Origin of the sequence: Terrisporobacter othiniensis (assembly GCF_000808015.1) — a bacterium.
GTDB classification, from domain to species: domain Bacteria; phylum Bacillota; class Clostridia; order Peptostreptococcales; family Peptostreptococcaceae; genus Terrisporobacter; species Terrisporobacter muris.
This window is the reverse complement of the sequence record NZ_JWHR01000003.1, coordinates 1-47,197: the sequence shown is the minus strand read 5'-3', so window position 1 is coordinate 47,197 and position 47,197 is coordinate 1. Positions and strand designations below refer to the sequence as shown.

Below are 47,197 nucleotides of genomic sequence, written 5' to 3'. Positions count from 1 at the left end.
CCTATTATTCTTTATAATTTTATATAAATTATTATAAAAATACAAATAATAATACCAACTAACTATCTAATATCATAAGGAAGGACTTTCTATGAAAAAAATTGGAATGAGAAATATCAAAACTGGTATTGCTGTTTTCTTTGCTACTTTAGCTGGGTATTTAGGCATAGTTGAAACACCAGTTTATACAGTATCTGTCTGTATATTTTCTATAAGAAATACTATGAAGGACTCCTTTGAGGTTTCTTGGTCAAGAATTTTAGGTACTTTACTTGGTGGTATAATTGGTTATTTATCTACATTTTTTTTAAGGGAAAATATTATTACTGCAACTTTAGGAGTTATTATAATTATTCATCTTTGCAACATATTAAAAATTTCTGATGCCTCAGCTATTGCGTCTGTAACCTTTATATCCATTTGTTTAGGTGTTGGTGATAATCACGCATTAAATTATTCTATTATGAGAACTATTGATACTCTTGTCGGTGTTGTAATTGCATTAATAGTTAATTATTCTGTAAGTCGAACTAAATATACAGAATATTTATTAGTCTCTTTTAACTCCGCTTCTAAAGATTGCTTAAGTATTATTTACTCTATGATTAAGAACAAAGATTTTTCTTCATCTTATACTAAGCTCAATAGTAGATACTCAGATTTACAAGAATACTATAATCAGTTAGTCGATGAAATACCTTATTCCAATGAAACTTATAATTTAAGTGATTTATATCATAGTTTTGATATTTGCGAGCAATTAATTCATCATATACACGGATTATATCTAATAGAAAAAAGAGTTTGTTCTATGGATACGATTTTCAATGAAAACATATATAATTATCATAAAAAAAGTATATTAAATCTTTTGTCTCAATATAAACAAGAAAAAAATAATCCAGAGAAAGATTAATGCTTATTCTGGATTATTTCAATTTTATTTTAAAGCTTCTAATGCTTTTTCGTAATTTGGCTCATCTGTAATTTCATCTAAGTATTCAACATATACAACTTTGTTATTTTCATCTACTACAAAAACCGCTCTAGATAAAAGCCCAAGTTCATTTATGTATACTCCATAATTATCACCAAACTCTCTGTCTTTGTAGTCTGATAAAGTTTTCACTCTATCTATTCCAGCTCCACCACACCATCTACCTTGAGCAAATGGTAAATCCATAGAAATTGTATATATAGTTACATTTTCACCTAATTTTACCGCTTCTTGATTAAATTTTCTAACCTCAGTATCACATACTGGTGTATCTAAAGATGGTACTGTTAAAAATACTCTTTTTCCTTTTGTATTACTAAGTTTAAATGGATTTAAATCATTATCTACTACCGTGAAATCGGGAGCAGTATCTCCTACTTTTACCTGTGTTCCTTTTAATGTTAATGGATTTCCTTGAAATGTTACCTTCATCTATCTTACCTCCTATAAAATCTTACTAAAATTAGTTTTCATTTTTAAGGAGTATTTATACTTGTATTTTTAATTTAATTGTCAGTTATAGCAATCTTAATAATTTATTTTATTAATCATATCAATATACTGAGTGTCTCCAAGTCCATATTTTGAAAATGTATTAAATAATTTATTTAATAAAATATCTGTATCATCATTTTTGTGATTTTTTATATAAGTTATAATCTCATTTTCACTCTTAGAAAATTCCAAATAAAGTCTAATACCTTCTTTTAAAGTATCTATTTTTACATCTATAACTTCTTTCTTATTAATCATAACTCTTATATATATTTCATAATATCCCTCAACATAAATATTGTAAGTATCTAATAATTTAAATTCATTTCCTACTAAATTAAAAAGTACATCTCCCTTAAAACCTGAATAATCAAGATATGCTAATAAAATTAATAAGTTAATTTGGCAAAACATATCATCATCAAACCATAATATAACCTTATCAAAATCTAATTTTATAAGAGGGCTTAAATTATTTAAGGTTATTTCTCTATACTTATCCAAAGATACTTTATGAATATTACATCTTTTATTTATAAAGTCATCCGAAAATATATCTTCACTAACCTCCCCAATGCACATTGCCTCATTAAATGGGATATTAATTCCATCTGTAACAATATTATTTCTTTGAAAATAATCATACATTAATTGACCATTTAAAATATTAATGATTTTTTTGTCCATAATAAATCCCCCTATTTTATTTGTCTAAGCTCATCAAAGCTAAAATTCAAAAGTGCATTTAATTTATTCCTTCTCTCTTTAACATCTTCTGTGTTTTTGATTATATTTTTTCTAGCCTCACCAAGTAGACTAACATACTCTTCATAACTTTCATCATAAACTTCTTCCAAGTCTTTTCTAATTTTACTTGATAAAGATGGACTTTTTCCTCCTGTAGATACACTTAATAGTAAATCCCCTCTCTTTACAAAAGATGGCACTGTAAAGTTAGATAAATTAGCATTATCAACAACATTTACTAATTTCCCGTGTTCTCTACAATAAAGACCTATTTCTCTATTTACATCTTCATTATTAGTAGCTGCCACAACCACAAATGCATCTTTTATATACTTTTCATCGTAATTATCTTTTATAGTATCTATGCAATCTTTTAAACCCTCAAATTCTTCTATGAAATCTTTGCTGATTACTCTTACTTTTTTATTGAAAGCTAAGAAATTAATACACTTTCTATAAGTAATATATAAAAATACCTTAAAAAAGTTTAATTTGCAAAACTTCATTAAGGTATTTTTTATTTATATTTATTTCTACATAATTGAAAATCTATAATTATCTTCCGTTTTAAAATCATCCTGTTTAGTTTCTATCTTATAATTAAATATTGGCCCATCTACTACAAATGTATGGTATTCTCCATTTTCGCCACAAGCATCAGAACCAGTACCTTTAATTTTTTCAATCAACTCTTTTGTTAGTGTTTTTCCTAAGAAATCTCCACTCATACAATCTAAGTTAACTTTTTTAATTATAGCCTTAAACCCATTATCTATCACTTCATGAACTAGTTTTTCTCTATCTTCTTGCCACAAAGGAAATTCATAGTTTAGCCCTGCATTATTTGCTCTGTCTATTCCCCATTGTTGATGTAGTGGAATATCTATATCCCCATATACTACTGAGGTAGCGCCCATTTCCTTTGCCTCTTTAAGTTTTTCTTCAAACTTATCTTCATATTCTGATGCATCACACTCTGCATAAATTATAGGAAGTTCCAAACTTTTACTAACTTGTTCAAGTAGGTCATAGCTTAATCCATGAGTCCAAGTTTCAGAAGCTGACTTTTTCACAGTAGTCAAAAGTGCCACTGGAATACATCCCTCCTGTATTTTTCTATATAAAGCTAGCATGCAATCTTTTCCACCACTATATGATAAAACAAATTTATTATTCATAATTTTTCCCTCCAATATGTTTTATCACTTATATTTACTAGCTCTTTTTTAACATTTTAGCTATGTCTTTAGCAAAATAAGTGATTATTATAGTAGCTCCTGCTCTTTTTATAGACATAACCGCTTCATAAATAGCACTTTCATTTAATAAACCTTGTTTAACAGCTAGTTTTAACATAGAGTATTCACCACTTACGTTATAAGCTGCTATTGGTAAATCAAAATTATCTTTAAATCTTTGTATTACATCTAAATAAGATAGAGCTGGTTTAACCATTATTATGTCAGCACCCTCTTCGACGTCTAGCATACCTTCTATTACTGCTTCATTTGTGTTTGCTGGATCCATCTGATAAGTTTTTCTATCACCAAATTGAGGTGCAGAGTTTGCAGCTTCTCTAAATGGTCCATAGAACGATGAAGCATATTTTGCACTATAAGCCATTATGGCTACATTTTCAAATCCATTTCCATCTAAAACTTCTCTTATTGCTCCTATTCTTCCATCCATCATGTCAGAAGGTGCAACCATATCAGCTCCAGCCTGTGCATAGCTTAGAGATATCTTTCCAAGATAGTCTAATGTTTTGTCATTATGTACGTATCCAGTATCAGTTAGTATTCCACAATGTCCATGACTAGTATATTCACACATACATACATCACATATAACATCCATTTCCGGATTTATTTCTTTTATTTTTCTTACTGCTCTTTGTACTCCACCTTCTGGATTAAATGCTTCACTTGCACAACAATCTTTTTTCTCATCATCTGGTACACCAAATAATAATACGTGCTCTATTCCTAATTCTGTTAATTCTTTTATTTCATCTTCTAACATGTCTACTGAAAAATGATAAACACCTTCCATTGATGATATTTCTCTTTTTATGTTCTCTCCATCAACTATGAATAATGGATAAATTAAATCTTCTACTTGTAATTTTGTTTCTCTAACTAAATTTCTTATTGCTTTCGTACTTCTTAATCTTCTAGGTCTTCTTAACATGTTAACTCCCCCTTGTTTAATAAATAGTTATCATTTGATATTGCTTCGATAGTACTATCAATTGTAGCTACCTCAGCTTCTTTATAAACTCCTAATCCAAAATCTTCTATTGTTTTACTAGTTATCGGTCCTATGGATATTATCTTTTTATTTTTTAATTTTTTAAGATTCTCTTCTCCTATTAAAGTTATAAAGTTTTTTACTGTTGAAGAGCTGGCAAAAGTAATATAATCTACACTTTCATCTTCTATTACTTCTAGTGCCAGATTTTTTTTATTGTTATCTATAACTGACTCATAAATTATAACTTCTTTAACATAGCATTTCTCACTTAACTTACTAACTAAGAAATCCCTAGCATTTTTTGCCCTTGGAATTAAAATTTTATCATTTTCATTAATAATATCTTTTAATTCTTTATAAATGCCCTCAGCCACATATTTTTGTGGAATTATATCAGCAATTATTCCTCTTGCTTTAATAGCCTTTGCAGTTTCTACTCCAACAACACAAATTTTACTCTTATAAAGCAACCTTGCATCATATCCCATATCATTTAACTTGTCAAAAAATATATCTACTGCATTTTTACTACTAAAAATTATGTATGAATAATCTTTTATATTTTTTATTTCATTTTCTAATTCAATGTTATTTTCAACTTTTTCTATTTTTATGGTTGGAATTTCTATAGGATTTCCTCCCATATCACTAATTTTTTCAGCTAGTGTACTGCTTTGCGCTCTACATCTAGTAACTACAATATTTTTCCCAAACAGTGGTTTTTCTTCAAAGAAGTTCAACTTTTCTCTAAGATTTACAACAGTTCCAACTACTATTAAAGTAGGTGGCTTAACATTTTCTTTAATAGCTACTTCATAAGCATTTTCTAATGTAGCTGTTACAACTCTTTGATTAGCTCTAGTTGCCCAACTTATAAAAGCTACAGGAGTGTTTTTATCCTTACCTTCTTTTATTAGGTTTTCACTTATGTTCTTTAAGTTGGCAATTCCCATTAAAAATACTAAAGTACCTTTTACATTGGCTAGTGCATTCCAGTTTATTTCCTTTGTTTCTTTTCCATCTTTTCTAGGATGACCTGTTATAACGTGGAAAGATGAAGCATAATCTCTGTGAGTTATAGGAATACCTGCATAACATAAACCTCCTATTGGAGAAGTAATTCCAGGTACTACTTCAAAATCAATATTTTCATCGCGAAGAAGTTCTGCTTCTTCTCCTCCCCTACCAAACACATAAGGGTCTCCACCCTTTAATCTTGTAACTATTTTTCCTTCTAAGGCCTTGTCTGCTATTAATCTGTTTATATCATCTTGTGGTAATAAGTGATTACTAGATGCTTTGCCCACATTAATAAACTCACAATTATCTTTTGCTTCTTTCAGGTATTCAATATTTGCAAGTCTATCATAAACTATCACATCTGATTTTCTTATACATTCTAAAGCTTTCAATGTTATAAGTTTGTAATCACCTGGGCCTGCCCCTACTAAATAAACTTTTCCCCTCATAATTTTCATGCTCCTTAAATTAACTATAGGTTGTTGTACTCTTTAAGTACTATATCTGCTAATTCAAATCCTAACTTAGATGCATCTTCTATTTTTCCTTCTAAAGATTTTATAACTAATTTATTACCATCTTCATCACCATAAAGACCAGTTAAAGTTATATTATCACCTTTAATATCACAGTAAGCTCCCATTGGAACATGGCAACTTCCATTTACTCCAGTTAGAAATCCTCTCTCTGCTGCAACTTGAATTTCTGTTGCTTCATCTTTTATATGAGATACTATATCTTCTATAATAGAATCATCTTTTCTTATTTCTATGGCAAGTGCTCCTTGCGCTGGTGCTGGAACCATAACATCAGTAGGTATATAATAACTTATTCGTTCTTCCAAATCTGCTCTAATAAGCCCCGATGCTGCTAATACAATACCATGAAGATTTTCATCTTCTATTTTTCTTATTCTCGTATCAATATTTCCTCTTATAGGAACTATTTCTAAATCTGGTCTATATTTAAGTAGTTGATATGTTCTTCTTTTACTTCCAGTTCCTATTTTTGCTCCCTTAGGTAAATCATCCAGATTAGTGTATCCTTCTTTTAAAACTAGTACATCTCTTGGATCTTCTCTTTTAGGAACATTTGCAAACTTTAGTCCTTCTGGAAGAGTTGATGGCATATCCTTCATACTATGAACAGCTAAATCTATTTCCTTATCTAGTAAATGTTGCTCAATTTCCTTAGTAAACAAACCTTTATCTCCTATTTTATGTAAAGGTAAATGAGTTACTAAATCTCCCTTTGTTTTTATTACTTTTACTTCAAACTCAATCCCCGGATTAGCTTTTTTTAACGCTTCAACTACCCAGTTAGTTTGGATAAGAGCAAGTTTACTCCCTCTAGTTCCAACTATTATCTTCATAATATTTCTCCTTATTTTATAGGATTCTTTAACAATATACTATCTATTTTTCTTATTATTTTTGTTAACTAGTATTGTTGAGAAGTAAGATATCTTCTCATCAATTTCTTCTTCTCTTAGATTTGTAAATACAACTTCTCTTTCTTGTGAAGAGTTACTTACTAATATAGCATAATCGATTAAGTTATGTTTCTTTAACTTGTCCAAAATAAGATTTATTTTTTTATAAATCTTCATTAAAACGATACAATCATATTTTTCTAACGCTTCATCAATTTTATCTTCTTCCATAGTACACGGTATAACCACAAGAGGATCTGTATCCATTACCAGTGGAAAGTTTTGATTAGAAGCTATATTTGAGAAAGATGAAATTCCAGGTATAGTTTCAACTTCTATATCTTCCATAATTCTTTCCATTACATATACATAAGTACTGTAAATCATTGGGTCTCCTAAAGTTATAAATCCTACGTCTTTTCCACTTTTAACATCACTTACTATTTCTTTTGATATATCTTCCCAGGCTTCAATTTTATCAGTTCCATGATTACTCATTGGAAAATGTCTTGATTTTATTTCAACCTTGTCTGGTACATATTCTTTTACAATTGATAAAGCTAAACTGTCTCCACCTTTTTTTGCTTCTGGAGTATATAAAATATCAATGTTTTTTAATGTATTAATAGCTTTTACTGTTACTAGTGAGCTGTCTCCTGGACCCGTTCCTATTCCATAAAATTTTGCCATAAATCTTCCTCCATTAAATACTTGCTTCTTGTAATTCTTTCATGCAATCTATTGCATGATTTCTAAACTTTTCTTGTATATAAGGATTTTCTCCCAGTCCTTTTAAATGAACTTTAACATGGAAACCTTCATTTTCTAAAATTGTCTTCCATGAATCTTCTTCATCACTTGCCATATCGTTTATAGCATGATCTCCTGCTACTAACATAAATGGTAATAAATCTACAGTTTTTATATTCTTATCTTTTAATTTTTTTATAACCTGCTCTAACTCTGGATAACCTTCTACAGTCCCCACAAAAGCATTTATTCCATAGTCTCTAAACATATACTCTATAGCTGGATATGCAGAGTGACTTTCATGCTCTGTTCCATGTCCCATAAATACAATAGCTTCATCTATATCCATTTTATCTAAATCTTGCTTTACTGCCAAAACAGTTTCTCTATAATCATCTATGTAAGTTAATAAAGGTCTACCAAGAGAAATTTTTTCAAATTTGTCTTCGTATTCAGAAACCATATCTTTTAATTTGTTATACTCATCTCCACAAATTATATGAAGAGACTGTACCACAACTTCTTCATATCCAGCTTTATAAAGTTGTTCTAATACTTCTAATGGATTATAAATTTCCATTTTATCTCTTTTTCTAAGCTTATTTATTATCATGCCTGAAGTAAAAGCCCTATAAAAATCATAATCTTTGAAACTTTCTTTTATTTTACTTTCACATGCATCAATTGTCTTTTTTCTTGTTTCATGATAACTTGTACCAAAGCTTACTACTAAAATAGCTTTTTTCATATTGTCTCTCCCTTATTCTAAATCTCAACTAGATTAAATCAATTAAATTCTGAATCTTTCCAATAGTATTTGGATAATTCATTTCTTTTCTTCTTATAATAATCACTGGTATATTCAAGTTTTCGCAGGCTTGAATTTTTTCCAAAAATCCTCCAGCTGCTCCACTTTCCTTTGTAATCACCAAGTCAATATTATATTGTTTGTATGTGGACTCGTTCATTTCCACTGAAAAAGGTCCCTTCATAGCTATAATATTATCTGCATTAAATCCTAATTCTTCACAACTAATTAAAACTTCACTAGTTGGAAGTACTCTAGGAATTAAGTTTTTATTTTTTATTTTCTCTTTGTATATATATAAATTTTTACTTCCTGTTCCAATAAAAATATTATGACCTATTTTATTGGCTACTTCACAAGCTTCATTTATGTCATTAACTATATATTTATTTTCATAATCTACATTCTTTATTAAAGATTCTCGTTCAAATCTAAGATATTTTATATTTGTAATTTTTGAGGCCTTAATAGCATTTGTTGATACTTCTACTGCATAAGGATGAGTAGCATCTATTATTTTTGTAATAGAATTTTCATTTATAAAATCAACCATATCTTCTATAGTCATTTTTTTTAATATTATTTTATTTGAACATTTTTTTGCTAAGTCTTCTCCATAAGAAGTTGTTACAGAAACTATATAATCAACCTTCTTTTCGTTTAATAGGTTACATATTTCAATACTATCTGAAGTACCTCCCAAAACTAAAATCATACTTCATATCCCCTTGGAGTTATAATTAAGTCATCATGAATATAAGTAGCTTTATTTCCTATGATAACCATAGTAGTCATATCAACTCTTTCAAAGTCCATATCCTCAAATGTGCAGATAAATTTTTCTTCTTTTTCTCTACCCACATCTTTTACTATTCCTACTGGAGTCGATCCTTCCTTAAATTCTCCCATGATTTCAAATGCCTTAGCTAAATGTTCACTTCTTCCCTTACTTCTTGGATTATATAAACAAATAACAAAGTCAGCTTCTGCAGCTAATCTTAATCTTTTTTCTATAACTTCCCAAGGTGTCATTAAATCACTTAAACTTATATGACAAAAATCATGCATTATAGGTGCTCCTAGCACTGCTGCAGCTCCTATACTTGCAGTAACACCTGGCACAACTTTAACATTTACATCTAAATCTTCCTTTGTTGTTAATTCTAATATAAGCCCTGCCATTCCATAAATTCCAGCATCTCCACTACTTATAACAGCAACTTTTTTCCCTGTTTTTGCAATTTCTAAAGCTTGCTTGCATCTTTCTATTTCTTTTCTCATACCATTTTGCACAACTTCTTTACCATCGATGAACTCTTTTACTAAATCAATATAAGTCTTATATCCCACTATAACTTCTGCATCTTCTATTGCATTTATGGCTTCCATTGTCATCAAGTTTTTACATCCTGGTCCAATACCTATAACATATATCATATATTAATTCTCCCCACTGAAAATGTAATTCCATTGTATTTATGTTTTTTTATTATTAAATTTCCATCACTTAGTAAGTGAGCTACTGGCTCTGCTACAGAGTGAACTCCAACATTTTGTTTTACCCAATCTGATTTTTCATATAAATACTCAACCTTTGATATTTCTTCAGCTGTAAATGTTTTAAAAGGAACATTTAAATATATACTCAGATTAATCAATGCATCTTCATTTTTTTTGATATCTATACTTCCTATCTCTTTGATTGAATTTATATCAATATTTTGTTTATGTAAAAAGTCAGACAATGAGTTTATCATATCCTCTTTATCTATATTCTTTCTACATCCAATTCCAATAACAATATTTTTAGGTACAACTTTAAGAATATTGTTATTAATCAAGTTTAAGTTTTTCTTATTACTTATTACTACTACTTCACCTAAGTTATTTACTTCATCTCGTTTGCATATATTAAACCCTCTAGTATCTATGTCGTAATCTCCATCAATAAAAAGATTTACAACCTCATCATTGGCTAACATGGAATTTATCTTTAATACTTTATTTCTAAAGTCATAAATATGAGCATTTAATTTTTTAGCAATCATATCTAGTGATGATTTATCGTTAACATCGGTAGCTGTAGTTATAACTGGGTTTGAATTTAATAAATTACTTATATATAAAGTCATTTCATTTGCTCCACCCATATGTCCACTAAGTAAACTTATAATGTTTTTTCCTTTTTCATCACTAACTAAAATAGCTGGATCACTAAATTTATTTTCTATTAGTGGAGCTATAGTTCTTACTACTATTCCACATGCCATTATGAATATAATATAGTCATATTCCCCAAAAATTTCTGGCACAAATTCCTTCAATTTTCTATTTACATAAATAACACCATCCGCCTCTTTAACAACATCTTTTTTAACATAGTACAAATAAGCAGTAGATATTTTTCTTTTTATTTTTAATCCAAGTTCTTTCCCATTTTTAGTAATAAATAGTATAGCTATTTTTTTATCCTCTATATTCATGAACAAAGTCCTTATCATATAATTTTGAATTATTATATTCTTTTCCTAAAAATTCTCCCACCATTATTAATGCTGTTTTTCTTATATCAGCTTCTTTTACTTTTGTTGCTATGTCTTGTAGCGTTCCTTTTACTACTTTTTCATCTGGCCAAGTTGCCTTATATACAACAGCTATTGGCGTTGTTTTATCATATCCACCATTAATTAGTTTTTCTACAACTTTTTCTATTTCTTGAACAGAAAGGAATATTACCATTGATGTTTGATGAGCTGCAAAAGATTCTATTGATTCCTTTGGTGGCACTGGAGTCCTCCCTTCCATTCTTGTTATTACTACTGATTGAGATATTTCTGGAACTGTGTATTCTACACCTAAAGCTGATGATGCTCCTAGGAAAGAACTAACTCCTGGTGTACAATCATAATCTATATTTAATTTTGCTAAATCTTCAACTTGTTCTCTTATAGAACCGTATATTGAGAAGTCTCCTGTTTGAAGTCTTACAACTGATTTTCCTTCTTTAATTCCTTTTTCCATAACTTCTATTATTTCTTGTAAGTTCATATATGCACTGTCATGAATTTCGCATCCTTCTTTACAATAATCTAAAAGCGCTGGGTTAACTAATGACCCTGCATATATTACCACATCTGCATTAGACAATAACTTATATCCTTTTAATGTTATTAACTCTTTATCTCCTGGTCCTGCTCCAACAAAATGTACTTTATTCATGTTCATCTTCTTCCCCTTTTTCGCATGATATTATGTAAATAGGATTGTGAGGTTTAAAATAATCTCGTCCTCCTAATTTTTCTAGTTTACTTATATTTAGTAATGATACATCCACATTTTCAAAATTATATTTTTTTAGTAAATTCATTGTGTCATAAAAATTATCAATTAATATAAAGTTGGCTACTAACCTTCCTCCTGGTATTAATAAATCTTTTGACCATTTTATTATTCCTTCCAGGTTATTTCCTGTTCCCCCCAGGAAAATCCCATCAACTTTTTCATTTATTTCAATAGGTGCATAAGCTTGTATAACTTTTATATTCGTTAATTTAAATTTTTCAATATTTTTATTTATTAAATCTATAGCTTCCTCGTTTTTTTCTATTGCTACAACATTTAGATTTTCATAAGTTTTTGCTGCCTCTATGGAAACACTACCTGTTCCAGCTCCCACATCTATAAAAGTTTTAGCATTTTTTAAATCAAGTTTATTTAATGAGATGGCTCTAACTTCCTCCTTAGTTATAGGAACTTTACCCCTAATAAATTCATCATTTCTCATCCAGTATCACCACCACATTCATATCAAATTTTTCGACTGCTAATATTTCTTCAGCTTTTCCTATAGTTATTCTTTCATTGTCATAAGATAAGTTTTCTCCCACAACAACTATTTTGTTTAAGTTTCGTTTTTGTATTTCTTTGCAAATTTCATGAGGGCCTATTTTATCATCAGTTACCATACATACTTTTTTATGGAATAAAATATAGTCGAAGTCAGGTGTTTTCCCATGACTACTTGTAATATATACATCATTCATATCTACGAATATTTTTGAAAAAATATATTGTAATGAACTTATACCAGATACTATATTTAAGTTTTTATGCTCTATATTATTTGATAAATACTTTCCAATTCCATATATAGATGGATCTCCTGATGCTATAACGCTTATGTTTTTATGCAGATTTGTTTTAATATACTCTAATATTTCTTTAAGATTGGCAGATAATACTATCTTTTCTCCTTCAAAATCTTTAATAGATTCTAAATTTCTTTTCCCACCAATTATAACATCTGAAGCATAAATTAGCTTTTCTCCCAACTTAGTTATATAGTCAAACTCACCTGGTCCAAGTCCTATTATATTTATCATCTAAAGTCCTCCGTTAATAAATCTGCATTTGTTGATTTCCCAAGTAGTGACTTATCCATTCTAAACATATAAACTTCTACCTGGATATCTTCATTTAAATATTCCTCAACTCTTTCTTTACACTTGTTACAAAGTACATTGTATATTTCTGTGTACTTGCTTTTATCAATAATTTCTACTGCGCCTTCAGCTGTTACACATTCATTTATATCTTTAAGAAAATCTAAATCTGCTCCCATTAATGCTAAATTTGCAATCATTATCTCATTTCTGGCATCACAAACCTTACTATGAGTATTAAAAATTCCTGCAGATATTTTTATAAACTTACCTATATGACCTGCCATAAGTATTTTCTTAAAACCAAGTCTTTTTGCTTCATTTAACATATATCCTACAAAATTACTCATTCTAACACAGTTGTTCATATCAATTTTTAAATGTTCTCTTATAAATTCTTCTCCATGATTTCCTGGAACTAAAATAATTTTGTCCATACCTTGTGCTTTTTTCATTTCTAACTCTATGGATAAAGATTTTTTCCAACCATCCTCACTCATAGGCTCTACAATTCCTGTAGTTCCGAGTATCGATATTCCGCCAACAATCCCCAGTCTTGGATTAAAAGTTTTCTTAGCTATTTCTTCTCCCTGTGGTGCAAAAATAGTTATTTTTAAAGATTTATCCTTATTTAAAAGCTTATGATTTTCTCCTAAAACTTTACTAATTTCACTTCTAATCATTCTCATAGGCACTGGATTAATTGCTGGTTTTCCAACCTCCACACTTAAACCTTTTTTTGTTACTATGCCTATCCCAACTCCACTAGTCACTATTATTTCTTCATCTTCTCTAGGAATTAGTTCAGCTTTTGCAAAAATATCCATAGTATGTGTGGCATCTATATCATCACCACCATCTTTTTCTATAGAACATACTGCAGATTTATCTTTTAATTCAATGTTTTTAACCTTCAATGTAAGAGGTATTCCCTTAGGTGTATCTATATTAATATTTTCTATTTTTTTATTAGTAAAGAGCATATGTACAGATGCTTTCGCTGCAGCTGCTGCACATGAACCTGTTGTATATCCTCTTCTATATTTTTTTCCATCAATATATACATACTCTTCCATGGTCAATCCCTACATTGAATATAAGATTGCATTCATTATGGCTGCAGCAACATTACTGCCACCTTTTCTACCTTGAACAACTATATGAGGAATAGATGTTTTTTCTAACTCATATTTTGATTCTGCTGCACCAACAAATCCAACTGGAGCTCCTACTATGGCTTCAACATTTTTTCCATCATTAACCATTTCTATCGTTTTATAAAGAGCTGTTGGAGCATTTCCAAATACAAATAATTTTTTACCTTCTTCATTCATTGCAATTTCCACAGCAGCCATAGATCTAGTTATTTCCTTTTCCTTGGCTAATTCTTTTGTTCTTTCATCAGATACTAAACACTTGTATTCACATCCAAGAGCATTTAGCTTCATTTTATTTATTCCACTAAGAGCCATATTTGTGTCTGTATAAATTATACATTTATTGTTTAAAGCATCTATTATTGACTTTACCGCTGTGTCTGATATTTTTAATATATCTAAATATTCAAAGTCAGCACTTGTATGTATACAACGCTTTATTATCTTTTCTTCTATTTCATTTTTGAATTTATATCCTGGTCTAATATCATCAATTATGCCTTGTATAATCTCAAAACTTTTTACCTCTATCATCTTAGGGTCTTTAACATATTCCACTCTATTTCCTCCCTTTCTTTATATCCTATAATTTTAGATAAATGTATTCTTTTATAATAATCATCTAAAGATATTTCTTTTATATAACTCATTATTCTCTCATGATCCATCTTATTATCAATTAATATTCCAATTACTGTACCACTGTGAGCAATATTCACTCCATAAGCCCCCATCTTATTACTAATTTCTATAATTTCATTTAAATATGGCTTCTTATGTATATTCTCATTTGCCAAGCTACTTAATGTACAAGCCTTCCCTATTAACTTTAAATCTTGTTCTCTTAATCCTTCTTCCAATAAGTCGAAGGATTTATTTATAATAGCTTTATTTTCTAATTTAATATCTAAATAATTTGGATTACTTCTTATTATACTTGTTTCCAAAATTTCATCTGGTTCTAAAATTATTACTCTACCGTTATTTAAGTTAGATAAATATTTTTTCACCTGCCCGTTAACGGGATTAAAAATCGAATTTTTATATAATAAAATAGAATCTGTAGGCTCTATTTCCGAAGCAATAAGAGAAATCTCTTCATTGCCTAAATCTTTATTCAATATAGATAAGGTAGCTTTTATTGTTGCTCCAATATCTGCTGTAGAACTGGCCATCCCCTTACCTATAGGTATATTACTATTAATATTTAGAGATATATTTTTACATTCCCTTAGTGGAATATTAAATCTTTCGAATACTTTTTCTATGGCTTTTCTTGATTTTTTAGGCCCTAAATTAATATTTTCTTGTTTTTCTTCAAGGGTAGCAACTGAAAACATATCAATTGCATAAGAAGATAAGTATTCTTCTCTGTCTAAAATCCCTTGAACAAATTCACCACAGGATGCGGGACATATTCCATAAGATTTCATATTATTCTCCCAATAATTTATTTAATTCCTTTAAAATCAATTGGTTTTCCTCATGACTTTTAATTGCTATTCTCATATGACTTTTGTCTAAACCTATAAAGTTAGATGCATTTCTTATTAAAATATTACTTTCTTTGAATAACCTAAGCTTTAATTCTTCTGCATTTGTATCTTTTAATTCAATTAATATAAAGTTTGTATCTGTATCATATACATGTATTTTTTTAATTTTTCTTAACTCATTTAGCATATATGACCTTTCTTTAAGGTAATACTCCTTACTGGATTTTATATATTCTTCATCCTGAAAAATATAATTTGATAAAGCATCTGCAAAGGAGTTTACTGTCCACGGCTCTTTATATCTATAAATTTCTTCGATTAGTTTCTTATTACTAGTAACTCCATATCCCAGTCTAAGTCCTGGCATTCCAAAAAATTTCGTTACTGCTTTTATGATAAATATATTTTTGTATTTTTCCACATATTTTATTAAACTGTAATTTTCTTCTTCATGTACAAACTCCATAAAAGTTTCATCAACAATTAATAACTTATCATTTTTTATAATTATTTTTAAAAGTTCTTCTATGTTTTTTACTTTTCCATTTGGATTATTGGGATTGCATATAAATAAACTATCAAAACTATCTATATTCGCTTCTATTTCTTCTAAATTTACACTAAATTCATCATCTTTATTTAGCATAAAATTTATTATTTGTAAATTATTTAGTTTAGCTCCTCTTTCATATTCTGAAAAAGTAGGATTTAAAATTGCCAATCTTTTTTTAATATTTTTCATTAGAAGGTATATTATTTCTGTTGCTCCATTACCTGGGATAATATACCCGGAATTAATGTTTATGTAATTTCCAATGTTTCTTCTTAATTTTGTATAATTAATGTCTGGATAACTTTTGCATTTACTTAAACCTTCCAAAATATATTTTTCCAAATTGGGAACAACTTTTGGATTTATATTTGAGCTAAAATCTATTATATCTTCAATGTTTTTATTAAAAGTGTCTGCCATTATATCAACATTAGCTCCATGTCCTAAATCTTTCATAATTCTCCTCCTTTCTCTATTTACAGGCCAATTACTAAGTAGTAAGTAACTGTAAAAATTATTATTGATATTATTGATGATGAATACATTATTTTATTTGTTCTTACAATATCTTCAATTTCTATTTCTCTACTTTTATCTCCGATAGTTGGTTTGTACACTTCTTTTCCAAAATAAATATTTGTTCCACCCAACTGTATTTCTAAAGCTCCAGCTATTGCACCTTCTGAAAGAGCACAATTGGGACTTTTGTGATTTTTTCTATCTCTTATTCCAATTTTTAATGCGTTTTTAAAGTTAAATCCTGCAAGTAAACTACCAAGAGAAATCAAAATTACGCCAAGTCTTGCTGGTATGTAATTTGCAATATCATCTATTTTTGCTGATGCATATCCTAGATAATAGTACTTATCGTTCTTATAACCAACTGTTGAATCTAGGGTATTAATAGCTTTATATGCCATGGCAAGAGGTGCTCCCCCTATAAACCCATAAAATAATGGTGCTATTATTCCATCTACTGTGTTTTCTGCAACAGTTTCCACAGTCGCTCTTACTATTTCTTTTTCACTTAAGTTTGTTGTATCTCTTCCAACTATGTAAGAAAGCTGAATTCTTGACTTTTCTAATTCTCCAGTTTTTAATACCTTATATATTTTTGTAGATTCATCTTTCAAGCATTTTGTGGCTAAAGTAGTATAAATTAATATGGTGTTTACTGCGAAATATGCTATTTTATTAAATTCAAACAAATGTAGTACAATAGAAGTACTACCTAGTGTTACTCCTACAACCACAAACCAAAGAAAGAAACCTGCAATTTTTAGACCCTTATCAGATGAAGTAATTTTTCTTATTTGTTTTTCTACAAAACTAATAAGTTTGCCGATAAACCTTACTGGATGAGGGAATGAATAAGGATCTCCAACTATTAAATCAAGAGCATATCCAGTATATATGGATAAAAGATTCATATTATTCACGTCCTCTTTCTATAAAATTAGCTATACAATCTAAGTTATTATAAAAATGAGTATGTAGGTATGTTGCTAGAGTGTTACCCTTGCTATATCCACCTTTCCATTCATCAATAACTTTATCATTCTTTAACTTTCTCATATAATAAGCACATTCTTCTTCACTCTCAAAAACTGAATGATGAAATTCATGTCCTTTAATAATTTCTCCTTTTTTAGCTAGAATAGTATCTGTCTTCGCCTCACCAAAACAATATCCAAATCTTTTAAGAGAAGATGTCATTTTACTGCATCCTTTAAATATTCCAACCATATTGTAAATATCTTTGTTCTGATCTTCTAATTTTTCTCCAAGGTACATTAATCCACCACATTCTGCATATATTGGAATCTTATTAATATGGGCATTCATGATAGAGTATCTAATTTCTTTATTTTCGTCTAACTCTTTCGCAAAAATTTCTGGGAACCCTCCTCCTATATAAACATAATCACATTTTGGAAGTTTTTTATCACTAATAGGACTAAAGTACTCTATATTCATTCCCAACTTTTCAAATAGTTCTATATTCTCCCTATAATAGAAATTGAAAGCTTTATCATACGCTATAGCTATGGTTTTATTATTAACTTTATTATTTTCAATAAAGTCTCCTAATTCAAAAGATGTATCAAATTCTTCAGTTTCAGATATTTCTATTATTCTATCAATATTGATATACTTTTCTATTTCATCTGCCAAATTATCAAACTTGGCTTTTAATGAATCCATTTCTACTGAAGGTATTAACCCCAAATGTCTAGATTCTAAAGAAAATTCCTTGTTTGGAGGAAAATACCCAAGCACTTCCACACCCGTATATTTTTCAATAGCTTCTTTTAAAGTACTATAGTGAGATTCACTTTTTACATTGTTTGTAATAACACCAGCTATATTTACATTTCTATCTAACATTTTATATCCAAGCACCATGGCTGCTGCCGATGTTGCCATTGCCTTTGCATTTATAACTAAAATTACTGGCATTTTTAATAATTTTGAAGTATATGAGCTAGTGCAATCATCTAAATCAACTCCATACCCATCATATAATCCCATTACACCTTCAACTACTGAAATATCTGCATCTTTTGAAGAATTTTTTACTATACACTTAATTTTTTCATCTTCTAACATATAAGAGTCTAAGTTTCGTGAATATCTTCCAGTTATAAATGTATGGTAAGAAGGGTCTATATAATCAGGCCCAACTTTATATGGTTGTACTTTTAGATTTCTTTTTGTTAATGCTTGCATTATTCCCAGGGAAATTGTAGTTTTTCCTACTCCACTATTCGTTCCTGCTATTAATATTTTTTTCATATTTATCACCTAATCTGAATTATTTTAAACAACGGAGTTATCTGAAATTGCATGACGCCGGCGTAGTCGCTTAAAGCTGTAGCAAAGGCATCTCGTCGGCGCTATGAGCATAGCGAATTTTAATTCATTATTTCATATATTTTTTCCATGTCTAAATGTTCTCTTAAAAAATCAGCTAATTTGTCATATTCTTGATTTTTAAATTCACCAAAAGATTCAACTTTACTTTCTATTGGCTCTAAATTTTTCACTTCCCTTATATTATTTAATAAGGTTCTTGTAAAATCTATATTATCGAAAATTCCATGAAGATAAGTTCCAAATACATTGCACTGTTTATTAACATTACCTACTTGGTAACTAACTTTTTCACCTAATTTTTCTGCTACAGTTACAAAATTATTGCTATCTTCTTTTCTCTCAGTTACTCCCATATGGATTTCATATCCTCTAACTTCTTTATTACTTAAGTTTTTAAGATATCCAGTTAAATTTCCATCCACTATGGCTTTTACTTGTGTTGTTGTTTTTTGCAGTTCAAATGTAGTCTCAACATCTAAAAGTCCTATACCTTTCACTTCTTCTAAATTATTTTCCACATGATAAGGATCTTTTAAAACTTTACCTAACATTTGATATCCACCGCAAATGCCAATTACAAGCTTTCCTTTTTTATGTAATTCTTTTATTTGATTTTCTAAACCATTCTCTCTCAAGAACATCAAATCATCTATGGTAGATTTTGTACCTGGAATAATAACTATATCAGGATCTCCAAAGAATTCTCCATAATCCACATATCTAAGGCTTACATCTTCTTGCGTTTCAAAAATGTTAAAATCTGTAAAATTAGACATATGAGGTGTTCTCACAACTTCTATATGAATATCTCCTTTGTCTATTTGTTTCTTAAATCTTGTAGTTACGCTATCCTCTTCTTCAATTTTTATATCAGTATAAGGTATAACTCCAAGAACAGGAACTTTTATAATATCTTCTAGCATTTTCACACCAGAGTCTAAAAGTTCCTTCCTACCTCTGAATTTATTAATTATTACTCCCTTTATTCTTTTTTTATCTTCTTCAGGAAGTAATAATATGGTACCTGCTATTGATGCAAATACTCCACCTCTATCTATATCACCTATTAATATGACTGGTGCATCTGCTATTTGTGCCATTCCCATGTTTGATATATCTCTTTCCATTAGGTTGATTTCAGCACAACTTCCTGCACCTTCCATCACTACTACGTCAAATTTTTCTTCAAATTCTTTAAATATTTCATCTAGTACTTTTACTAATTCTAATTTATACTCATGATATTCCTTTGAAGACATATCACCTACTACTTTTCCTCTTACTATAACTTGGCTTTTGTTATTGCCACTTGGTTTTAATAATATTGGATTCATATCTGCAATAGGATCTATTCCACAAGCTTCCGCTTGAGAAACTTGAGCTCTTCCCATTTCTAAACCTTCTTTTGTTATAAAAGAATTCAGAGCCATGTTTTGAGATTTAAATGGTGTTACTTTATAACCATCTTGTTTAAAAATCCTACATAATCCCGTAGTTATTATGCTTTTTCCAACATTAGATGCAGTTCCTTGGAGCATTATTTTTTTTCCCATAGCATTAATCCTTTCTTTATTTTATATTAAATACCAAAAAATCCCAGCTCAAGTGGCTAGGATTTTACTATATAACATAAAATCAAATCTTCACCCCGAGATTTTTTTAAATAATTAATTTAAGCAGGTCTCCTGGCTTAACATCATTTTACTCCCATACCTTCCCATCAACTTGACAGTGGATATTATGGTTTCATCCGTTTCACAGTAGCGGGGGCTGCAAAGGCTTTTACCTTTTTCCCTAAAACTCAAACTAATTTTATTTAATTTTACAATTCTTACTTTTTTCACAAAAGATTTATATACCTTAATTATAGTTATTTTTATTAAGGTACAAAACATATTAATATTTTTTATATATATAATTATTATTAAATAATTATATATCGCTCAATTTCGTTAAAATTTTAGCTTATAGTTTATGACTTACTTTTAAAATTTCATAATTACACCTTATTGTATATTCAATGTTTTCATTACTATGACCTAACATCAGCGTTCCCCAGTAACAAATATAAACAATATATTTATTTCTTACCTCCATATTTATTCAATCATTAATTGGAGAGTTAAATTCTAACATGAACAAAGAAAAAAATCCATATTTTCAAGAAAATATGGATTTTATCTATTTTATATATTGTCTTTTTATTTTGCTATTTTATTTAGATTATCCCCAAAATTTTCACTCCAATAATTATATAAATCTTCCTCTTTTCTGAATAAAGGTAAGTTCATATTCTTATTAAGTTTTACAAGCCATGGAAGTTCCAGCCCTGCTTCTTCGATTTTTTCTTCATCTACAAATACTTCTTCAACATTACCTTCACTAATTATTTTGCCTTGATTTAATATATATACATAATCGCATATATCATAAATCAAATTCATATCATGACTAGTAATTACTATTTTCTTTCCTTTTTTATGCATCGATTTAATTATGTCTATAATAGCCTTTGTACTTTCAGGGTCTAATCCTGCTGTTGGTTCATCTAGTAAAACAAGGTTATTTTCCATAGCTATTACTGATGCGATTGCTACTCTTTTTTTCTGACCAAAGCTTAAGCTATGTACTGGCCTGTCAATAAAATCTTTTCCATTAACTGATTCTAATGCTTTATTTATTCTTATTCTTATAGTTTTTTCATCCATACCAATATTCCTAAGGGCAAATGCTAAATCATCGTACACCATTGAATAAAATATCTGTTTTTCTGGGTCTTGAAATACTATACCAACCTCTTTTCTTAAATTATATAAACTTTTTTTGTCATATTTCAGCTGGTTATTTTTATAAAGTATTTCTCCTTGTGTAGCTTTTAAAATCCCCATTAAGTTATTAAATAATGTAGACTTTCCTGAACCATTCGATCCAATGATTCCAATAATATCTCCTCTATCAAAATCCATAGTTATATTATCTAAGGCTTTTCTATTTTTGTCATATTTATATGTTAAATTATTTATTTTAAACATTATTAATCTTCCTCTACAATATAAAGAATTCGATTCGCTTAAGCCACTGCGTAGGCGCTCCACTTCATGTCACCAACATCTAAGTCTTCGCTACCGCTTCAGACTTATCCCGTTGCTCAAATTTTTTTATTATTTTACTATTTTATTGTTCTACTATGTAAAATGTTCCATCGTATAATTTCATGTCTAGAGCTATACTCATTTCATCATATCTTATCATCATTCTTTTAAATAACATATTTACTAATAATCCAAAAGAATTGTATCCATTCTTTAAATTTATATATCCAAACCTAAGTTCTTGAGATTTTCTTATATCTGCAACTTCCTCCATAAATATAAATATAAACCTATACATTAGCATGGAAATTTCTAAAACTATGTCTGGTAAATGTAGTTTTTTGAATACAAATATTAATTGATTAAAAGGTGTTGTAAGCATTATAAAATAAATGCAAGTCAAACATGATAATGCTCTAAAGAATAAATGTGTTGATGATATTATAGATTCATTTGAAACACCTATATATAAACTTCCTATTTTTATACTGTATAATAAGACTTCTTTATCTTTAGAAAAAGTCAGAAGTATCATAATTATACTGATAATTAAAAATACTAGGGGAATTTTAATAAAATGAATATAATCTTTTAATTCAATCTTTGCAATCCCAACTATAACCAAACTCATTATTGCTATAATAATTAAGGATATATAATTATAAGGATTAATTAAAGATAAAATTAGTAACAACATACCTATGGCAAATTTCATATTTGGATTTACTTTAGATAACTTATTTTTATAAGCATAATCATCTATTATCATTTAATAATTCATCTCTCATCTTTTTCTTAGTTCTAGTAGTTCCAATATAATATCCTATTATTCCTGCTCCAAATGCAGCTTGAGATGCAAATAATAAACTTTCAATCTCTCCACTTGCAGGCTCTATTATACTGCTAAACCATGGTTCATACTCTGGATTTATTTCAGTTATTACACCTTCAGCCTCTCCATCTGCTCCACCAAACTCTGCTCCTTTTTGAGTTATTAATGGGACAATAATTATAGCTAAAACTAAAAGAAGTAAAGTGATTGTTAATTTAATACTACTTGATTTTTTTCTTGTTGAACTTTGCATTATGCTAACACCTCTCTTTCTTCATTTTCAGTTATAAAGTTATAAACTATAACTGTAAGTAATCCTTCTGCTATTGCTATAGGTACTTGAGTAATAAAGAACACTCCTAAGAATTTTACTGCTGATACCATAAATCCACCTGCTGGATCTGGGAAAGCAAAACCTAGTTGGAAAGATGTTACAGTATATGTTAACAAATCTCCTAAAGCTGCTGCTAAAAATACTGCCATTTTTTTATCTATTTTATCTTTACATAATTTCCATATTCCAAAAGAAACTAATGGTCCTACAATTGCCATGGAAAAAGCATTTGCTCCTAAAGTTGTAATTCCACCATGCGCCAATAATAAGGCTTGGAATAATAATACTATTGTCCCTAAAACTACAGTTGCACTAGGTCCGAATAATATTGCTGCAAGGCCTACACCCGTTGGATGCGAACAACTACCTGTAACTGATGGAATTTTTAATGCTGATAATACAAAAACGAAAGCTCCACAAAGAGCTAATAATAATTTCTTTTTAGGTTGCTCTTTTACTATTTTAGTAATATTTTTAAGTCCTACTATAAAGAAAGGTATAAATATTACCCACCAAATTATTGCCCAGTTTACTGGTAAAAAGCCTTCCATAATGTGCATTGCATTTGAGATTACTGGTGTAGTCATTAACATAAATGCTGCTATTAATGACCATTTTACATTACTTTTTTTCATACTACATACATCTCCCTTTTAATTATTTTTAGGGTGTATATCTTATTATTTTAATTCATTTAACTAAGATTTCTTGTTGTAACTAAATATTTTGCTTACTTAATTAGTTGATAATTAAAAAAAGCCTAACCGAAAGGCTAGGCTCGTATCTCTTAATTTCCAACATAAAATGTTTTCTAATAAGATACTTCCTTCACCCCGAAGAAATTTCTTTTTATACTCTAGGCAGGTCTCCTGACTTAGCTTCATCCTACTCCTCACCTTCCCATAAAAAATTCACTACGTTCATATTACCAACGATATGACTTTGCTAATGCTTTAAACGACTACGTCGGCGCCATGCAATTTTAGTCAAATCCGTTGCTCAAATTCCATTCGTAACTTTTTTACAGTGGTTTGTTGAGTTTCGTCCACATTACAGTAACGGGGGCTGTAGAGGGTTCTCACCTCTTTCCCTATTAATCTTTAAAGAACCTAAAATATTTTTTATTATTCTTTCACTTTAATTCTATACCAATTTTTGTAAATATTCTATAAAAAGTTTGATTTTTATAAAAATGTATTAACAGATTTTCTTTAAGATTATTTTAAGGTTAAATTATTATACTCATGGTGTAAAACAATTGATAAAAGAGGTGAAAAATATGGCAATAAAGTCCTTTAAACGTTATGAGAAAAAGTTTTTAATAACAGAAAATCAATATAATGAATTAATTCCAAAACTTCTGGATTATATGAATCCTGATAAATTTTGTCAAAACAATAGAACTTACAGTATCTATAATATCTATTATGATACTGAAAATAGCGATGTAATAAGACATTCCATATCAAAACCATATTATAAAGAAAAACTCAGACTAAGAAGCTATACGATACCAACTAATGCTAATGATAGAGTATTCTTAGAATTAAAGAAAAAAATCAAGGGTATTGTTAGCAAGCGAAGACTTTCTCTGTCCTTAGGTGAAGCTTATGAATTTCTTTATAACAATAAAAGACCTGTGGTTAAAGATTATATGGATAAACAAGTACTTCATGAAATAGAATACTATATTAGTAAAACAAAAGTATATCCTACTGTATTTATATCTTATGAAAGAAATGCTTTTTTCTGTAAGGATAATCCTGATTTTAGAGTAACATTTGATTCAAGAGTTTTGACTAGAAGAAATCATCTACTTTTAGAAGAAGGAAGTTTTGGTAAAGATGTCGTTGGAGATGGAAAATATCTTATGGAAGTAAAGATATTAGGTGCCATACCTTTATGGTTTACAAAAGTTTTATCTGAACTTGAAATTTATCCAACTCATTTTTCAAAGTATGGAAATGAATTTATGAAATATTGTTTAAATAATAAAGAAAATAATGAAATAAAAATAGGAGCTGAAATATGTTAGAAACAATAATATCCTCAACAACAGGAGAATCATTTACTCTTATTAATTCTCTACTAGTAATAGGTACATCTATTATACTAGGAATTTTAATAAGTGTAGTTTATATGAAAACACATGAAAAAGATAATTTTAATTCTGGATTTAGTACAACCTTAATTATGTTGCCTGTAATAATATCTATAATTATCCTATTAGTTGGCAACAATGTAGCTAGAGCCTTCTCTTTAGCTGGAGCATTTTCCATAATTCGTTTTAGGAGTGCCCCAGGAGATCCAAAGGATATTGCATATATATTCTTTACTTTAGCAATTGGGCTTACTTGTGGTATGGGATATATTACTTATGCTGTTTTATTTACTTTAATTTTATCTGCTGTAATGATTGGATTACATATGACCAAATTTGCAGAGCCTAAAAATAAAACAATGCAACTTAAAATTACTATTCCAGAAAACCTAAATTATGAAGGTGTATTCGAAGAAGTATTAGATAACTACACTAATTCTTATAGTATACAAAGAGTTAGAACTAGGGACTTTGGTTCTTTATTTGAGCTGACTTATACAATAAGTTTAAAAGCCAATTCAAATCAAAAATCTTTTATGGACGAGTTAAGATGTAGAAATGGTAACTTAAACATTACTCTTACTCTTGCTAATACTAACTATGGTGATAATTAATTTACTTCCCCTTAAGTCTTTTTAAGGGGCTTTATTGTATAATAAAATAATAAAAAAATTCGCTTAGCTCATGTCGCCAAAATTGAGAAGCATATTGTCAATGATATATCCTCATTACTACTTAGGATAATTCCATTGCTCAAATTTACTTCATGAAGTTGAAGCAGTTTGGAGGATAACATATTGAAACTTTTATTAGTAGAAGATGAAAAGCAACTTTCTGAAGCTTTAAGCCAAATATTAATTAATAATAAATATAGCGTAGATGCAGTTTATGATGGAGATAATGGACTAGAATATGCTCTAACAGATATTTATGATGTCATTATTTTAGATATAATGCTTCCTAAATTAAACGGTCTAGAAATTTTACAAAAACTGCGAAAAGAAAGTATATCTACCCCTATACTCTTATTAACCGCGAAAGATTCTGTTGATGATAAAGTAACGGGTCTTGATTTAGGTGCTGATGATTACTTACCAAAACCCTTTGAGCCAAAAGAATTACTAGCAAGACTTAGGGCAATATCGCGAAGAAAAGGTGAAGTTATAAATGATAGCTTGTTAACTTATGGCGATATCAATTTAAATCTATCTAATTATGATTTAAGCTGTAGAGATTCTGCAGTAACTCTTACTCAAAAAGAGTTTGAAATATTAAACTATTTTATGCAAAGACCTAAAAATATTGTAAGCAAAGACGATTTAATAACTAAACTTTGGGGATTTGATTCTGATGTTGAATATAACAATATAGAAGTTTATATCTCTTTTCTGAGAAAAAAGCTTACTTTTATTAACTCTTCTGTAAAAATCACTACTATAAGAAGAGCCGGATATAAACTGGAGAAATAATAATGTTTAAAAAGCTAAAAACCAGATTTATTTTAATCAATATGACTTTGCTCACTATAGTTTTTATAAGTATTTTTAGTTTTCTTTATTTTATGACTAACCACAGCATTAATAGAGAAACAAATATGAATATTGATTCTCTTATGAATAATAGTCCAAAACAAAAGCCTAATAGTGGCAATATTGTAGTTGAGCTTGATAATAGTGGAAATATTACAAATTATTTTGTCCACCTAAATTATGATATGACTACTGTGAAATTGCAAAACGCTATAAATACTATTTATGAAAGTAATAAGAATAATGGTAAAATTAAAATAGATGATTATATCTATAAGTATGAAAAAAGGAGTTTCAGGTTTTTTTCAAAGATTGTACTTTTGAATATTACTTCAGAAGAGAGCTTAAAAATAAGATTAATTCAGATTTTTGTTTTGGCCGGATCAATAAGTCTTATTTTTCTTTTAATAATAAGTATTTATCTTACTAATAAAAGTATTGAGCCTATTAAAGAGACATTTAATAGACAAAAACAATTTATTGCAGATGCTTCTCATGAATTAAAAACACCTTTGACCATAATTAAAACAAATACTTCATTATTGCTTAGTAATCCTGAAGATACTATAAGAAATCAGTCTAAATGGATTAAATATATTGATTCTCAATCAGATAGAATGTCTGAACTAGTAAATGAAATGTTATCTCTTGCAAAGTTAGATGTGGAAAAAAATAAATTGATATTTTCTCCAATAAATCTTAGTAATATGATAGAAAGTATGCTCTTAACCTTTGATGCTGTTATATTTGAAAATAAAATTACATTGAATACTAATATTAATAAAAATATAATGATAAATGCTAATGAAGAAAGTATAAAAAAATTGTTTAATATTCTTATGGATAATGCCGTAAAATATACAAATAAAGAAGGTTGTATATCTGTCAACTTAGTTACAGATAAGTCTAAATCTAGGTTAATTATTAAAAATACTGGAGAAGGGATTCCCAAAGATAAATTAAATAAAATCTTTGAAAGGTTTTATAGGGCTGATGATTCTAGAGATAGAGAAACTGGTGGATATGGACTTGGTCTATCTATTGCAAAATCTATTGTTACCCAGCATAAAGGAAAAATTTATGCTTCTAGTAATTTAAATAAAGATGCTACTTTTACAGTAGATTTACCACTTTTTCCACAGTAAAAACATCATTTTCTCTCAATCAACCATCTTAATAGGTTGAAATTTACGATTTATCCATAAATTATAAATCCTTTTCATATAAAAAGACTGTATATAATTTGTATACAGTCTTTTTTAGTAATTTAATTATCAATCCTACTCATCTAACTCTTCATCTATATTGTATCTCATTAAATAAGTATCTGTTTTCGTACTTGTCCATGAGCCCTCACTTACTTGCTCCATAGGCATATGACTTATATCAACTGCATCATATATGGGATATTTTGAATTTAGTTTTTTTGTTGAATAATTAGCCAAGTCTACAATATATAAATTTTTATCATTTTCATAATAATTTTCTTCATTTTTATAAATAGCAGTGTAATAAGATGTATTTTCATATTTTTTAAACTTTGTATTACTCATTACATCTAAAAGTGTTTCAATATCCATATTATAATATCCCATTGAACTAAACATAAAAGTCTCATCTTCACTTTCATATGTTTTGCTTGTATTTATACTGTAGCTTTTGCCGTTTGTTGATATAAAATAAGTTTTATTATTTTGATCTTTTATAGTATAAGATAATCTCCTTATTTTATTATTTTTATTGTATTCTAAATCAAGGGATTCTACACTAGCTAAATCATCTATACTTAGTTCTTTTTTTATAACTTCATAATCACTTCTTAAACTTTTAATACTTATATTTTTTATAGGTATATTTCTATCTCTATATTCTACATTATTATATATTATTGAATTTAGCACACCTACACAAAGTATAATAAGCCCCATAATACTTGCTTTTTTCTTTATCACACAATTTACTCTTTCTTTGTTTTTCATAAAAGCTAAATATATAATAATGCCTATAGGAATTATAGCAGTAAAACTTTCAAATTTAAAATTAAAAGTAAATGCACCTAATAAATAAAACCCTATCAGCTTTAGTCCTAAGTAATTTTCAATTTCTTCTTTTTTGTTATATAAATATATTAAATATAATATTGCAAATATCAGCAATCCCATGCTTAATATGTTACTTTCATTTATGTATTCTATAAACTTATAAATAGATTCCATTCTAATGTCCCCCAAATATTGTAATTATTTAAATTTTATCATAGTAGTTTTAATTTATATATTTACAATATATTACAATATTTTGATTATTTATTAATCACTTCGTTAAAATACATATTTGTAAACAAAAAAGATTACCTAACTTAGAAGTTTCCTTAGGCAATCTGTTCTTTTCTAAATATAATTTTTATATACTTTCCATACTATCATTATTATTGGGTTGTGTACTTTCATTGTTATCTGGTTGATTTGGTAATGTCATTCCATTGCCTCTTCCTCCACCACCTTTTCCAGGTTGAGTCCTGTTATCATTACTTGATGCACCATCTTGAGTTATGTTCGTTATAACCTCTGAAATTTTACTACTTCCTACTTCACTTCCTTTAGTATAGCTTCCTCCTGAATATAATCCATCTTTTTCTTCTCCGCTACAAGATCCCCCTATATAGACTTTATATGTTTCATTTGATTTTATATTTGAGGTGCATATAACTACTGATGAGTAAATTTTAGTAGGTGCAAAAGTAACCACATCATCATCTTCTTCTGACTCTACCCTTATTAAAGTATTTGCTTCTTGAGAGGTTAAGCTTATGTTTATAGTATTTAGTTTAGATGAAGAACTTGGAGTTTGAACCATTCCTAAACTTCCTGCTGCAATTAAAGTTCCTCCACTCATGTTAAACTCACCATCATAGTCTAGTGCTCCATTACCCCCATTAGTAGGACCATTTACTATAGCAGTTCCTCCTGTAATTGTAAAGTTCCCATTAGCGTCTAAACCATCTCCATCAGCATCTATAACTAAGTATCCACCATTTATTGATGCTGTTCCACTCGTTGTTGACTGCATACCATTTTGTCCTGGTCTTCCATTTGTGGATGATCCATCTGCTCCACCGGCTGCATTCAGACCATCATCGCTAGCTACCACGTGTATATTTCCATCATTTATAGTTATATCTGTGCCTTCTATGCCTTCATAAGACTTATTTATATTTAAAATTCCTCCGTTTATCTCTAACTCAGCATCTGCATGTAATCCGTCATCTCCTGAAGATATTTCTATTTCACCATTATTAATTAATAATTTATCGTTAGAGTGAATTGAGTCATCAGAAGAATCTATATTAATTTTTCCATCATCTAATTGTATTATAGAACTTGCTTTAATTGCTTTTGCACTAGTACTGTCTTCTGTATTTTCAGTAGATGTATTGTTTTGAATAGGCTCACCAGGTCTTACTGGTTGCTGACCACCCCATTGTCCCCATCCATCTTTGTTACTACTATTTGCACTACCTCCACCAGTTGAAATTTCTATATTTCCACCTGCTATTAATAAGTTAGTTTCAGCTTGTACACCGTCTTGATCTGCTGTAATTTTTATTGTTCCTCCTTCTAAGGAAACATAACCTTTGTCTTCTTCCTCTGCGTTATATGCTTGTATACCATCTCCACCAGAATCTATAGTTAACGTTCCACCTCTAACTACAACAGAGTCTTTTCCTTTGATTCCATCTCCTACGGATTTAACACTTATTTTCCCACTTTCTATCATTAAATCATCTTTACTGACAATACCTTTATCGTAATTAGCATTAACCTCCAATGATCCATTTCCTATAAAAGTAAGGTCTTCTTTACTAAATATTGCTGCATCCGGATTATTTTCTGATTCATCATATGATTCACTATCTGTGATTTTATTTTCACTATTTTCTCCTAGAGCAAATACTGTCTTTTTTGAACTTAATATTTGAATTGGTGAGCTATTTTTACAAGTAATATCCACACCATCTAAAAGAATATATGTCTTCTTCTCTTTATCTGTATTTACTATAATCTGTCCATCACTTAATTTTCCACTAATGCTATAAGTTCCTGCCGTATTTATAGTAATAATATTTCCATCAACTTTTATACCACTACCATCCACTGTAGTATTATTATCAATTAGTTTTATATAGGTATCTATATCCTCTATTGTTTCCACTTCTTCACTTGATTGACTTAATAATGTTGTTGCATTTTCGTTGGTCGCTGTACTAGCATTTGTTCTGCTACTTGTACTTTCTTTAGATGTATTATCACTTTTATTTGAACATGCCGTCATACTTACACATAATGAAAAGACTGATAATATTGATATTAATTTTTTATTCATAGGTTCCCTCCTCTATAAAAGTCTTTCTTCTTATGAAAAATAGTATCATTCTTATCTTAAAGTAATCTTAAATTGATATATAAAATCTAAATTTCCTTTAATGTAAAAAAGAAGGAGTTTAATCCTTCTTTCTTTGCTAATCATTAATACTTATATCTCCAGTTTTTACATTTGCTGTTATTTGACTTATTGGATTATCGCCATACTGTCCTAAAAAGTAGTCTGATGATTGTGATACATTACTAAATTTTAAACCTGTATCTATTTCACCAAAACTTTTGTTTCCCTCAAAATTAAAACTTAAATCTCTATTTATATATAAGTCTATATCTCCAACTTTTGACTTAATACTAAAATCACCCTTTAAATCTTCTATATCACAAGAAATATCTCCAACTTTAGATTCTATATTTCCTTTTCCACTAAATTTTAATATATCAATATCTCCTGTTTTACAATCTATAACTATCTCTTTTCCTTCTAATGAATTAAAATCAACATCTCCTACCTTACTGTCTATAGTAATTTTCTTTGAATTTATTTTTTGATTTCCATCGATGTCACCTGTTTTAATATTAATATCTAGTTTATTCAGATTTAAATCTGAATTAAAAGTTATATCACCGACTCTATTATTAATGGTTATATTTTCCTTATATGACTTTGGAATTTTCATTTCAACTTCTAAATAATATCCGTTAAATATTCCAAATATATTTCTACTTGATTTATTGTTAAAATCTCCAATATTTAAAGTCTGTGATCTAACTTCTGCATTTATATATTTTTTATTTTTCAATTTTTTGTTAGACTTTACAATTACTTTTATATTCTCTTCATCATTTTCAGTAATAACTAAATTACTAGTATTAAAATCTGTTTTTATATTTTTTATATCATCTATATCATCAAATTTTAATTCTTTTACCACTTTCATATTAGAAAGTGTAAATCCTCTAGTAAAAATATTACCTGAAAATGTACTTCCTCCCCATCCTTTTATGCCTATTGCTAATACTACAGCCAACAAAATTGCAACAATAGACCAAGCAATCATCCTAAATTTAATCCAATTCTTATCATTCATTAATCTATCTCCTTATATTCAAAATAAGCTCTTATTACTTTTTCTATAACTGCACCTATTATAAACATTACCCACGTTATATGCCATGCACCTGTTGTAAAACTTATTAATAAATATATTGCTGTAATTATTGCCCACATAGCACTTTCAATGGATTTTCTTACTCTTCTACTTTTATTAGTTGTACTTTTCCATTCTTTAAAGTCCTCTACTAAAGTATCATCTTGTTTTAAATATTGTGGCTTTGTCATATTGTTATAAATTAAAAGCCCTGTAGCACATGCTATTAATAAAAACATTACTACAATTCCTAAAGTTTCAAATCCAACTTCTCCAAAAACTATTACACTTACAGGGCATAATATATACATCATTACTGCTATTGCTGTAATTTTTGCATTTTTTTTCTTATCCCAGCTTTCCTTTGTAATTTGCACTGGATCTTTATCAAATAATTCATCAATACTTCCTATATTTGAAATTACTTTATTATACGCGTTTTCATCATCCATATTACTTTCCAATAAATCATAATATTTATCTAATAAGTTCGCTAAAAGCTCTTCCTTAAACTCCTCAGACTTTCTTGTTTTTGGAGTATTCTCAAACAAATCATTTACATATTCTTTTATTTTTCCTTCATAATTTCCAATCATGATATACTATCCTCCTTAAATTAAACTATCAATTATTTTTTTAGCTTCTTCCCAATCTAACTTATTTTGTTCATAAATTTGTCTTCCCATTTCAGTGATTGAATAATATCTTCTTCTAGCTCCTATTCCTTCATTTCCCCAATACGATGTAATTAACTCAGCTTTTTCTAATCTTCTAAATGCTGAGTATAATGTAGCTTCTTTTAATTCATAAAGATTATTTGTTTTTTCTTTTATTACTTTATTAATGGCATATCCATAACTATCACCTTTTATAAGTTCATTTAATATTATGGTGTCTGTATGTCCCCTTAGCAAATCTGATGTAATTGACAAGAATAGCATCTCCTTTTTCCTCATTTTACCATTATAGTAACTTTATATACTTCGCCTGTCAAGGTATATATATAAATATAATATGTTTTTTCTTATAATATGTTAATAATAAAAAATAGTAACTATATTAAATATATATAATATAGTTACTATTAACATCGGTTTATATTACTCTTGTACTTTGATATCGTAATCAAGCTAAAAATGCCTTATACCACTATGTTTCTTATTTTTTATAATTAATTAAATGTAAGTCTTCGTAGAAACAATAAGTACACAGGAAGCCTACAACATACTTTCGTATAAATAAAAAAGAACTCTAATTACTAGAGTTCTTCATCTACAATTCTCTTATATTTTATATAACTTACTTATGTTTTTATCTATAATTCTACTTTCCATAATCCATGAAGATTACAATAAGCATATGCTTCTAATACTTTATCATCTTCATTTAAAGTAAATTCTATAATTGGATCACTATCTATCTCTAAATGTTTACGTTGCACACCTTGTGTAGTTAACAGATATATCCAACTTATATGATGCTCTTGTATCATAGGATGTAATGTGCTTCCAACTTGTACTTTTACTTTGTTTTCATTTATATTTAATACTGGTATATGTTTTTCTACTGAAGCTTCTGTTGTATTTGCCACTAGCTCATTCATGGTTTTACCACAACATACTACTTTAGGTCCTTTATGGTCTATCATTTCTATTAAATTTCCACAAATACTGCATATAAAAAATTTTTTTGAATTGTTCATTCTATAACCTCCTCCATATTAAATCCTCAACCATTAATAATTGTGATTATTTTATCCCCTCCAGATTGTAACCTCCTAGATAATAATACAAGTATAATTTATTATATACTCTTAATTTTATCTTATATATAATTATGGCTACTGTCAATCTCACTCATTCTATCTACCTACTTTCCAGATAATCATTCAAAAGTTGATTACTTATAGTAAGCATACTAATGCACTGTTTCTACTAACTTATAAATCAAATGAAACAAATAAAACCTTTTTATAATACCTGTTGTTATATTTGTTAATTTTACTCATAAGACTTTCTATTACTCTAAAAACAAAAAAGTTGCTATGATTATTTAGCAACTTTTAAATAATTTTAAAACTTATTTAATATTTTGACTTTATACTAAGCTTTGTATCTTCATCAATTATATTCCTCATTAATTTAAGTTTTCCATTATCTTCAAAATATTGTAATCCATATTGCAAATTAAATTCATAATCAAAATCATCAGGATTTTTCCCTTGATTGTGTTGAACTATAGTTTCAAGTTTATCCATAGCTTTTACAAGATTAGCTTCTTTTGTAGAACACTCATTATATTCTTTCCATAAATCATATATTTTTCCACCCAAACTTTCTGGTAGTGTTGTTAACATTCTTCTCATGGCTTTTTCTTCCATATGTGATTTATTATCATCTGAACTTTGAAGTTTTGCTGATATATCACCATCATAAAGTTCACCCAAATCATGAACTAAGCTCATCTTTATTGCTTTATTAATATCAACATCTTTAAAGTCCTCTTCTAAGACCATTAACAACATTGCTAATCTCCAAGAATGCTCTGCTGTAGATTCTCTACGACCAGTTTTTGTCCAAGCAGTTCTTGTTACTGATTTTAATCCCTCTATTTCTTTTATAAATTCAATTGTTTGATTAATTTTATTCATAACTACTCTCCTGTATATATATGTTAATTATACTTTATCATACTAATATTATTAAGTTACATGACATATGTCATTCATACATATACATTATAAAATTTATCTAACTCTAAATCCACCATAAAAAATAAAGAAATAATATTTGATATAATGTAATGAGTAAGTACGCTTAGTTAAAAAATAAACTACCTGATTTATGACAAGTAGTTTATTTTAATACTTATTTTATAGCGGGGTTTTATATATTAATTTGTATCTATTAAGCTATGTGTTCTTTATTGCTTTCAGATTTTACTTTTCTTACTTTATTAAAGAATAAAACTGCTAAAATTAAACCTGCAACTAAACCTATTCCATTACCTACTTCTGGTGATAATTTAAATCCTTCTGGTGCTTGCATTATATAGCTAAATGTTACTACTGTCATAAATATTGCTGGTATAGCAGTTATAAAGTAATTTTTATTAGATTTAAGTAAGAACATTGAGCCTGTCCATAACATTATCATTGCTAATGTTTGGTTTGACCATGCAAAATATCTCCATATAATATTGAAATCTATAAATGTAAGAGCTATACCTACTGCAAATAAAGGTATTGCTATCATAAATCTATTTTTCATTGACTCTTGTTTTATACTAAATGAATCAGCTATTGTAAGTCTTGCACTTCTAAAAGCTGTATCCCCAGAAGTTATTGGACATGCTACAACTCCTAATATTGCAAGGGCTGCACCTACTGGTCCAAGTAGTTCCACTGACATTTGTTGAACACCAACTGCTGGAGTTGATCCATATAACGCTTGTAATTGTGGTTCACCATGGAAGAATGCCATAGCTGCTGCTGCCCATATTAATGCTATTATACCTTCTGCTACCATTGAACCATAAAATACTGGTCTTATTTCCCTTTCATGCTCAACACATCTAGCCATTAAAGGTGATTGTGTAGCATGGAAACCTGATATTGCACCACAAGCTATTGTTATAAATAAATATGGGAATATTGATTTTCCATCTGGGTGGAAGTTTGTTAATGTTAACTCTGGTATAGAATAACCTTTTACAAATAATCCTCCAGCTATACCAACTGCCATTAGTATAAGCGCTGCACCAAATAGAGGATAAATTTTACCTATTACTTTATCTATAGGTAATACTGTAGCAATTATATAATAAGCAAATATTACTACTACCCAAATTTGTGTATCTACTTTAGTTAAACTATTTAATAATCCTGCTGGTCCTGTTACAAATACAACTCCTACAAGAACTAATAAAACTACACTAAATACTACCATAATTTTTCTTGCATTTTCGCCTAGATATATACCAACAAGCTCTGATGCTGATACACCTTTGTTTTTAAGTGATAAATAACCTGATAAAAAGTCATGAACACCACCTGCAAATATTGTTCCAAATACTATCCATAAAAATGCTGAAGGTCCAAACAATGCTCCTTGTATTGCACCGAATATTGGACCAAGTCCAGCTATGTTTAAAAATTGAATAAGAAAGATTTTCTTCCAGTTCATTGGAACGTAGTCAACTCCATCTTCTAAAGCTAATGCTGGAGTTTGTAATGAATCGTCGATTCCAAATGTTCTTTCTACAAATCTTCCGTATAAGAAATAACCTAAGATTAAAATAACTATTGCACTAAAAAAAGTAATCATAATTCCTTCCCCCTTATATATTTTTTGTAGAGACTTGTTTATATTTATTTATATTTATAAGTTCTTTATCCCTACACCAATATGATAGTCTTCTTATTCAGGAAAATGATTTCTTATGTACGAAAGGTCATAATCTATACATGAGTTGCATTTATATATTCATAAGTTGCCTAAATAACTTAACTCTACTCCTACTTACTGTTATCTCGTATTTTCCTTTGTTTAGTTTTAAAATATACGTATTATTAAACCAAGGTATTATTTCTTCTATTTTTTCTAAATTTACTAAATAAGATCTATGACTTCTAAAAAAAATATTATAGTTTATTGTTTTCTCTACTTCTGATATACCTTCTCTAATTTCATATTCTTCATCTTTAGTAAAAATATGAGTATATCTTTCCCTTGCTTCACAATAATAAATATCATTCACATCGACAATATGTATTTTATCATCTTTCCAAAGGCTTATTTTATTTCTCATCTTTTGGTACTCTGCTTTATCTTCATTATTTTTTTTATCAGAAGTATCTTTTAATCTATGTAGCATAGAAATAATTCTTTCATCTGAGTATGGCTTTAAAATATAGTCAAAGATTTCTAAATTAAATGCTTCCACAGCATAATCATCGTAAGCAGTTATAAAAATTATTTTAGGTCTTTTTTCAAATTTATCTATTGTTTTTGCTAAAAGCATTCCATCTAATTTAGGAATGTTAATATCTAAAAATATAGCATCTAATGTATTTTCTTGTATAAAATTAAGTACATCTAAACCATTATCAAATTCACCTATAATGTCCATATCTGTATAATTTTCTATAAAATATCTTAATTCTTTTCTTGCTGGATATTCATCATCAACTATAATAACTTTCATATTTTACCTCCCCACATAAAATTCAATTAAAGTTCCATTGTCTAATTTTTTTATATCTAATCCCTTATAATAATATAGTTTTAATCTTAAATGCACATTATAAAGTCCTATTTTATTTTCAGGCATATTCCCCAAATATAAATCCTCTATGATTTTTTCATCTATTCCCACACCATCATCTCTGACAGATACTTTAACCCTATCTCCCAAATCTTTAATTGAAACAATTACTTGTCCACTTTTACTTTTGTCTTTACTTAAAATTCCATGAATAATAGCATTTTCAACTAGAGGTTGAATAATTAAACTTGGTATTTTTACATCTACATCATCAATATCATAAATAACCTTTAACCTTTCACCAAATCTTGCTTTTTCTATATCTACAAAGGACTTAACCTGAGTTATTTCTTTTTTTATACTTATGGGTTTGTCATTAAATTCCAAATTATGTCTAAGATAAGTTGATAAGCTTATTATAAGCTCTCTTGCTTTTTGAGGATCAAATCTTATAAATGATGCTATGGTATTTAACGCATTAAATATAAAGTGGGGATTAATCTGTCTTTGAAGTGATGTAATTTCTGCCTTTTTTCTTTCTTCGATCTCTTTTTTGTCTCTTTCTATTCCCTGGACAATAGATACCATAAGCCCTATACCCAATTGTCCAACGATAAGTGGCAAATATATTGCCTGTATAATATCAACGGCTAAATTTGTTGGTTTTGAAATAAAATATATCAAAAATATTGTTATATTTTCTGAAATCATACCTACTAAAATTCCCCAGAAAGCTCTTGATGATTTTGGAATTTTTTTATGGGCAATACCAGATAATATTCCTGCAATAGCACTTGATATAAAACAAGGTAAAGATGTCATACCCACTGGATCAATAAAATATCTATGCGCTCCTGCAATAAACCCTGCAGGAATACTAACAACAGGTCCAAATAATACACCTCCAGAAACTATAGAAATTATTCTTGTATTTACTATTGAACCTTTATAATAAATTCCATTGTATGTTGCCATTATTGCCAATAATGTAAATATTGTAGATATTATAGCTAAATCTTTTTTAGTATATTTTTCTTTTTCAAAAATACTTTTAAATATATTTAGTTTACTTATTAGTAAAAATAACATTACCAATAAACTGGTTTTTTCTAATAATGCTATTAAATAATCTGTTCTCATCTATTTCCTCCTTTGCCCCCCTATTAAGTATATATCACTACTTAACTTTCTTCATAAATAATAAAGTAATTAATATATAAAATTTATTTTGCTGAAATTTAAAAGGGCATAACAAAAATGATATGCCCTTAGTAACTTTAAATCTTATACTAATATATTTAATTCTTTTAATTCTTTTTTTATCTCTTCCAAAGTTTTTTCATCTGGTACTTCTATTGTATGAACATGATAATCTTGTGTTAAGCTGGATAATTGTTTAAATCCATTCTTCTTACTATTTTCCATAAATGATTTGAGATCTCTGTTTGAAGCAAGGTTTAAATCGGCTTTTATAGTTCCATATGTAGGGTGATCTACTATAACATCTTTTACTTTTCCACCTAAATCAATAATAGTTTGCAATTCTAACAAAAGATGCTCATTATTATTATGATTCTTACATTTTATCTCAAATTCTTGATTTTTTATATTATATATTATATATCCAGTAGATGTAGCTAATATATCAATTCCAGAAGCTCTTAATAATGCAATGTCCTTTACCACAATCTGTCTTGTTACATTAAGTTCTTTTGCTAAATCTACACCTTTAACAGGCTTATTAGATGTTTTTAGTATATGTAATAATTTTTCTCTTCTTTCATTGCTATTCATAACACACCTTCTTCTTAAATAATTAGTTTGTCTATCTTTTTACTATTCTATATAGATTTTTAATATAAATCAATACGTTATTTCTAATCCTTATTTTTCAACATATCATCAAGATATATTATATAAATTTCAATTTAATAAATTTTATTAAGTTTTTAACAATTGTTTTTTGTTGTGTAGTAATAATTGTGGTGTTATAATGTTTTTACAAGTGTATATACACTTGTAAAAACATTATAACAGAAAAGGGTGTAAAATATGAGGAATATTTTAAAAGATAATATTTTAAAGTTAAAAAAAGAAAAAAACGCTATAATACTTGCTCATCTATATGAGCCTGATGAAATACAAGAAATTGCTGATTATGTTGGGGATTCATATTATTTAAGCAAAATCGCTCGTGATTGTGAAGAAGAATTAATTATATTCTGCGGAGTAAAATTTATGGGAGAAAGTGCTAAAATCTTATCTCCACAAAAAACTATCATCTTACCTGCTACTAACGCTGGTTGTCCAATGGCTGACATGGCCGAGGCTTCTGATTTAAAAGAAATGATAGAAAAATATCCAAATGCTTTTAAAGTATGTTATATAAATTCATCTTATGAAGTTAAAGCCCTTTGTGATGTTTCTGTTACCTCATCTAGTGCTTTAGACATTTTAAAAAATGTTCCTAATAAAGAGATTTTATTTTTACCAGATAGAAACTTAGGTAGCTACATAGCTGAATTTTTTCCAGAAAAAGAATTCATACTATGGGAAGGTTTCTGTCCTACTCATGAAAGACTTACTTCAGAAGAAGTATTAAAAGCTAAACAAGAACATCCTAATGTAAAAGTTTTAGCTCATCCAGAATGCAATAAACCAGTTAGAGATTTGGCTGATTACATAGGAAGTACAAGTGGCATTATAAATTATGCTACAAAATGTGAAGATAATGAATTTATAATTTGCACAGAAGAAGGCATCTTATATGAATTAAATAAAAGAAATCCTAATAAAAAGTTTTACTTCCCAGAAAAAATGATTTGTCCTAATATGAAAAAAACTTCTTTGGAAAAAGTTTATGATGCTTTATGCGGTAAAATAGATGAAGTTGTTCTAGACAAAGAAATATCAGAAAAAGCTTTAACATCTCTAGAAAACATGCATAAATTAGGGGAGATGATTCTTTGTGGAAAATAAATATGTAGACGTTTTAATAGTTGGATCTGGTGTAGCTGGACTATACTGTGCTCTAAATCTTCGTCAAGATTTGGACGTAATGGTAGTTTCAAAAGATAAAATAGACTGTACTAATACTTCTTTAGCACAGGGTGGAATTTCTGTAGCTAGAGATTTTGAAGATGTTCCTTTTTTTGCAGAAGATACTCTAAAAGCTGGTAGATATAAAAATGATGTACAAGCAGTAGAAGTTCTGACTAAAGAGTCTATTGAGAACGTAGACTATCTAGTATCTCTTGGTCTTGATGTTGATAAAGACGAAGAGGGTAATTGGGATTATACAAAAGAAGGGGCTCATTGTGTTAATAGAATTATACATACGCAAGATAACACTGGAGAAAATGTAGAAAAAACTCTTGTAAAAAATGCTTGTGAGCGTAAAAACTTAAGGATTTCAGAGGATACATTCCTTGTTGATATAATAGAGAGAAATGGCAAGTGTATTGGCGCTATATTATTAAAAGATAAGGAACAAATAAATGTATTTGCAAAATTTGTAGTCCTGGCTTGTGGCGGAATTGGTGGTTTATATAAGAATTCTACCAGCCAAAGAATTCTTAGAGGCGATGGCTTAGCTGTAGCTCTTAGACATGACATAGAACTTAAAGATATAAACTATATTCAAATTCATCCAACGGCTTTTTATGATGAGTCTGATGATGAAAGAAGGTTTTTAATATCTGAGTCTGTGAGAGGTGAAGGTGGAAAACTTTACAATATTAATGGAGAAAGATTTATAGATGAGCTTCAACCTAGAGATGTTGTATCTGAAGCTATTTTTAAAGAAATGAAAAAAACTAATACACCTTATGTATATCTTGATATTAGTTTTCTAAATTCAGAATATCTAAAAAAACGCTTCTCTACTATTTATAATAAATGTTTAGAAAAAGGAACTGATATTACAAAAGAACCTATAAAAGTTTCTCCTGCTCAACACTATTTTATGGGTGGTATTAAAGTTGATTTAAACAGTAAAACTTCTATGGAAAATTTATATGCTGTTGGTGAAACTGCGTGTACAGGAATTCATGGTGCCAACAGACTTGCTAGTAACTCTTTGCTTGAGGGACTTGTTTTCTCTAAAAGAGCTGCTCAAGAAATAAATGCTTGCGTAGATAGCTTTAACCTTTCAAAAGTTGATATTGATGAAATATATACTAGTAGGGATGAAGTGGAAGAAGAAAATAGACTTTTAGTTGTAAAAGCGATTAGAGAAAAAGGTGGAGTTATAGATGATTAATTTTTTAGTAGTAGATAAAATAATTAAAGATGCTCTTGTGGAAGATATTCCTGGAGAAGATATAAGTACAAATTCTGTAATTAGTGAAAATAGTAATTCTACTATAGATTTAATTTGCAAAGAAGAAGGCATTATTGCAGGACTTAAAGTTTTTGAAAGAGTTTTTAAAATTCTTGGCAATGTGGAAGTTACTCTTCTTAAAAATGATGGAGATAAAATTTATCCAGGTGATAAAATAGCTCTTATAAAAGGAAATACTAGATTCATTCTTCAAGGTGAACGTGTTGCTCTGAACTTATTACAAAGAATGAGTGGTATTGCAACACTTACTAATAAATATGTTAAGGAAATTGAACATACTAATGCTAAATTATTAGATACTAGAAAAACTACTCCAAATTTAAAGATTCTTGAAAAATATTCTGTTAAAATTGGTGGTGGACATAATCATAGATTTAATTTATCTGATGGTGTTATGTTAAAAGATAACCATATTGCAGCTGCTGGTGGTATTACTAACGCGGTTAAACTTTGTAGAGAAAATTCTTCTTTTGTTAGAAAAATTGAGGTTGAAACTGAAACTTTAGATATGGTGAAAGAAGCTATAGAAGCTAAAGCCGATATTATTATGCTTGATAATATGACTCTAGATATGGCAAAAGAAGCAATTGAAATAATTGGTGATAAAGCTATCATTGAGTTTTCTGGTAATGTAAAATTGGAAAATATTAAATCTATTGCTGAGATTGGTGTTGATTGTATCTCTGTTGGTGCTCTTACTCATTCTGTAAAAAACTTAGATCTTAGTATGAAAAACTTAAAAAATATATAATATGTTAAAAGAAAAATAGTAATAATTTTAGGCTACCTATTATCTAAAATTGTTACTATTTTTTAATTTATAATATATGACTATTAAAAGCTTTTTACTGTATACTTAAATTAAAAACTTTGATCTATGGAGGTACTATGCATATAGATTATTATGGAAAAATATTATGGAATTATCATAAATTAAATGAAAATATAGAAAAATGTGATGTAATCTTAGGGTTTGGTAGTCATGATTTAAATGTAGCAATAAGATGCGCTAACCTTTTCTTAAATGGCTATGGAGATAAAATTATATTCACTGGCGGTTTTGGTAGAATTACTAAAAGTTTATGGAATATGACTGAAGCGGAGAAATTTGCTCAAATAGCTATAAATATGGGTGTTCCTGAAACTAAAATTATTATTGAAAGCAAAGCTTCTAATACTGGTGAAAATATAAGTTACACTAAAGAAATTTTAAATAAATTAAACTTACACCCTACATCTTTTTTAATTGTAGATAAACCTTATAGAGAAAGACGTACTTTTGCCACTATAAAAAAGCAATGGCCAGAAATTGATTTTATTATTACATCTCCTCAATATAGTTATGAAGATTACTGTAACTTTTACTCTCATGGTGAAATCTCTAAAGATGAGTTTATTAGCATTATGGTTGGTGATTTACAAAGAATTGATTTATATGGTAAGAATGGGTTTCAAATTGAACAAAAAGTGCCTACTAAGGTTTGGAATGCTTATAATAATTTAATTAATCTAAAATATGATAAACATTTATGTAAATAATAATTCTCTGACTTCTACTAAATAGAAAATTTATTTTTATTTTTATGGTAATAATAATTATGATTAACTTTCTATATAAAATTAGTTGAAGGAGATATAAAATGTCACAAAATACTAATAATCTAAGTAAACAAAATAATATGTGGCTTATTTTAATTGCAACTTGCTTATTCACATTTATGTCAACTTTAGATGGTAGTATTGTAAATATAGCAATGCCAACCATGTCAAAGAGTTTATCCATAAATATGAGTGATGCTGAGTGGATAGTATCTTTATATATGATTACTATCTGTTGCTTATTAATTTTCTGGGGAAAAATTAGCGATACTATCGGTAAAGTGAAAATTTTTAAAATTGGAACTTTTATTTTCACTTTAGGATCTTTATTTTGTGGAATAAGCCCTACTCTAGAATTACTTTTACTATCAAGAATCATACAAGCTATTGGTGCTAGTATGACAATGGCTACAAACTATGGAATAATAACAGAAAACTTTCCCCCTGAAATGCGTGGAAGAAGCCTTGGTATTCTTGGAAGCTTTGTTTCCCTTGGAAGTATCGCAGGACCAGGAATAGGTGGAATCATTCTTCAAAAATTCACTTGGCATTATATATTTTTAATTAATATTCCCATTGGTATATTTGCTATTATTCTTGGTTACTTTGTTTTTCCAAAATCAAAAAGAAAAGAGTTACCTTTAAACTTAGATTTTTTAGGATTTATCTTATTCGATATAAGTGTAATTTCACTGTTTATGGGAATATTTATCGGACAAGTAACAGGATTTAATACTGCCTTTGTAATAGGATTATTTATTTTAGCTATTATAGCCCTGGCTGGATTTATACTTAGAGAAAAACAAGCTAAAAATCCATTGATAGATTTGACAATCTTTAATAGCAAAGCTTTCTCATTAGGATTAATTTGTGCTGTATTGATATTCTCATCAAACTTATTTATGAATACATTAATACCATTTTATTTACAAAATACATTGAAACTTTCTACTTTTTTATCTGGAATTATACTCATGTGTGTTCCTATTGCAATGGTTGTTGTTGCACCAATTAGTGGGGCTTTATCTGATAAAATTGGATCTGAAGGTTTAACTTTTGTGGGGCTTTTAGTAGTCTGTATTTCCCAAATTTTATTAGTATTTATAGGTATAAAAACTACAGTTCCTTTTTTAATACTACTTACTCTTTTAACAGGTACTGGTGTGGCACTTTTTCAATCACCTAATAATTCAATAATCATGTCATCTGTTGCAAAAAATCACCTAGGAATTGCAGGTAGTATAAATTCATTAGCTAGAAACCTAGGTATGGTAACAGGTCTTTCTTTATCAACTACCATCCTATATAGTGCTATGAGCAGTCAGGCTGGGTACAAGGTAACAAGCTATATTGAAGGAAGAGATGACTTATTTTTATATGGAATTCATATAGCATTTTTAGTATCTTTTGTACTTTGTTTCATAGCTTTAATTATAACTGGTTATAGATTATTTGATAAAAAAATTCTCTAAGATAAATTTAAAAAGCCATTAATAATTTTTCTATTAATGGCTTTTTCCTATCTATATATCTAATTTAACATCATAAAACTTCATCCAGTTATTTAACTGAATCAAATAAGCAATAACCTGTGGACCTGTCATTAATTGTCCATACCAAGGTTGTTCAAAAGATGCCCCTCCTGTATCAACCAATCTAGATACAAAATCAAAATCTACAATTTGATGAATAGGAGATTTTTTATCTGCTAAAATCAATCTTAGCATTGTACTTACTTCCTTTGTATACTCTGGATTGTGAGTTTTTGGATAAGGACTTTTCTTTCTATCTATAATCTCGTCTGGCACTAATCCTCTCACAGCTTCACGAAGTAGTCCTTTTTCTCTACCATGTAATAACTTCATATCTTTTGGTAAATTAAAAGCATACTGAACTAGTCTCTTATCAGCAAAAGGTACTCTTCCTTCTAAACTATTAGACATTGTCATTCTATCTTTTCTATTTATCAAGGTAATCATCTGATATTTTATATTAAGATAAGACAGTTCTCTTATAATTCTATCATTATGACTTTCTCCAGGCAATTTAGGAATTTTATTAATACTATCTCTACATAGTCCCTTTGTATAATCTTCAATAGGAAGAGATTTTAAATCATTTCTTAATATATTTTTTCTATATTCAATTGAATCAGCCCAAGGGAAGATTTCAATTGAGTCATATTCTCTTGTAAACCATGGATATCCTCCAAATACTTCGTCGGCACACTCTCCAGATAGCGCAACAGTTGCATATTTTCTTACTTCTTTTGCAAATAAATACAGTGAAGAGTCTATATCAGCCATTCCCGGTAAATCAGCTGCTATAGTTGCATCATCTAGTGCATGTGCCAAGTCCACATTATCTAATACCACATTATGATGATTGCTCCCTAAAAAATCAACCATTATCCCCACATAGTCCGAATCTGAATTAGGTTGAAATATATCCTTTTTAAAATACTTATCGTTATCCTTGTAGTCAATACAAAAAGTATTTAAAGTTTCCATATTATTTTTTTTAAACTTATCAAATGCTACTTTTGAAATTATACTGGAATCAAGTCCCCCTGATAAAAAAGCACAAACAGGTACATCACTGACTAGTTGATTTTCAATTACCTCAACTAATAACTCTCTTACATACTTTTTAGTTTTATCTAAGTCGTCCTCATGTTCCCTTACTTCTAACTCCCAATACTCATTTAAAGTAATACCTTTCTCATTAAAAATTAGATAAAATGCAGGTGGTACTTCTTTTATGTCTCTAAATATTCCACTTCCTAAACTTCTTGCTGGGCCTAAAGACATCAGCTCAAGTAAACCATCTTTATCTACTACGGAATCCACAGATGGATGCATCAATAAAGTTTTCATTTCTGAAGCGAAAACTAAATTCCCATCTTTGTAAGAATAAAAAAGTGGTTTTATACCCAGCGGATCTCTGCATAAAAACATTTCTCGATTATATTCATCCCAAATTCCAAAAGCAAAAATACCATTGATATAATCAACACAGTTTTTACCATATTCAATATATGATGTTAACAGAACTTCTGTATCTCCATAAGAATCAAAAGTATATCCTTTGGCAATCAAATCTGCTCTCACTTCTTCAGTATTGTAAAGCTCACCATTATAGCAAATGGTATATTCTCTATCCCCTATTTTCTTAGTCATTGGCTGAAGACCTCCAGTAGGGTCAACTATAGAAAGTCTTCTATGACCAATTAATGTATGATCGTAAACTTTTAGTCCTCCTGAATCAGGTCCTCTCAACTTTAGTGTATTAATCATTTTGTCCATTATATTGGAGTAATCTCTTATATTATTTTTAAGATTAGACCATCCTACAATTCCACACATAATATATCCTCCATTTGTTCAAGATATATTACTATATGATGAATAAATAAATTTTGATACATCTAAGGTTTATTTACTTCTATTAAGTTTTTAATATAGTTAATTTTATTCAAGTGTATACTATATATTGGGGTATTTTCTTTATTTTCTTTACTTATTCATTTTTAGAAACCTTATATTG

General features: G+C 28.6%; 48 protein-coding genes and 2 riboswitches. Of the genes, 10 read left to right on the top strand and 38 right to left on the bottom strand.

Annotation, left to right across the window (positions count from 1 at the left end; all coding sequences use genetic code 11):
* The first annotated feature begins 91 nt into the window (after window positions 1–91).
* The gene (locus tag QX51_RS00405) at window positions 92–916 is read left to right on the top strand and encodes an FUSC family protein (RefSeq protein ID WP_039677920.1); all 825 of its coding nucleotides are present in this window, start codon (window positions 92–94) and stop codon (window positions 914–916) included.
* 24 nt (window positions 917–940) lie between these two features.
* On the opposite strand, the gene tpx is transcribed toward QX51_RS00405, so the two are convergent.
* From tpx to QX51_RS00275, 26 genes are all read right to left on the bottom strand, one after another.
* Complete coding sequence (tpx, locus tag QX51_RS00400) at window positions 941–1,429, bottom strand: thiol peroxidase (protein WP_039677919.1); 489 nt, start codon at window positions 1,427–1,429, stop codon at window positions 941–943.
* Between the two features lie 96 nt (window positions 1,430–1,525).
* The gene (locus QX51_RS00395; protein WP_052232780.1) at window positions 1,526–2,179 is read right to left on the bottom strand and encodes a hypothetical protein; all 654 of its coding nucleotides are present in this window, start codon (window positions 2,177–2,179) and stop codon (window positions 1,526–1,528) included.
* 11 nt (window positions 2,180–2,190) lie between these two features.
* Entirely contained in the window at window positions 2,191–2,745 is a 555-nt protein-coding gene (locus tag QX51_RS00390) for a precorrin-2 dehydrogenase/sirohydrochlorin ferrochelatase family protein (protein ID WP_039677916.1), read from the bottom strand.
* Between the two features lie 27 nt (window positions 2,746–2,772).
* Window positions 2,773–3,417 carry a Dph6-related ATP pyrophosphatase gene (locus QX51_RS00385; protein WP_039677915.1) on the bottom strand — a complete coding sequence of 215 codons (645 nt, stop codon included), beginning with the start codon at window positions 3,415–3,417 and terminating at the stop codon, window positions 2,773–2,775.
* 37 nt (window positions 3,418–3,454) lie between these two features.
* Complete coding sequence (hemB, locus tag QX51_RS00380; protein ID WP_039677914.1) at window positions 3,455–4,429, bottom strand: porphobilinogen synthase; 975 nt, start codon at window positions 4,427–4,429, stop codon at window positions 3,455–3,457.
* Complete coding sequence (gene cobA, locus QX51_RS00375) at window positions 4,423–5,961, bottom strand: uroporphyrinogen-III C-methyltransferase (protein WP_039677913.1); 1,539 nt, start codon at window positions 5,959–5,961, stop codon at window positions 4,423–4,425. Before cobA ends, hemB begins: the two co-directional genes overlap by 7 nt.
* A gap of 23 nt (window positions 5,962–5,984) precedes the next feature.
* Window positions 5,985–6,884 carry a hydroxymethylbilane synthase gene (gene hemC, locus QX51_RS00370; RefSeq protein WP_039677912.1) on the bottom strand — a complete coding sequence of 300 codons (900 nt, stop codon included), beginning with the start codon at window positions 6,882–6,884 and terminating at the stop codon, window positions 5,985–5,987.
* A 39-nt stretch (window positions 6,885–6,923) separates the two neighbouring features.
* Window positions 6,924–7,634 carry a cobalt-factor II C(20)-methyltransferase gene (locus QX51_RS00365; protein WP_039677911.1) on the bottom strand — a complete coding sequence of 237 codons (711 nt, stop codon included), beginning with the start codon at window positions 7,632–7,634 and terminating at the stop codon, window positions 6,924–6,926.
* Between the two features lie 13 nt (window positions 7,635–7,647).
* On the bottom strand, window positions 7,648–8,442 hold the full coding sequence (locus QX51_RS00360; protein WP_039677910.1) for a sirohydrochlorin cobaltochelatase: 795 nt from the start codon (window positions 8,440–8,442) through the stop codon (window positions 7,648–7,650).
* A gap of 28 nt (window positions 8,443–8,470) precedes the next feature.
* Window positions 8,471–9,217 carry a precorrin-6A reductase gene (cobK, locus tag QX51_RS00355; RefSeq protein WP_039677909.1) on the bottom strand — a complete coding sequence of 249 codons (747 nt, stop codon included), beginning with the start codon at window positions 9,215–9,217 and terminating at the stop codon, window positions 8,471–8,473.
* Window positions 9,214–9,939: a precorrin-3B C(17)-methyltransferase gene (gene cobJ / locus QX51_RS00350; RefSeq protein WP_039677908.1), complete on the bottom strand. Its 726-nt coding sequence runs from the start codon at window positions 9,937–9,939 to the stop codon at window positions 9,214–9,216. Before cobJ ends, cobK begins: the two co-directional genes overlap by 4 nt.
* The gene (cbiG, locus tag QX51_RS00345) at window positions 9,936–10,985 is read right to left on the bottom strand and encodes a cobalt-precorrin 5A hydrolase (protein WP_039677906.1); all 1,050 of its coding nucleotides are present in this window, start codon (window positions 10,983–10,985) and stop codon (window positions 9,936–9,938) included. The genes cobJ and cbiG overlap by 4 nt, the downstream gene beginning before the upstream one ends.
* Window positions 10,969–11,721 (bottom strand): cobalt-precorrin-4 methyltransferase, encoded by a 753-nt coding sequence (locus QX51_RS00340; protein ID WP_039677923.1) that lies wholly within the window; start codon window positions 11,719–11,721, stop codon window positions 10,969–10,971. The genes cbiG and QX51_RS00340 overlap by 17 nt, the downstream gene beginning before the upstream one ends.
* Complete coding sequence (locus QX51_RS00335) at window positions 11,714–12,286, bottom strand: decarboxylating cobalt-precorrin-6B (C(15))-methyltransferase (RefSeq protein WP_039677905.1); 573 nt, start codon at window positions 12,284–12,286, stop codon at window positions 11,714–11,716. The genes QX51_RS00340 and QX51_RS00335 overlap by 8 nt, the downstream gene beginning before the upstream one ends.
* Window positions 12,276–12,884 carry a cobalt-precorrin-7 (C(5))-methyltransferase gene (locus QX51_RS00330; RefSeq protein WP_039677904.1) on the bottom strand — a complete coding sequence of 203 codons (609 nt, stop codon included), beginning with the start codon at window positions 12,882–12,884 and terminating at the stop codon, window positions 12,276–12,278. The genes QX51_RS00335 and QX51_RS00330 overlap by 11 nt, the downstream gene beginning before the upstream one ends.
* A complete protein-coding gene (gene cbiD / locus QX51_RS00325; RefSeq protein WP_039677903.1) occupies window positions 12,881–14,020 on the bottom strand; it encodes a cobalt-precorrin-5B (C(1))-methyltransferase CbiD in 1,140 nt (379 codons plus the stop codon). The genes QX51_RS00330 and cbiD overlap by 4 nt, the downstream gene beginning before the upstream one ends.
* 9 nt (window positions 14,021–14,029) lie before the next feature.
* Window positions 14,030–14,659, bottom strand: a complete 630-nt coding sequence (locus tag QX51_RS00320; RefSeq protein ID WP_039677902.1) for a cobalt-precorrin-8 methylmutase — start codon at window positions 14,657–14,659, stop codon at window positions 14,030–14,032.
* On the bottom strand, window positions 14,632–15,534 hold the full coding sequence (locus QX51_RS00315) for a GHMP family kinase ATP-binding protein (RefSeq protein WP_039677901.1): 903 nt from the start codon (window positions 15,532–15,534) through the stop codon (window positions 14,632–14,634). The genes QX51_RS00320 and QX51_RS00315 overlap by 28 nt, the downstream gene beginning before the upstream one ends.
* A 1-nt stretch (window position 15,535) precedes the next feature.
* Entirely contained in the window at window positions 15,536–16,606 is a 1,071-nt protein-coding gene (locus QX51_RS00310; RefSeq protein WP_039677900.1) for a pyridoxal phosphate-dependent aminotransferase, read from the bottom strand.
* Window positions 16,607–16,626: 20 nt separating this feature from the next.
* Window positions 16,627–17,580: an adenosylcobinamide-phosphate synthase CbiB gene (cbiB, locus tag QX51_RS00305; protein ID WP_039677899.1), complete on the bottom strand. Its 954-nt coding sequence runs from the start codon at window positions 17,578–17,580 to the stop codon at window positions 16,627–16,629.
* 1 nt (window position 17,581) lies between these two features.
* The gene (locus QX51_RS00300) at window positions 17,582–18,946 is read right to left on the bottom strand and encodes a cobyrinic acid a,c-diamide synthase CobB (RefSeq protein ID WP_039677898.1); all 1,365 of its coding nucleotides are present in this window, start codon (window positions 18,944–18,946) and stop codon (window positions 17,582–17,584) included.
* 119 nt (window positions 18,947–19,065) lie between these two features.
* Window positions 19,066–20,580 carry a cobyric acid synthase gene (locus tag QX51_RS00295; RefSeq protein ID WP_039677897.1) on the bottom strand — a complete coding sequence of 505 codons (1,515 nt, stop codon included), beginning with the start codon at window positions 20,578–20,580 and terminating at the stop codon, window positions 19,066–19,068.
* 105 nt (window positions 20,581–20,685) lie between these two features.
* Window positions 20,686–20,847, bottom strand: a riboswitch (cobalamin riboswitch).
* A gap of 381 nt (window positions 20,848–21,228) precedes the next feature.
* Window positions 21,229–22,059 (bottom strand): energy-coupling factor ABC transporter ATP-binding protein, encoded by an 831-nt coding sequence (locus QX51_RS00290; protein ID WP_039677896.1) that lies wholly within the window; start codon window positions 22,057–22,059, stop codon window positions 21,229–21,231.
* A 142-nt stretch (window positions 22,060–22,201) separates the two neighbouring features.
* Window positions 22,202–22,888: a cobalt ECF transporter T component CbiQ gene (gene cbiQ, locus QX51_RS00285; RefSeq protein ID WP_039677895.1), complete on the bottom strand. Its 687-nt coding sequence runs from the start codon at window positions 22,886–22,888 to the stop codon at window positions 22,202–22,204.
* The gene (locus tag QX51_RS00280) at window positions 22,875–23,204 is read right to left on the bottom strand and encodes an energy-coupling factor ABC transporter substrate-binding protein (protein ID WP_074078802.1); all 330 of its coding nucleotides are present in this window, start codon (window positions 23,202–23,204) and stop codon (window positions 22,875–22,877) included. Before QX51_RS00280 ends, cbiQ begins: the two co-directional genes overlap by 14 nt.
* Complete coding sequence (locus QX51_RS00275; protein WP_039677894.1) at window positions 23,204–23,920, bottom strand: energy-coupling factor ABC transporter permease; 717 nt, start codon at window positions 23,918–23,920, stop codon at window positions 23,204–23,206. Before QX51_RS00275 ends, QX51_RS00280 begins: the two co-directional genes overlap by 1 nt.
* A 207-nt stretch (window positions 23,921–24,127) precedes the next feature.
* Window positions 24,128–24,413: riboswitch (cobalamin riboswitch) on the bottom strand.
* Window positions 24,414–24,564: 151 nt separating this feature from the next.
* Between QX51_RS00275 and QX51_RS00270 the strand changes: the two genes are divergently transcribed.
* The 4 genes from QX51_RS00270 to QX51_RS00255 all read left to right on the top strand — a co-directional run bounded on the left by QX51_RS00270 (window position 24,565) and on the right by QX51_RS00255 (window position 28,060).
* Entirely contained in the window at window positions 24,565–25,320 is a 756-nt protein-coding gene (locus QX51_RS00270) for a polyphosphate polymerase domain-containing protein (RefSeq protein WP_039677893.1), read from the top strand.
* Window positions 25,314–26,000 carry a DUF4956 domain-containing protein gene (locus QX51_RS00265; protein WP_039677892.1) on the top strand — a complete coding sequence of 229 codons (687 nt, stop codon included), beginning with the start codon at window positions 25,314–25,316 and terminating at the stop codon, window positions 25,998–26,000. Before QX51_RS00270 ends, QX51_RS00265 begins: the two co-directional genes overlap by 7 nt.
* Window positions 26,001–26,183: 183 nt before the next feature.
* Window positions 26,184–26,855, top strand: a complete 672-nt coding sequence (locus QX51_RS00260) for a response regulator transcription factor (protein WP_039677891.1) — start codon at window positions 26,184–26,186, stop codon at window positions 26,853–26,855.
* Window positions 26,856–26,857: 2 nt separating this feature from the next.
* Entirely contained in the window at window positions 26,858–28,060 is a 1,203-nt protein-coding gene (locus QX51_RS00255) for a sensor histidine kinase (protein WP_039677890.1), read from the top strand.
* A gap of 135 nt (window positions 28,061–28,195) precedes the next feature.
* Here QX51_RS00255 and QX51_RS00250 read toward each other — a convergent pair whose 3' ends face one another.
* From QX51_RS00250 to QX51_RS00200, 11 genes are all read right to left on the bottom strand, one after another.
* On the bottom strand, window positions 28,196–29,131 hold the full coding sequence (locus tag QX51_RS00250) for a hypothetical protein (protein ID WP_039677889.1): 936 nt from the start codon (window positions 29,129–29,131) through the stop codon (window positions 28,196–28,198).
* Window positions 29,132–29,318: 187 nt separating this feature from the next.
* Window positions 29,319–31,298: a carbohydrate-binding domain-containing protein gene (locus QX51_RS00245; protein WP_052232779.1), complete on the bottom strand. Its 1,980-nt coding sequence runs from the start codon at window positions 31,296–31,298 to the stop codon at window positions 29,319–29,321.
* Between the two features lie 136 nt (window positions 31,299–31,434).
* Window positions 31,435–32,385, bottom strand: a complete 951-nt coding sequence (locus QX51_RS00240; protein ID WP_039677888.1) for a DUF4097 family beta strand repeat-containing protein — start codon at window positions 32,383–32,385, stop codon at window positions 31,435–31,437.
* Window positions 32,385–33,041 (bottom strand): permease prefix domain 1-containing protein, encoded by a 657-nt coding sequence (locus tag QX51_RS00235; protein ID WP_039677887.1) that lies wholly within the window; start codon window positions 33,039–33,041, stop codon window positions 32,385–32,387. The genes QX51_RS00240 and QX51_RS00235 overlap by 1 nt, the downstream gene beginning before the upstream one ends.
* A gap of 15 nt (window positions 33,042–33,056) precedes the next feature.
* Entirely contained in the window at window positions 33,057–33,386 is a 330-nt protein-coding gene (locus QX51_RS00230) for a PadR family transcriptional regulator (RefSeq protein ID WP_334291535.1), read from the bottom strand.
* A gap of 374 nt (window positions 33,387–33,760) precedes the next feature.
* Window positions 33,761–34,147, bottom strand: coding sequence for a desulfoferrodoxin family protein (locus QX51_RS00225; protein WP_039677885.1), 387 nt, complete (start codon window positions 34,145–34,147; stop codon window positions 33,761–33,763).
* Window positions 34,148–34,528: 381 nt separating this feature from the next.
* Window positions 34,529–35,095 carry an HD domain-containing protein gene (locus tag QX51_RS00220; protein ID WP_039677884.1) on the bottom strand — a complete coding sequence of 189 codons (567 nt, stop codon included), beginning with the start codon at window positions 35,093–35,095 and terminating at the stop codon, window positions 34,529–34,531.
* Window positions 35,096–35,351: 256 nt separating this feature from the next.
* The gene (locus tag QX51_RS00215; RefSeq protein ID WP_039677883.1) at window positions 35,352–36,770 is read right to left on the bottom strand and encodes a carbon starvation CstA family protein; all 1,419 of its coding nucleotides are present in this window, start codon (window positions 36,768–36,770) and stop codon (window positions 35,352–35,354) included.
* 151 nt (window positions 36,771–36,921) lie between these two features.
* Complete coding sequence (locus QX51_RS00210; RefSeq protein ID WP_039677882.1) at window positions 36,922–37,650, bottom strand: LytR/AlgR family response regulator transcription factor; 729 nt, start codon at window positions 37,648–37,650, stop codon at window positions 36,922–36,924.
* A gap of 3 nt (window positions 37,651–37,653) precedes the next feature.
* A complete protein-coding gene (locus QX51_RS00205; RefSeq protein ID WP_039677881.1) occupies window positions 37,654–38,850 on the bottom strand; it encodes a sensor histidine kinase in 1,197 nt (398 codons plus the stop codon).
* Window positions 38,851–38,994: 144 nt separating this feature from the next.
* On the bottom strand, window positions 38,995–39,504 hold the full coding sequence (locus tag QX51_RS00200) for a transcription repressor NadR (RefSeq protein ID WP_039677880.1): 510 nt from the start codon (window positions 39,502–39,504) through the stop codon (window positions 38,995–38,997).
* Between the two features lie 258 nt (window positions 39,505–39,762).
* On the opposite strand from QX51_RS00200, the gene nadA reads away from it, so the two are divergent.
* The 5 genes from nadA to QX51_RS00175 all read left to right on the top strand — a co-directional run bounded on the left by nadA (window position 39,763) and on the right by QX51_RS00175 (window position 45,123).
* A complete protein-coding gene (nadA, locus tag QX51_RS00195; RefSeq protein WP_039677879.1) occupies window positions 39,763–40,689 on the top strand; it encodes a quinolinate synthase NadA in 927 nt (308 codons plus the stop codon).
* A complete protein-coding gene (locus tag QX51_RS00190; protein ID WP_039677878.1) occupies window positions 40,679–41,971 on the top strand; it encodes an L-aspartate oxidase in 1,293 nt (430 codons plus the stop codon). Before nadA ends, QX51_RS00190 begins: the two co-directional genes overlap by 11 nt.
* Window positions 41,964–42,803, top strand: a complete 840-nt coding sequence (gene nadC, locus QX51_RS00185) for a carboxylating nicotinate-nucleotide diphosphorylase (protein ID WP_039677877.1) — start codon at window positions 41,964–41,966, stop codon at window positions 42,801–42,803. Before QX51_RS00190 ends, nadC begins: the two co-directional genes overlap by 8 nt.
* A gap of 137 nt (window positions 42,804–42,940) precedes the next feature.
* Entirely contained in the window at window positions 42,941–43,591 is a 651-nt protein-coding gene (locus QX51_RS00180; RefSeq protein ID WP_039677876.1) for a YdcF family protein, read from the top strand.
* Between the two features lie 101 nt (window positions 43,592–43,692).
* Window positions 43,693–45,123 carry an MFS transporter gene (locus QX51_RS00175; protein WP_039677875.1) on the top strand — a complete coding sequence of 477 codons (1,431 nt, stop codon included), beginning with the start codon at window positions 43,693–43,695 and terminating at the stop codon, window positions 45,121–45,123.
* A gap of 51 nt (window positions 45,124–45,174) precedes the next feature.
* Here QX51_RS00175 and asnB read toward each other — a convergent pair whose 3' ends face one another.
* A complete protein-coding gene (gene asnB / locus QX51_RS00170) occupies window positions 45,175–47,016 on the bottom strand; it encodes an asparagine synthase (glutamine-hydrolyzing) (RefSeq protein ID WP_039677874.1) in 1,842 nt (613 codons plus the stop codon).
* Window positions 47,017–47,197 lie beyond the last annotated feature (181 nt).

Coding starts and splice junctions, on each gene's coding strand:
- QX51_RS00405 (WP_039677920.1), top strand. CDS start 92: ATGAAAAAAATTGGAATGAGAAATATCAAAACTGGTATTGCTGTTTTC.
- tpx (WP_039677919.1), bottom strand. CDS start 1,429: ATGAAGGTAACATTTCAAGGAAATCCATTAACATTAAAAGGAACACAG.
- QX51_RS00395 (WP_052232780.1), bottom strand. CDS start 2,179: ATGGACAAAAAAATCATTAATATTTTAAATGGTCAATTAATGTATGAT.
- QX51_RS00390 (WP_039677916.1), bottom strand. CDS start 2,745: ATGAAGTTTTGCAAATTAAACTTTTTTAAGGTATTTTTATATATTACT.
- QX51_RS00385 (WP_039677915.1), bottom strand. CDS start 3,417: ATGAATAATAAATTTGTTTTATCATATAGTGGTGGAAAAGATTGCATG.
- hemB (WP_039677914.1), bottom strand. CDS start 4,429: ATGTTAAGAAGACCTAGAAGATTAAGAAGTACGAAAGCAATAAGAAAT.
- cobA (WP_039677913.1), bottom strand. CDS start 5,961: ATGAGGGGAAAAGTTTATTTAGTAGGGGCAGGCCCAGGTGATTACAAA.
- hemC (WP_039677912.1), bottom strand. CDS start 6,884: ATGAAGATAATAGTTGGAACTAGAGGGAGTAAACTTGCTCTTATCCAA.
- QX51_RS00365 (WP_039677911.1), bottom strand. CDS start 7,634: ATGGCAAAATTTTATGGAATAGGAACGGGTCCAGGAGACAGCTCACTA.
- QX51_RS00360 (WP_039677910.1), bottom strand. CDS start 8,442: ATGAAAAAAGCTATTTTAGTAGTAAGCTTTGGTACAAGTTATCATGAA.
- cobK (WP_039677909.1), bottom strand. CDS start 9,217: ATGATTTTAGTTTTGGGAGGTACTTCAGATAGTATTGAAATATGTAAC.
- cobJ (WP_039677908.1), bottom strand. CDS start 9,939: ATGATATATGTTATAGGTATTGGACCAGGATGTAAAAACTTGATGACA.
- cbiG (WP_039677906.1), bottom strand. CDS start 10,985: ATGAATATAGAGGATAAAAAAATAGCTATACTATTTATTACTAAAAAT.
- QX51_RS00340 (WP_039677923.1), bottom strand. CDS start 11,721: ATGAATAAAGTACATTTTGTTGGAGCAGGACCAGGAGATAAAGAGTTA.
- QX51_RS00335 (WP_039677905.1), bottom strand. CDS start 12,286: ATGAGAAATGATGAATTTATTAGGGGTAAAGTTCCTATAACTAAGGAG.
- QX51_RS00330 (WP_039677904.1), bottom strand. CDS start 12,884: ATGATAAATATAATAGGACTTGGACCAGGTGAGTTTGACTATATAACT.
- cbiD (WP_039677903.1), bottom strand. CDS start 14,020: ATGGAAGAGTATGTATATATTGATGGAAAAAAATATAGAAGAGGATAT.
- QX51_RS00315 (WP_039677901.1), bottom strand. CDS start 15,534: ATGAAATCTTATGGAATATGTCCCGCATCCTGTGGTGAATTTGTTCAA.
- QX51_RS00310 (WP_039677900.1), bottom strand. CDS start 16,606: ATGAAAGATTTAGGACATGGAGCTAATGTTGATATAATGGCAGACACT.
- cbiB (WP_039677899.1), bottom strand. CDS start 17,580: ATGAATCTTTTATCCATATATACTGGATATGCTCTTGATTTAATAGTT.
- QX51_RS00300 (WP_039677898.1), bottom strand. CDS start 18,946: ATGAAAAAAATATTAATAGCAGGAACGAATAGTGGAGTAGGAAAAACT.
- QX51_RS00295 (WP_039677897.1), bottom strand. CDS start 20,580: ATGGGAAAAAAAATAATGCTCCAAGGAACTGCATCTAATGTTGGAAAA.
- QX51_RS00290 (WP_039677896.1), bottom strand. CDS start 22,059: ATGTTTAAAATAAATAATTTAACATATAAATATGACAAAAATAGAAAA.
- cbiQ (WP_039677895.1), bottom strand. CDS start 22,888: ATGATAATAGATGATTATGCTTATAAAAATAAGTTATCTAAAGTAAAT.
- QX51_RS00280 (WP_074078802.1), bottom strand. CDS start 23,204: ATGCAAAGTTCAACAAGAAAAAAATCAAGTAGTATTAAATTAACAATC.
- QX51_RS00275 (WP_039677894.1), bottom strand. CDS start 23,920: ATGAAAAAAAGTAATGTAAAATGGTCATTAATAGCAGCATTTATGTTA.
- QX51_RS00270 (WP_039677893.1), top strand. CDS start 24,565: ATGGCAATAAAGTCCTTTAAACGTTATGAGAAAAAGTTTTTAATAACA.
- QX51_RS00265 (WP_039677892.1), top strand. CDS start 25,314: ATGTTAGAAACAATAATATCCTCAACAACAGGAGAATCATTTACTCTT.
- QX51_RS00255 (WP_039677890.1), top strand. CDS start 26,858: ATGTTTAAAAAGCTAAAAACCAGATTTATTTTAATCAATATGACTTTG.
- QX51_RS00250 (WP_039677889.1), bottom strand. CDS start 29,131: ATGGAATCTATTTATAAGTTTATAGAATACATAAATGAAAGTAACATA.
- QX51_RS00245 (WP_052232779.1), bottom strand. CDS start 31,298: ATGAATAAAAAATTAATATCAATATTATCAGTCTTTTCATTATGTGTA.
- QX51_RS00240 (WP_039677888.1), bottom strand. CDS start 32,385: ATGAATGATAAGAATTGGATTAAATTTAGGATGATTGCTTGGTCTATT.
- QX51_RS00235 (WP_039677887.1), bottom strand. CDS start 33,041: ATGATTGGAAATTATGAAGGAAAAATAAAAGAATATGTAAATGATTTG.
- QX51_RS00230 (WP_334291535.1), bottom strand. CDS start 33,386: ATGCTATTCTTGTCAATTACATCAGATTTGCTAAGGGGACATACAGAC.
- QX51_RS00225 (WP_039677885.1), bottom strand. CDS start 34,147: ATGAACAATTCAAAAAAATTTTTTATATGCAGTATTTGTGGAAATTTA.
- QX51_RS00220 (WP_039677884.1), bottom strand. CDS start 35,095: ATGAATAAAATTAATCAAACAATTGAATTTATAAAAGAAATAGAGGGA.
- QX51_RS00215 (WP_039677883.1), bottom strand. CDS start 36,770: ATGATTACTTTTTTTAGTGCAATAGTTATTTTAATCTTAGGTTATTTC.
- QX51_RS00210 (WP_039677882.1), bottom strand. CDS start 37,650: ATGAAAGTTATTATAGTTGATGATGAATATCCAGCAAGAAAAGAATTA.
- QX51_RS00205 (WP_039677881.1), bottom strand. CDS start 38,850: ATGAGAACAGATTATTTAATAGCATTATTAGAAAAAACCAGTTTATTG.
- QX51_RS00200 (WP_039677880.1), bottom strand. CDS start 39,504: ATGAATAGCAATGAAAGAAGAGAAAAATTATTACATATACTAAAAACA.
- nadA (WP_039677879.1), top strand. CDS start 39,763: ATGAGGAATATTTTAAAAGATAATATTTTAAAGTTAAAAAAAGAAAAA.
- nadC (WP_039677877.1), top strand. CDS start 41,964: ATGATTAATTTTTTAGTAGTAGATAAAATAATTAAAGATGCTCTTGTG.
- QX51_RS00180 (WP_039677876.1), top strand. CDS start 42,941: ATGCATATAGATTATTATGGAAAAATATTATGGAATTATCATAAATTA.
- QX51_RS00175 (WP_039677875.1), top strand. CDS start 43,693: ATGTCACAAAATACTAATAATCTAAGTAAACAAAATAATATGTGGCTT.
- asnB (WP_039677874.1), bottom strand. CDS start 47,016: ATGTGTGGAATTGTAGGATGGTCTAATCTTAAAAATAATATAAGAGAT.